Here is a 57,671-nt window from a genome sequence, read left to right as displayed (position 1 = left end):
AAGAAGCCTTTAGCCATTGAACTACCGGTTTTGGCAGTTTCCTTCGCAGAGCCTTCAAAATCGATACGCACATCAGGATATTGCTGATTAATTTGCACCAGCCATTCGCTTTTAACCTTAGCCAAAGTCTCACCGCTGTTGGCTTTATGATTGTTCACATCAGCCATCACCGTCACAGTACGTAGCCCATTAATGCGCTGAATGCGCACATAAGAACGCTGGTTTTCTAATATTGCCACCGCTGACAATGGCAGTTGATTCCCATCGGCAAGCATAATTGGGAAATTAGCCAAGGCTTGCAGGTCACCTGCTTGCGCCTTATTCAGTCGCACTTCAATTTCAATGTTCTCCGGCCCGACTTGGATCTCATCGGCAATTTGACCAAAGAACGCACTGCGTAATTGATTAGCAATCAACTGGCCATCCACGCCATACGACTCAGCACCAGGGCGCAAACTGACCTTAATCTCCTCTTTACCTGGGCGCATGTCGTCTAAAATGCCATTCACACCATCAAATTGCGCCAGATAAGATTGCAGTGATACCGAGGCTTGTTTGAGATGATCGAGATTATCGCCTTGCAAGCGCACTTCAATATCGCGACCTGCTGGCCCCATGCTAGGTTGCTTAAACACTAACGACAGTGGCAAGGCTTGCTCGCCAACAGCGTCACGCCATGACTCGATAAAATCATCAATCCGGGTCTCACGGATTTCGGCCGACAAAATATCTAAGCGAACTGTTGCCACATGTGGCCCCTGCTCTCCGGCATCAGCGTTGAAGTTATACTGAGCGGTAATGTCTCGAATTAACGGTTCGCCATCTTCAAAGTCGGTGCTGTACTGGGCGCCGACTTGCTCAGCACTGGCAATAATATGCTGCACCACATTTTCAGTACGGCTTAAAGAAGTGCCCGGCGGTAAGATGATGCGGGCTTCGGCAATATCACCATCAAGCTCAGGAAATGGCACAAATTTAAGTGCCCCGCCCGCCACCAGCGAGATAGACACCAATAAGAACCCTAAAGTGGCCCCCACACTGACATAGCGCCAACGCACCACAAACTCGACCATTTCCACTAATTTACCGTTACGGAATTGCTCAAACTTCTCTAGAAACCGGGTTTTAAACTTTAGTGGCTTAAAGCGTGACTCACTATCATTGGCATGACTCAATGAGTGATTTAAATGGTTTGGCAAGATCAAAAACGCTTCAATTAAACTAATGGTCAATACCATGATTAGCACAATAGGTATCGCCGACAGCACTGCGCCCATCTGCCCATCTAACCCCAGCAGCGCACTAAAAATAAGCACCGTGGTTAAGAATGATAAAACAACGCCAGGGGCAACTTTCGACACCCCTTTGACCACCGCATCATGGGGCTCTAGGCCGCGGTCAATGTGCGCTGCTATCGATTCGGCAATCACAATGGCATCATCCATCATGATACCAATCGCCATCAGCAGGCCCACTAAGCTCATCAGGTTAATTGACACCCCAAATAAGCTCATTAGGTACAGGCCGCCTAAGAATGCCACCGGTAAACCTGCCGATACCCAAAATGAGTAACGCAACGAGAAGAATAACCACATACTAAAGAACACTAAGATGATGCCCTGCCAACCATTGGTCAGCATCATGTCTAGGCGATCTTGCAGTACCGACGACAAATCATTGGTCATCGTCAGGCTCACCCCTTCAGGTGCCTGTAACCGTTCCTGCTCGATAAAATCGCTAACTCGCTGCTTAATCCGCAGCGCGTCATCGGCCTTATTTTTCTGGATTTTGATCATCGCCGCATTCTGACCATTAAACTGAATGTGTTCTTCATCCAGTTCAAACCGGTCGGTAATGGTGGCAATATCGCCTAAACGCACCACACTGCCGTCGCTTGCCGAAGACACAATAGTGCGCGCCATGGCTTCAGGGGTGACTTTACGCTCGTCAAAACGCAGCAAGATATTTTTATCTGCCAGCTCAATATTACCCGCAGGCATTTTGACATTTTGCCGGCCCACTTTATCTGCTACATCGGCCGCGCTTAGCCCCAGACGGCGCATATCTGCTTCGTTTAGCTCAATGCGTAACTGGTGATCTGAAAAGCCAGCAATAGACACAAGACTGACGCCCGCATCAATTTTAAGTCGCCGTTTTACATCCTCGGCATAGGCTTTTAAATGTGGCCAGCTGGTATTGGCAACAATGGCGACATCAACCACGGGCTCGGCCCAATCAAGCTCTTTGACAATAGGCGGTTCAATCTGGCTGGGGAAGTTCTTAATAGCATTGATCTGGGTTTGTACGTCCACCAACATACGTCCCATGTCGGCACCGGTGTCTAACTTAATCCGCATCGATGCAATACCTTCTTGGGCATCACAATTGACCTCTTCGATATTGGATAAGCCGTCGACGGCATCTTCCATCCTCAGGCAAATACTCTCTTCAACCTCGACCGGAGACGCACCGGGGTACACCACTGACGCCACCACATAAAGCGGCGCAAACTCAGGAAAGGTCTCCCGCTTGATGGAGCCTACATTTAATAATCCCAGTAACAGCAGCGCCAACATTAACAAGTTGGCCAGCGTGGGATGTCGCGTGACATAAGCGATCACTGCGTTGTCTCCTTACCAGCATCGATATCATCTTGCGCCACTTTCAAACTCATCCCTTCAATGGCGGGAATAAGGTCATTGAGCACTAACAGTGCTCCGGGTGCAATCTCGCCATCAATAGCCACTTTGTCTTCATGACGAAATAGCACATCCACCGCCACAATCTGCAAGCGCTGCTCAGCACTCATGATATAGATGCTATTGCCATGCAACGCTTGCTCAGGCACCACATAATGCGTCTTAGCACCGCCATAAATTTTAGCTGCGACAAACATGCCTTTAGTGAGCGGTGGTTTAGCCAGTAGATCGAGTTGATGGAAATCTTGCTCTACCTCTAAGTACACACCAATGGTGCCTTGGGTAGGGTTGACGGTTTCTGCCACGCGAGTCACTTTTGCTGGCCAAATAAACTCATGCTCACCAGCGCCAAACTGTACCTGCGCTTGCAAGCCATATTTTTCTATTGATGGCATGTTCTGTTTTTGCGATCGCGGCACAATGCTGCTAACCAAGGTGCGCATATCACTCAGTGATAGCTCGGCTTTAATCTCTGCGGTGCCAAGTTGGTGAGCGACTATCATCACTGCGCCATTGGCCACTACTTGATCTTGTTCAATGTTGATGTCAGAGACACGGGCATCAAAGGGTAAGGTAATTTTGGTTTGCGCTAGGCGGCGCTCTGCGTCTTGCAAGGTCGCGCGGTCAACACTGGCTTGTGCTTGGGTGACTTTGCGATCGTCAGGTAACAGCTTTAACGAACTTTGTAGATCTTCAACCAGCTTAGTTTGCGCCAATAGGCTCTGCTTTTGGCTTTCAAGTTCAGAACTTGAGATAAGATTTTGTTGTTGCAGTGACTGCTTACGCTCATATTCCTGCTCCACCAACACGGTTTTTTTCTGTTCAATGGCGAGACTGGTTTCCAGGTTACGCTGCTGTTGGTCAAGCTGTGTTAGCTTAGCTTCAGTGGCATTAAGGTTTGCCACGGCTTGAGCCAGCTTTAGTTCATACTCTAAGGGGTCAATTTCTAGCACCAGCGTGCCCGCCGGTAACATGCGGCCGGTTTCTAACTGTGGGTGGCGATAAATCACTTTACCGGTAACTTCTGCCACCGCTTGCCACACATGTTTGGGTTCTACCCGCCCAAAGCCTTGAATAACCGGCGCGACTTGTTGTTGCTGCAATTCGCTGACTTCCACTAAGCGAGCTTGATCATAACCTTGCACCAAGGTTGGTGAAGGTTTGAGAATATTCGCCAGTATCAATATGAAAACACCGGCAGCAATGCCCGGAATTAACATACGCTTCTTGTCATGCATTTGACTCTTCCTTAGTGGCCATCAGGCCTCGATTTAGCAAATTAGCATTTTGCTGCGCCAACTGACTTAAAAATTCTGGCGTTAACTCAATAGCAAAATTTTTCAGTACATTGTCTGGGATTAGAAATGGGAACACCATCATGGCGAAAAAGCTCAATTGAGCACACCTGCCGTCGACATCGTCACGTAGGACACCTTGATGCTGTAATTGTTCAAACATCATCATATGATCAATTTGCACCACACGATGAAAGGCACTCAGTACCGCTTGGTTATCGGGATTACTGCGGTCGAGTCCAGCTAAGCGAAACATTAACCGTGGAAAATGAGGATGGTGTTGCATCACACTATAGTAAGTTTGCATTAACTTGGCGGGGCTATCGGCACCCAGCTCGCTGCGGCTTTGCTGCAACTGTGCAATAACTGGCATGGCTGTTTCTTGCAACATGGCTGAAAACAAGCTTTGCTTGTTGCCAAAGTAGTAACGGATCATCGCCGGATCGGTGGCGGCCAATTTGGCAATATCCCGCACAGTCACTTGGCCATATTCACGCTCAATAAATAATGTGCGTGCGGCATCAAGTAACTTAGCCCGAATTTGATTATCCCCGCGGGGACGGCCAACTTTCGCGTGAGTACTGGTGGTCATATTCGTCGCTACCAAGATAATTCTTCAATTGAAGAATAAAGTCTAGGAGAACCACTCACAAATTGGCAGTAAAATAATTCCTCGATTTGGGATCTATGTGGAATTTATGCCCGTTTCACTCACACCAAACCGCCATATAACCTAGTAATAGCTGACCACTCAATGCAATTCGTGGCCAGCACGTTAATACTAATTCCTGGCGGGATCTTGATGAACAATCACCTCAGCATCATCAAACAGGGCTGCAACTCGATGCTCAGCGGCATCGGCAATCTCATGGGCCTGATGCAGGCTTAAGTTACCATCTAACTCAAGGTGAAATTGCACAAAAGTTGTTTTGCCCGATTCGCGGGTACGCAGGTCGTGAAAACCAATAATGCGGTCATCTTGATTAATATGACTGGCAATTTGGGCTCTCACCTCAGGTTCCAGCTCTCTGTCTAACAAACTCTGAATCGAGCGATACCCTAAATCAATTGCTTGCTGGCCAATAAACAAGGCGATCAGCACAGCAAACAAACCATCAGCCCACCACCAGCCGTAATAGGCCAGCACCAAAGCCAGCAATACCGCCGCATTGAGCAGTAAATCAGATTTGTAGTGCAAGGCATCTGCCTCAATCACAGTGCTGGAGGTAGCGGCTACCGCCTTTTTCTGCAACATCACCAAAGCAAAGGTCAATATGATGGCAATAATTGAAACGACGACGCCCAACATAGGGCTATTTACTGGTGCCGGGTTGATGAGACGATCGCCGCCATGAAATAACAATAAGAAGGCGGTACCAAGAATAAACGCCGATTGCGCCAAGGCGGCTAAAGGTTCGGCCTTACCATGGCCATACCTATGGTCTTTGTCAGCCGGGACAATGGCGTAACGAATCGCAATAAAATTAACGATTGATGCGAGTGCATCGGCAAAGGAGTCTGTGAGAGAGGCGAGCATACTGGCCGAACCTGAATAAATCCAGGCGGCCAGTTTGATAATAATCAGGGTAAAAGCGGTAGCGACAGCAGCGCGGCTGGCTAGTTTTACCCAAAAGTCATATTGGGAAGCTTGCGTCATAACGTTATATCACTACTTTATGTAGGGGGAAGCATATAACGTTAGTTTACATCAAATAAGTCAAATGTGGCCGACTTTACCTGTGTTTACGCTTACCCTTTTTCTCAAAGTTAGCTTTGAATTTCTCTTGTTGCTCAGGGGTTAGCAATTGATAAACCTGATTTTGTGCTTTAAGCATAATGACACCAGCCTGTTGACGCTTTTGCTGCTTGGCATCAAGTAGCTGCGCAGCTTGCGCTTCATCAAAACCGTCTGCCGTGATTAGCGCTAGCATATCAGCTTTATGGCTTTGGCGATCTTCATTGCTTGCACCTAGAGCTTTTACATCTTCGCGGGTCTGCTTAACAATGGTTTTAACCTGTTCACGCTGCTCATCAGTTAAATCCAAACCGCGGAACATCTTTTTCAGATTGCCATGGTGTCCACCACGCTCCATCTGATGGTAGCCACTTTTTTGTTGGCCATTATCATTAGCATAAGTTGCCGGCGCCATCATCACGGCTGAACTGGCGAGTAGGGCAATAACACCTGCTTTAAGTTGACGAGTATTCATAATGTTTCTCTCTTGTCGATGAAGTTGCTACCAGTTTAGACCTTGCAATGTAATTGAGGGTTTAGCTAAGGTAAATCACTGTAAATATGTTGCAAACAACTGTGTCAGCGCTGAAACTAGCCTATCCGCCAAACTTTACACAGAATTACATAGCTAGACTGCAATTGACGTCTAAATGGGTATACTGGCACTAGATATACATTTCAAAGAGGTAGCGCATGAGCCACATATTACTAATTGACGATGATCTTGGCCTTGCCGAGTTACTGGCTCAGTTATTAGAGTTAGAAGGATTTGAGCTGACTTTAGCCCACGATGGCCAAAGTGGATTAAATCTAGCGCTTACTCAATCTTTCGATCTTATCTTGCTAGATGTGATGCTACCGCAAATGAATGGCTTTGAGGTTCTCAAAGCCCTACGCGCACAGAAGCAAACCCCCGTATTAATGCTCACCGCACGTGGCGACGAAATAGATAGAGTGGTGGGTTTAGAAATTGGCGCCGATGACTACCTGCCCAAGCCATTTAATGACCGTGAACTCGTGGCCAGAATTAAAGCCATTATTCGCCGCACTCATCACACGACAGAAGAGAGCGCCAACACGGTACTGGAGTTTGGCGATATCAAACTGGATGCCAGTCGCCAAGAGGTATACTGCCAAGAGCAATCCCTCATCTTAACCGGCACCGAGTTTGGGCTGCTACTAGAAATGATCCAGCACGCTGGCGAGTTAATCAGTAAAGACCAGCTCAGCGAGAAAGTGTTGGGTAAAAAGCTGATGCCTTTTGACCGCAGCCTAGATATGCATTTATCTAATTTGCGTAAGAAGCTACCTGAGCGCACCGATGGCCGCCCACGGGTAAAAACCATTCGCGGCAAAGGTTATATTTGGCTGACTTAACATGATATTAAGCACCACGCCCAACCGTATATTTATTAAGTTACTGCTCGGCTTTTGGCTGTGCAGTAGCTTAATTATCGCTGCGGTAGGCTTGCTACCATTACTGCAACAGAACCACGACCAAGCCCCGCTGCCACCGCACCTTGAATCCTTACTGTCGCGCATTGCCAACCGCATTGTCGAGCAACCCGATTTACTAGAACAGCGTCATTTTAGGCACTTTCGCGAACTCAAGAACTTTCGCGGCAAACCACTGCGTATCTATTTGCTCAACGATCAGGGCCAAGTAATTAACCGGGACCGCATGTCGCGGGGAATGCGCCGCTTTATTCTAATGGCCGAAGAAGCCAACCACCCAATCAGTCACCAATTTAAAAATGAGCTGATCTTTGGCCCCTATGAATTCAGCGCAAGAGGCAAAAGTTATAGCCTTTATGGTCGTATTGATGATCATCATCCACGGCCGTGGTTTTTCTTCTTTGCTGAAAATAAACTGCTGACATTAAGCTTAGCAATCCTGCTATCAGGATTGCTATGTGGTCTCCTTGCGTGGCATTTGGGCAAGCCTTTGCGCTCGTTAAAACAAAGCGCTGAAACCTTAGCTAGGGGCGATCTTAAGCACCGCGTGGATGCCAGCACGAGCAAACGCACCGATGAGCTTGGACAGCTCGCGCAAGCCTTTAATGGCATGGCGGATGCCGTTGAAAACATGGTCAATAGCCAACAACGACTTATCAGTGATATCTCCCACGAGCTGCGCACGCCGCTCACTCGGCTGCAATTGGCGTTAGCTTTAGCGCGCAAAAAAGAGCAAAGCTCTAGCGAGATAGAACGAATTAGCTATGAAGCCGAACAACTTGATCAAATGATTGGCGAGCTGCTGGAGTTATCACGGGTAAAACTGAATTTTAATGACTCTAAACATTCATTAGCACTCAACGAAACATTAACCCAAGTGCTCGATGACGCCGACTTTGAAGCTGAGCAACAGCAAAAACAGCTGGCGATTGAGATTGATGACGATATTATGTTGCCCACTTACCCGCGGCCATTGGCTCGTGCAGTGGAAAACTTACTGCGCAACGCAATTCGCTATGCCGATAAGCAAATATCCATCTCTGCGCGCAACAACGGCCCCACGGTGGAGTTAATCATTCTTGATGATGGTCCGGGTATTGAAGATGAGCAAGATTTGCTATCAATATTTGAGCCGTTCTATCGTCCGCAAACAGCGCGAGAAAGAGAGTCGGGTGGCTGGGGATTAGGCTTGGCCATCACTAAGGCGGCAATCGATGCGCACCAAGGCACCATCCGCGCCAGTAATGCGCAGCCTCATGGCCTAAAGGTTACCATTAGTTTACCAAGGTATTAGCGGCGCACGTTGACCGTCACCGCCTTAGCTCAGCAGTTACTCCACGCCACTTATCAAGTGGCGGCTGCTGTCTAGCACTTCGGTAGCGGTTTTACCTAAGGTATACCTGCCAGATAGGGGCTGATTAACGTTGTAATCGTGCTGCCACTGGGCAAAATGTTGATTGAGCTCCGCTAACGACGTCACCTTATTGGCCTTTAAGAAAGGTTCAAAAAATGCGTTGTGGGCAAACGCCTGAAATCGCGCAGCTAAACCATTCACGACCGGACCGTTATACGCACGCATTTGAATGTGCTTAATCTGGCTTTGCGCCAATACGTCATTAAATGCGGCGCCCTTTTTACCCGAAAACTCGGTACCTCTATCGGTTAAGATACTATTGATAGGTAACTGCTGTGACTGATACCAAGGCTGAACGATATTTTGCAAAAATTCGGCCGCCGATGCCGAACTGTTGTCGGTCATCACCACCGCAATCGCATATTGGCTATAACCATCGACAAACGTGTGCTGATAAAGCTGACCTAGCGGGGCTATATCCCCCAAATCAAAGGTATCCTGCACGCAGATATCGCCGGGGAAAAGGCATTCAAATACCGGATCATCTGGAGTGAGCTTGTGTAGTTGCTCAAGATGCTGCTGCTCTAGGGGGGACCAAGACTGCTCATGTTTAAGCTTGGCATTAAGGGCTAACAGTCGGTTTTTGCGAGTCTCTAAGTTATGCCGCACCCATATTGTTCTCACTCCCGATGCCGACACATTGCAGCCGCGGGCAGTCAGTAGCTCGGCGACTTTGGCCTGACCATAATTGGGATAGTCGAGCGCAATCTCTATCACCTGCTCTTCTACTTCGGCAGACACTCGGTTTTTCAGTGCCGGCTTCTTGCGCGAGAGGTTTTTCAGGCCACGCTCGCCGGCTGTGGCATATTGCTTTTTAAAGCGGTAATAACTGTCACGACTATAGCCCATTATCTCACAGGCCTTACTAATACTACCAAGCTCTTCTGCTAGCTGTAACAGCGCTAGCTTACTGCGAATTTCATTGTTCTTGGCACTCATACTTTATCTCGCCTGACAATCATTAAAAATACTACGTCGATGCACTACCAGAATACACCATTGGGTGCGTAACCTAACCATTTAAACCAAGTCTCACCCATTAAAATACTGCTTGCCCAACCAATCATCAACATGGTGAAGCCAAACTTGAAGGTATCACTCAAACTATAATGATCGGTCGAATATAGTAACAACGCAGGCTTACTATTAAACGGTAAAACGTAAACATGTTCAATGAGTAACGCCACCGGCAACGCCAAGCTCATAATGGGAAAATCAAATCGCTGCGCAATACCGATAGCAATCGGCACAAACAACATAGTCCGCATGGTCTTGGACTGAAATACCAGTGATGACAATAACATCGCCCCTGTAAGCGCAATGTAGAACACGCTAAACGGTGTACTTTCATCTAAACCAAAATACTCCAGGCTGAAATTCACCGCCAGATTCGGTAAATCAGTCTGTTTAAAACCAGCACCTAAAGTGTACGCTCCCGCTGAAAATAGCAGTAAATGCCAGGGCACATCCACCTCATTCCAGTTCACCACACCAATACGTGGACACAGGGCAACGATGGCGCCAATAAAGGCAATCGCTGTGGCACTGACTCCATGGTATTTATCCGTAGCCCAAAAGAATAAGATGGTGACAAATATCACTAGAGATTTGATTTCACGCCACGACACCTTGCCCATTTTATCGAGCTCAGATTGCAAACGCTCCATGCCACCTTCAATCTGCGGCAAGCGCTCTTCTGGTGCTAAAGGAAAGAAGATTTTAGTCGCCACTAGCCAACCAATGACAATCATACACAGCACAATCGGCAGTGCGACAATCATCCAGTCTGCAAAGAAAAAGCTGCCGCCTATCGCCCCGGCAATCAAACTCGCTGCCAACAGGTTAGCGCCAGAGCCTGTCACAAACGCGCCGGCACACAGATTAATTTGCAGTAAATTTTGCAGCACTAAGTTACGGCCAAAGTTGTTTTTATTGTCACCGCCACGGGCGCCATATACCGCTGCAATCACCATGAAAATCGGCATCAGAATGGCGGCTTTAGCGGTGGTGGCTGAAATAAACGCGGACAGCACTAAATTGATCACCATAAAGCTATAAAAAATCGGTGTTGCACTGGTGCCAAATCGGCAAATGAACCATAGCGCAAAGCGTTTGGCAGCGCCGGAAGTCACTAACATAGACGCGAGAATAAATGACAGGATATTGAGCCACATAATCGGATGACCTAACTGGGCATAAGCCACTTTTTCCGGTAATACTCCAGTTAGCACCATCGCAATAATCACCATCAGCGAGGTTAAGTAGTTGGGAATGGGCTCGGTGATCCACAAAATGACTGCGGCACAAAAAATGGCAAGCATTGCAGTGCCGCGAGCACTAAACATAGCGAGACCATCGGTTTCAAACCGCTCTAGTGCGGTCTGACTTAATGTTTGTGGGTCAAAGTTAACTAAAAAGCTCGCCGGCTCTGCCATAAGAATGCCCACAAATACCGCTAGAGCGATCCAAATACCTGCTTGTGCCAACCAGAGTTCGAAACGACTTTTTGACCTAACGGGGAGCGTTTCCATTCGATATTGGCTCATATCGAGCGGGTCGGTTTGGGGCACTTCAGTTTTAGACATTATTCTTATTCCCTAAGCGAATTAACTGTAAAACAACTTTACCCATATTGGCTTAATAAAAAGGCGATCAAGATCAACAAAAAATACTTTTAGTTTTAAATAAAAAATAAACAAAAGAAAGCAACCAGTAAAAACGATCAAATCAAAACACTGTTTTAATTGAATTTAATTTATAGTAAACATCAAAAAATGAAATTGAATGTAAGATTAGATCTAAACTAATTTTAATAAAACTTGATCTAGATCGATTTTTGTTGACGATTTTGTCAGTACTGTATTTAGGCAGTCCAAACAAACACAAATACTTGTAAGGAAACCTCAATGTCAGCACTTAAAATTGGTGAAATATCTAAGCCTCGATTTGAATTTCGTACCTTTGGTCAAGACTTTAGCGCCGCAGCAGAGCGTATGGCACGCTTGTCTAATCCGGTTCCAGAAAAAGTTTGGCATCGCGAAAGCGATGAAATCTATATCATGTCGCGTACCAATGATCTCAATAACACCAAAATTCGCGATGGCAAGATGGATGTGAAATCTTATGTACAAACCGTAGATGGACTTGAGCAATGGGATCCAAAGCTCAAAGCCGAGTTCCCCATTAGCCGAGCCCAGCTGGTTGAAGAGATTTTTCCTGCCTTTATGGTCGAACTTCCTGAACTGACTCAAAACCAATACAGCTTTGACGAGTTCATCGCCATTATTGATGCCCACGCTGATTTGCAAGCGGTAAAAATTCACAAGCAACGCTTTGGCTATATGGTTAACGACACCATTTGTGAAGTGGCCAATGTGCTGGTTAATGGTGCCAAGATTGTCAGCATTAACAGCGAATCTACTGAGCTAGAAGATATTCAAAAAACCATTAAGGATGTGCAGCTAGAAGGCGTAGAAAACATCAACTATTTACAAGCTATTAAACGTGTTATCGGTATGAAAAACATGCCGTTAGCAAACTAAATATAGGAGAACAGCGCAATGGCTCAAGAGATTGAACGTAAGTACCTAGTCAAAAATGATGACTTCAAACATCAAGCTGCTCGCGCTGTACGTATTGTACAGGGCTACCTAAGCAGCGTACCCGAGCGCACAGTCAGAGTACGCATAAAAGGTGAAAAAGGCTTCCTAACCATCAAAGGAATCGGCAATGAATCTGGTGCTTCGCGCTATGAGTGGGAGCAAGAGATCCCTGTTGAAGAAGCCAAAGCATTACTGGCCATCTGCGAGCCTGGAGTCATTGATAAAACACGTTACCTGGTTGAGCATCTTAACCACATATTTGAAGTCGATGAGTTTTATCAAAGTAATCAGGGCTTAGTTGTCGCTGAAGTGGAGTTAACTAGCGAAGATCAAGTGGTCAATAAACCCTCTTGGTTGGCGCAAGAAGTGACTGGAGATGCACGTTACTATAACTCCATGCTGATGAAGCAACCCTACAGCACCTGGCAATAGCCCATGACAGTGTCGCTATTTAAAGCTGACCAGTACCACCTTAACGTGCGCGCCGAATTTCCGGCCCACGTTAAGCGCGCCCAGCTTAAGGTTCACTTTTTTCTTCCCTCGCAATTGGCCGAAAATAGCGACATTGCCAACCCCAGTAGCTTCTATCAAAATCTATCACAGAAGCAAGTGATTAGGTTTGATGAAACCGCCAGTGTGGATTCAGTGCAGCGTGCACTATTCACTTTAAAACATACGGCATATGCACAAGCCCGGACCAATCAACGCCACTACCGACTAGCACTGTCTCACTTTGTCACCGACATCCGTCAGTTACTTAACGGTGCCGATGAGCCACTACTATTACAACTGAATGACGCGATCGAGCAATGTTGTGCAATTCATGACAACGAGCAACTTCTTGGTCAAGCACGACTATATAAACTCGCCCGCCACCAGCTCATCTATGATTTGCACCAGTCGCTGCTGGCACTATTGCGCCAGCAAAACTCAGCAGATACGCCTAGGCTAAGCCGATTACTCGAGCGCAATATTGCCTTAGCAAAGCAGCATAAATTTAAGCTGCATGATGACAGTGAAGAGGGCCAAGAGCGTTTACTGAATAAGCTCCATCTCGGCCGAAAAGTGATAAATACGCCGTATAAAGTCAAGCGTAAGAAACTCAAAAACGGCCAATATGCTGAGCAGCTGATTTTTGGTGTAGCGGCTGCGCTAGCGATGGCATTCGCAACCGCAGTGGCATTTTTCACCCAGCAAGCATTTGGCAATTTCTCTACACCGTTCTTTTTCTCTTTGGTTATCTCCTACATCCTCAAGGATCGAATTAAAGAGCTTGGGCGGCAATATTTAATGCAAGTGTTTTCTTCTCGTTATTTTCAACACCAGTCTCGCTACTATCAAGGCAGTCGTCAGGTAGAAATTGCTGCCACCACTGAGAGCTTTTTTAGCCAATCACAACAGCATTTACCCAAGCAAATTCAGTCGATATTAAATCGCCGCCCGGGACAAGAGACGTCCCAGGATAGTCGTCATTGGGTCTACCAACGACGTTACAATTTTAACACTGAGAAACAACGAAAAAGCAAAGAAAAGTTTATAGATGAACTTACAATTAACTTAAGTAAAACTTTGCGTTCTTTGCCGAAAATCCTCAGCAACCATCACTACCAGCAAGGGCAAAACATTCGCCTAGCGACGGTACACAAAGTCCATACAATTCACCTGTTGATCAGCGTAGATTTAGGCGATGGCTTGACCTATAGTCAGCACCGAATCGTCACTAGCAGAAAAGGGGCTCACGGTATATACAAGATCGAAATCAATAACTTATAGTCGAAACCAGTATTAACCAACTCACTTTTATTACGCATAAACTCCCTTGTGATTGAGCGTCGCCTCCCCACGCCTTAAACTAAATCTCTCAACTTATACTGAACTATATCACTGCTAAAAAACCATCATTACTCGCAAAAATAAAACAAAAACATTTTGTACGATTAAGTTGAAATTAATAGACATGGATCAAGTTTTTCTTACCGCGATCTGCTTACTATTAGTTCATCAGGAAACAGCAGATTTCTTACACCGCGTTAACATCTAGAATAAGATATTAAGGATATGCATTATGGTGAACAAAAATGGTTTTTCTCGGTCTCGCATTGCCGTTGCAATCTCAACCTCACTACTGTGTTTTTCATCAGCCGCGATGGCGACTGAAGCAGATAAAATCACTGAGCTAGAGGAGCGCCTAAACGCGCTAGAAATTGAGCTCATAGAAGCAAAAGATGCTGCCAACGCTAGCGATAGAGTCAAATTTGAAACCGGTGACCCGTCACCAGAGTTAATGTCCAAAGATGGCCAATCAACCATGCAGTTTACGGGGCGTATTCAGCTCGACTATGTTAACGCCGATCCTTTCTATACCGGCAACAAACTGGAATACCAAGAGGGCATTAATGAAGTCAGCTTCCGCCGTGTTCGGTTTGGGGTAGAAGGGTATTTCTCCAATGTATGGAAATACTCGCTGGAATTTGATTTTGATGGCGTGTCAGAAGTTGAAGTTAAAGATGCCAACGTCAATTACCGTGGGTTTGATAACAGCGAAATTAAACTCGGTTTCCAGAAGTTTGGTTTTGGCCTTGAGGCCACAGGCAGTTCAGCCCATTTAGCATTTTTGGAACGCGCCAGTACCGATACCTTCTCACCTGAGCGTGCGGTTGGTGCTTCTTGGTTGTACTACGGCGACGGCTATAATTTTAGCGCTGGCTACGGTGTGACAGCCTTGGTGAATGATGATGACCTCAATGAAAAGCAAGACGTATTTAATGCCCGATTTACCATGGCCCCCATCAACAACAGTGACCACCTATTGCACATAGGCGCCAGCGCACTGTGCACCAAAAACAATAGCAATATGGAAGAGACCCGTTACCGCGCTCGACCAAATACCAAAGCCACGGGTCGTTTGATTGATACGGGTAAATTCAATACCCAATCAACCCAGCATTATGGTTTGGAAGCGGCATACCAACATCGTAGCTTACTGATGCAAGCCGAATACATGCTAGCAAAAACCGATGATCTGTACATTAAGGGCGATAACATGGGCAGCGCGACCTTTAACAGTGGCTATGCACAAGCAGTTTATACCTTAACAGGAGAGAGCTGGCGCTACGGCGATAAGAAAGGCACCTTTAAAACGGTTAAACCTGAAAACGCACTATCAAAAGGTGGTTATGGTGCCTGGGAAATTGCCGCGCGAGTCGACTACGCTGATTTCAATGATACCGATGCCAACATCTATGGCGGCAAGAAAACCGACTATGTTATTGGCGTTAACTGGTATATCGAAAACAACTTAAAAGCGCAGTTTAACTACGTGCATACCAAAGCCGATTATGAACAGGGGTTCGAGCATCATAGCGACCCCGACCTGATGTTGTATGAGCAAGACGGCAACATATTCCAAGCCCGCTTACAGTACGCATTCTAAAAGGAGCCAAGCAGATGAGAAACAATCTATTTCTAATCGGTCTGGTCAATTTATGCCTAAGTTCAAGCGCTTATGTGTTATCACCAGAGCAATTTACTTCGTTGGAATATCACGTCAATACTGGGGTAGGTAAAACATTACCCTATGGCGCGAATAAGCTCAGTAACGACTTCAAACAAGCTTTTGACTTCATCACGTTTGACGATGATATCTCGGTTAAATTAGTGACTTATATTGATACTCCTAACCGCGCTTTTAAAGCCAAAGATATCAATATTCGAGTGAGAGAGCATGTCACTAAACCGCGCAAGAGCAAAATTACCGTCAAACTCCGCGCTGAAGACCCGCAAGGTTTTGGTGATGTGAGCCAGTACCGTAAAGCGGAAATCGATTTTACCAATGGTAAGGCGGCTTACAGCGTCAGCTACGATATTCCCTACTCACCTGGCGATATTAACGTCAAAGATGTTGATTACGAGCAAGTGTTTAATATCTTGAAAAAAGATAAAGCAATTTGGTCTATCGTCGGTGATATCTATCAAGCCAACCAACAAGATCTTGCACAAACCATTGTTATGCGTACCCATGGTTGGGAGGGTGCACTTAAGGATCGTCGCTTTGATGATTTGGAAATAGACTTTCAACTTTGGACGCCCTACTACCGACAACCGCGTATCACGTTTACTGAGTTTTCATTTAAAGGCAGCTTAAAGAATCAGGACAGACTCGAACAAGCTTATGAGCATTTATTTGAACAGGTCAACGCCGTCAATCTAGGACAGGGCCATCAAGGCTCTAAAACTAAAGCGACGTTTGAAATGAGTAACGCCTTCAAGTAGTACTGCGCGACCACTGCAGGCTCGCTAGTCCCTGCTCCCGTCTAGCGAGCCTGCCACCTCAAAAAATCCCTACTTCCCTCACGACAAGGAGATGCCATGTTTGGCTTTTCTCGGCTCACTACGCTGCTTTCTCAGTCCCAATCGACCGAAACCAAGGTCTATCTGTTCTTAGATCAAGTCACTTTATCGCATCATAAATCGGTAGAAATGTGGACTAGCTACTTAAACTACGGCCCACAAAGCGACGTCTTTGCCCAAGCACTAAAAGAACTGCAAGAGATTGAACATCAAGCGGATTTACTTAAACGCGAAATCGAACAAACCCTGTATCGAAAAACCTTGATCCCCGATCTACGCTCCGACGTGGCTTCACTTATCGATCTGACCGATCGATTAATCAACCGCCAAGAGACTATTGGCCTGCATCTTAAAATTGAGCAACCATTGATTCCCCAGCCTGTAGGCCAAGAGCTGCTGGCTTTACTCGATATTGTTGGTGCAACCATCGACCATACATTGCTGTGCGCCAAAAGTTTCTTTACCGACTTGCAGCGAGTACAGGAGTATCACACCAAAGTCATCGCTTTTGAGAGTCAAGCCGACAAGCAGTGCACCCGCACCAAAGTGATGTTATTCGATACCGACATGCCACTCGTGAATAAAATCCAACTGCGCTATTTTTGCGACCGCTTAGACCAAGTCGCCAACTTGGCCGAAGATATCAGTGACCGCATTGCCATCTTCACCCTCAAACGTGTGCAGTAAGGGGCGACAATATGGATATTGCGATTTGGGTCTTTCTCTCTAGCGGCTTATTTCTCGGCTGGTCACTAGGCGCGAATGACGCTGCTAACGTTTTCGGTACCGCTGTAGGTTCGAAAATGGTCAAGTTTTCCACCGCGGCCCTCATCTGTTCGGTTATGGTGATTCTAGGCGCGGTGATCAGTGGCGCTGGGGCATCACACACCTTAGGCGCGCTAGGAAAAGTCTCTGCCATAGGCGGTGCATTTACCGTGGCATTATCTGCCGCTACCACGGTTTATTTTATGACTAAATCCGGCCTGCCGGTCTCTACAGGCCAAGCGATTGTGGGCGCTATCATCGGTTGGAACCTGTTTAGCGGTATGCCTACAGATTCAGAAGTGCTGACTAAAATCCTCAGCACTTGGGTGCTCTGCCCTATTTTAGCGGCCATTACCGCGGTGTTACTGTTCAAGCTTGTGAGTACCAGTATCGCGCGATTGCGCCCAGGGTTGTTCCAACTGGATAAATGGACCCGCATTGGATTAATCCTTGCGGGTGCGTTTGGTTCTTATAGTTTGGGGGCTAATAATATTGCCAACGTAATGGGTGTATTTGTACTCAGCGCTCCCATTGATCCAATGGATCTGTTTGGGCTGACATTAACCCCGGCCATGCAGCTGTTCTTCATTGGCGCCGTCGCCATTAGCATCGGCGTATTTACCTACTCTAAAAAAGTGATGTTAACCGTAGGCGATAACCTCATCGCCATGACGCCTGTTACCGCTTGGGTGGTAGTGATGGCTCATTCAATTGTGCTGTTTATCTTCTCATCTCAAAGCCTATCCAATGCCTTTGTTAGCTTAGGTTTACCCGCAATCCCGCTGGTGCCGGTATCGAGTTCACAGGCGGTGATTGGCGCGGTGGTTGGTATCGCATTATTGAAAAAGTTACCGGTACAGTGGCGAGTATTGGGGCGGATTCTAATCGGTTGGGTCATCACACCAATTATGTCTGCAATCGCCTGCTTTATTGGCTTGTTCATCATCCAAAACCTGTTTAAGCAAGTGGTCATTTAGCGCCACTGTGCTCTGCTCTTTGCCAACAAAGGTGCGCTATGAAGCTACGTCATCGATTTAATGCCTTACTGATCCCCTTAGTCACATTGGCACTCGTTAGCATTGCCTATGTGTGTATCAGCCTAAGTTTGACTATGATGCAAACGGCATCATCGAATGCCATGCAAACCAGTGCAGCATTGCTCCGTGACAATATCAGTAGTTGGGTGAACAACCACCAGCACACCTTAGCTGCACTGGCAGAGAGTCCATTTGTGCACTTAGCGACAAAAGATCAGGCTTGGCAGACCAAGCTATCGGCTCACTTAGCGGCCACAGCCCAACACAATGGCGCCAGAAACATCGCGTTATTGGACAGTCAACAACAGGTGATTGCCGCCAGTAATCCACAACGTATCGGTAAAAACTATCAAACCATGCCCTATGTCACGCAGGCGCTGAACAGTAAGCAACTGGTTATTTCTGAACCTGTGCATAGCCGAGTTGATGGCAAGTTATTGGTCACTTTTGCCCAGCAGGTTTCCCGCGACAATATCTTATTCATGAGCCTACCACTGGACAATTTTTACAACGAGTATGTCGACTTGAGCCAAACTCAGCCCCATAGCAGCAGTTTTGTTCTGTCGAGTCGTTGCCAATTGGTCGCACACCCGCAGCCAACGCTAGCGAACGAACAACTTGATTTAGATAGCTTATGTCATTTGTCTGAACAAACGGTGCAGTTTAACCAAGCACAACTTCACTATCGCGGCTGGGTGGTCAAAGAGCCAACTAGTGGCTGGTCAATTATCAGCGCCGTAGATACCCAAGTGTTAATTGCCAATGAGCGTAAGTTGATACTTGTTAGCTCGGCTGTGGCTGCTGTTGCCATCATCATTGTGGCACTGCTAATTGTTAAACTGGTGAATGTCGTCACCCGAGGTTTGAGTACCGTTTCCAGCGCCGTGGCTCACCTTGCAGAAGGGGATATTCAACTCAGTCAGCTAAATCAAACAGCTTGGCACAAGCTATTGCAACGCCAAGATGAGCTTGGGCATATTGCCCATGCGGTGGCGCATTTGGTGCAAGTACAAAAGCAACAGATTGCCACGGCAGAGAAAATTGCCCACGGCGATCTCGCCTTTGAGGTGCAATTGACCGGCGAGCGAGACGCACTGGGGCTAGCGCTACAAAAAATGCTGCTGAATTTGTCCCACCTAGTACGCTCGGTGCAGCAGTGTACCCAAGCCATTGAACAGAATAGTCATGATCTTAACAACGGCAGTCTAGATCTGGCTCAAGGTGCAACCGAACAGCTCGATTTGGTCACCGCCATGAGCTCTGCACTACATGAAATTGATAGCCAGACTAAAATCACCGCCACGGCTTCAACCGATATCAATGTACAAGGTCAACACAGTTTAACGCAGGCCAGCCAGAGCCATCAGCAGATGCAGCAGCTATCTTTAGCCTTAGCGCAGATGCGAACTTCTGGCGATGAGATTGCCCATATCATGAGTGAAATCACCAATATTGCCGATCAAACTAACTTAATTGCACTGAACGCGGCCATTGAAGCGGCCCGAGCGGGCGAACATGGACGAGGGTTTGCCGTCGTTGCCGATGAAGTTCGGCAGCTTGCTAATCGCACGGCTACCGCAGCCTCAAAAACCACGCTATTGGTTAACGCATCCATCACGCAGATGGCCGACGGCAACGATATTGCCGCACAAACCGAGCTGGCATTTGAGGGGATTGTGGCACAAATGGATCAAGCCACTTCACATTTGGCATCGATTGCCTCTGGCTGTCATGAACAAGCTCAGGCCACCGATGAACTCACGCGAAGTTTGGCACAAATAGAAGATGCCAGCGGTCAAGTTGCCAGTATCTCACAGCAAGTGGCGCAGGGCGCCGCTCAGCTTAGTGAGCTGACTAATCAGCTAAGCACTGATTGCAATAAATTTCACCTAACGCCGGCTAAGACTTAGGACACTTGGCTAACACTTAGGCCGCTTTGCTACCCTGCAGTTGTTGCAGCCATTGGCTAAAGTGGGCTTTGGTGGGAATGCGCTTATCTGAGTGACCCAATAAGTGAGTAATGGCGTAGCTGTATTGATGATATAACTGCGGATCATCTGCTGACTTGTTGTCGTCATCACAGTTAATGATCGCGCCACGCAAGTATTGAGAGACGAGCTCGTGGCGATCAAAGCCTTCTACCAAGCCTATCTCAGCAATGGTCGCTGCTAGCCACTGTTTGTATTGCTGGTAGTGATGGTTGAATTGGTCTCGGTAGTAATCACCTGCAGCATTGAGGATATCTTCATTGGGCATCACCCGCTGAATCACAAACTTCTGCTGCGATAGAACATGATGCAGACGCCAGCAATGGTGATATAAAAAGCGTAAAAATGGATTGCTATAACGCTGTTCATCCAACTGCGCTTGGGCCAAACACATTTGCAAATCATCTACCGCTACTGCAACGATTAGATCGGCCTCACTGGGAAAATGATTATAGATAGTACCTTTAGAAATTTGGCTGGCTTTAACCAAATGTGAGCGACATAAATCAAACGATTTATGGCCTTTGAGGCAACGTTGAGCAACCTCAACTAAATATTGTCCACGCTGTTCCCAGTTACTCATATCGACCCCGTCACACTTTGTTAAATGGCATGAACATTCAGTTCACAATACCAATATAGCAAGCTTTGCGACTACCCCATATTGAGTAATACTGATACCACTATCAATAAACTCAATAGCACTATGTTAAAGATAGAACTACTTGAAAGTTTCATCGCTGTGGCAGAATGCGGCAACCTCTCTAAAGCCGCTGAACAAGTGTGTCGCACCCAATCAGCATTGAGTTTGCAAATCAAGAAATTGGAAGAATCTGTGGGCCAAACCCTACTGGTTCGAGACAACAAAGGCGTGCAGTTGACCGAATCAGGTACAACACTACTCAACTACGCTTATAAAATGATGCAATTGAGTTCTCAAGCGCTTGATGACATCAAAGATTGTCAAAATCGAGAAGTGATTCGCCTAGGTGTTCCCACTGACTACATCAAACGCTATTTAAGTAGCTGTTTATTGGAGTTCATTCGTGAATTTACTTGTATTGAACTGGTGATCGATACCGATGTCAGTGGCAACTTATACAAGCGCCTACAACAAGGTGAGTTTGATCTGATAGTGGCAACTCACTGGCAACCGCCAGCCCACGGAGAGCTATTGTTTGAGCGCAAATTCCATTGGGTCTCGGCAAAAAATGGTCTGGCCCATACTCGTGATACCATCCCGATGGCGCTATACCCTGAAAACTGCCCGATCCGCGCGCAAGTTTTTGCTAACCATCAGATTTCTATGCGACCCATCAATGTATTACTGTCGACCCCATCGCCGCAGGCTTTGTGCATGGCGGTTGAAAACGACTTAGTCGTAGCACCTATCGCAGAGTTTCGCATCACAGACGCGATGGAAATCCTCGACCCTATGGAGCATGGCCTACCCTGTTTGCCGACATTTAATGAGTCACTTTATCTCAACCCAGAGACCCAAACAGATGCTACCATGCAGCTGATTTCATTGATAAAGGCAAACGTACTGGAGTTAGCTGAAGTCCCTTAGCACAAGCTGTGGTTTGGTTACACCTACCTACAAAAACGCCAACCTTATCGGTTGGCGTTTTGTTATTGATTACGTCAATGGCTAACCATTAGAAGTAATATTGCATGTTGATGTTGAAACGATAATTCCAGTCGTCATTTGCTTGCGTTAGACCTAAGTTGTTTCCTCCTAACCACAAGACATTTTTAGCGCTATACAGGTCAACATAGACAAAGAATTGTCCATAACCTACCGAGACACCTGTCGTGTTTAGTATTGAGTCATCAAACTCGTCCACCTCAGGCTGCACCATGCTAAAGTCATTATATAAGGTATAACTGCCCCAGCTAGTCGCAATAGTTTTAGATAAGTTGGCCGTATATATATTGCCTTTGCTCGCCACTTCATAAAAGCCACCTAGCATGCCCATACCGATTTTGTTTGGATCAATTTGGCCATCATCATACTGATCAAAATCAAACGCCAAATACTGCGCCTGCAACCCCCAACCTGCGTAGTTCATATCAACATGCAGTGCATAGTTGAACATATCGCCGTTTTCACCAAATTCATCATTGTATAACTGGCCATATTCGACTGAAGCACCAACAACGGTGGTCAGTTCACCACTATTGAAAGTGAAGCTTTGACGACCCGCCAACATATTGGTCTGTTCATTGTTATAGGTCGTGTCGCCAATCGTGCCCTTTGCAACAGTCCCTGCAAAATCGCGATGGTCGGTTCCGCCATAAACGGCATTTTTGATAAACGCCAACTCGGTGGTCGACGCCCCATTCTCATAGGCCATTCCTAAACCCAGCCCAAAATCATCTTCAAAACCTAAATAGTAATTAAGGCTGTACCACCAGTTGTGTGATGCATAATTTTTATTACCAAATGGTTTACTAATTGCCCCTATATCAAACGTGATCTCATCACTATAATTCCAAAATGCGTAGCCATATTTTAAATGATCATAGCCATCATAAAACCGATATTCTGCTGCCACACCAAAATCATCCCAACTATGATTAATTTTAATACCAAGCATATTAAAATCTAAATCACCACCTTTATCTTTAGATGCATCAGAATATTCTTTGTAACTATAATTAGCGCGTAGAGAACCACTAACCACCGAATCATCAGCAAACGCTGACACACTATTAATACCCACCACCAATGCCACCATAGACATGGCAAAATTACGTTTACTCATCAAAACCTCTAATTAATTATTAAGCGTTAGAATATTTATTAAAAGACCGTACTAAAACTGATAGATCCCGTTCCTTGGCGTTGGTGGCAGGGGGAGCGCCCACCACCAATACCTATTGGCAACTACCATTTCAACTTCGTTAAATCACACTGAATTATTTCGCCGCGTTTGGCTGGGGTGCCGGGATTTTTAGCTGATTCACACAACAACGTAGTACCGTAATCATTGCGGGTATCATGGGCATTACTGCGCGCCCATACCGAGACAATAGCGCGCTCTTCTGGCTTAGCTTCACAACTACCATCGATGTCAAAACCATGGATGGTGTTTTGGTGGAAGTACAACAGCGCATCTTGATTGGCACTACCTGATAACCACATGGTTTGCGAATTATGCTGACCCTCGTCAAACTGAACTCGACGCATGCTGTCGGTCTCTTTTACGGTATTAACCAATGGCGAATCTTCGCGAATTGCCATAGTTTGGAATTGATTGGCACAAGCGGGCTCACGCATGTTGTAGTACATTTCTGAAATGGCATGATTGTGGAATGGATACAGGGTATTAACTGACTGTACTGTCATACCCACTTCAGCACCGACTTTCTCGCCATTAATGGTATCAATTCGCAATAACCCCCAATGGCCAAAAATTTCAGCATAGGCATAACCACCGCGGATATTATTGAAATTTTTGTCGTTGCGTTTGCTCTCTTCGGCATACATAGGGAACCAACCGGCCGCCGCCCATAAATTAGGGAGAGATTTGGCGCTAATGTCATAGGGGAAAACCGCTGGCATTTTAACTTCATCGCCAGTCACCATTTTGTAGAAGTTTTTGGTGAATGAATGACCTAGTTTTTTAACGTCTTTGTTAGTGACTTTAGTGTCAAAAAACTCTTTAAAGGTTGTGCGTTTAAAGTGCTGTGCAACAGGAGAATTTTTAGTAAGTTCACCACCTGGGTTGTAAATCCAATTCACATCCTCTCTGGCGCCAAAACACCGTTTTGCTTCATCCGGATTGTTGAGTACTTGATGAATATTTTTCACCATTAACTTCATATCACGACGATCCATCACACACATTTTCTGACCACCATTGGTAGTATCAAACATCGCCGTATCAGAGTTGAGACAATCACCTGCACTGTCATTAGTCAATGCCGTTGCATAAGCTTGCAAATAGCTCAGCGTTTCCTGCCAAAGTATGTCTATGTACTTTTGATCTTTTTGAGAATAACTAGGCGACTCACCCAAACAAACAAACTGCGCACTATCAATATCATTGACATCAAGATAATCAGGAATATCAGCAGCCATTGCACCGCTTGATAGTAATAAAGAACCAAACAAAATATTAAACTTCATACATCACCACTTATATTTATTAATTAATCAACACCCCTTTTCGACATCAATAGTAATATTGGAATCAATTCCAAAAATTTAACCAAAGCAAAGTAACCAATTAACATTGTTAACCCAGTCACACTTACATAACAAAAACATTTATAGGTCAAAACGTTAATAAACCAGATATTAATTTAGATAAAAGCTGGCAAATTGAAAGATAAAATAAAACATAGCCACCAACAAAATAATTTCCTATCAAAATATAAAAAACAAAAATAACCACACAAAAAATAAAAATTAACCGGAGGCTATTTAGTTATATTTACAACGAAAAAAAGCCGCCCTAACGGGCGGCTTTTAGATGCAAGGAAATATAGAGATGAGTGAAGCTATTTGAGTTCTATTTACTCTTTATGTTTATCAAACTTAAATGTATGACAGTTGCTGCACATCGGCTGCTTAGATTCATGCTCACCGTGACACTCTTGGCAAGGCAGCTCTTTGCCATAGTGCAAGTTATTATGTGGATTTTGCCACTTGTCTTCTTCACTACGTGCCGTTTGTTTGGCTAACTCATCAACATCGTGACACTGCAAGCAAGCCTGATCAGAAGGGAACTGCTTGATACCGTTGTCGTGACAAGCTTTACAGTCTTTGCCAATAACATCTTTGTGGTGGTCGCGAATTTCCACCGCTTGGGCTGATAGGCTCACTAAACCGGTCAGGACCAGTGCGAGTACAATATTCAGTGTTTTCATTATTGATTCCTCTTATTATTGGTCCAGTTAAGCCTTCATCATTGAGCGAGCGGCTGTCATACCCATCACCATGCACTCAGGAATAGAGCAACTACCTAAACGACTCACACCATGGATACCACCGCAAACCTCACCCGCTGCATAGAGCCCAGCGATTGACTGACCTGTGAAGCTATCTTTCACTTCGGCCTTAGTGTTGATCTGTACACCGCCTTGGCAGTAGTGCACTTTTGGCCATAGGCGAACCACAGTAAAGGGCGCTTCAATGTACTTGCCAGCGGCTTTAGTCATATTTTTGCCAAACTGTTTATCTTCACCAGATTTCACATAGCTGTTGTACTCTTCAATTTGCGCTTTTAGTGGCTTAAGTGGCACATCAAAGTGTTTAGCTAGTTCCTCGACGCTATCGAACTTCCAGCCCACGTTATACTTGATAACCTTCTTAGTATTTGGGTGTTTTTTCGAGTCTTTGTAGCTAGTGATCAAAATTGGAGGTAATGCATTACCTTGCTCATCGCGACACGCTAACTCGGCATCAGCACGGGTTTTACGGTCAGCAATTTCATCCATAAAGCGTTTACCCGTTAAGCGGTTAATCGCCATTGAATGCGGGAAATTATAGATAGAGTAGTTAGACACATAGCCAAAACCACCTTCATCTGGCGATGCCCATGGGCCTGACTGAATATGCGCTAAATGCACAGGAATCGCCCCTAAGCGGAACATTTCATACATGCCTTCACCGGTCGCCCCTGGCGCATTGGTACAACCCACTTCAGATGTTAGAGTCGGGTCTTGTGCCATACGTAAGTCAACATTTTGTGCAAACCCACCGGTCGCCATAATCACGCCACGCTTGGCTTTTATTTTAAGTACTTCACCTGGCTGGTCTTCACCGAAGTGATAGTTTTGGCGCATTTTAACCCCAACCACTTCACCTTTTTCGCCAACAAGGAAGCCTTCAAACTTGCTACGGTTGTGTGTGTTAACGCCTAACTTACGACACATTTTTAGTAATGGCTGGGTAATCCCAGCGCCACAACTCACCGTGGTTTGATAAGTCCGTGCAACCGAGTGACCGCCTAATTGTTGCAGATAAGGGTGATACTCACTGCCGGCATCAAAGGTCATTTCTAACGCTTCAACTGCATGTTCCGCCACATGGCGTAGTAACGCTTCATCGGCAATACCGCGACCCGCGGCAAGTTGATCCGCAACCATGCGATCAACACTATCCTTAACGCCTTCTTTTTTCTGCATAGGCGTACCCGGCGCAGCAAACAAGCCACCGTTAATCGCTGAGTTACCACCGAAATAAGACATCTTCTCGAAAATGTGCACATCTTTTGCGCCTTTTCGAGTCGCTTCGATTGCCGCGGCTAATCCCGCAAACCCTGAACCAATAATTAAGACTTCAACTTCTTTGTCCCATGTTACACCGTCAGCTTTCTCTGAAACTGCCATTGCTGGGGCGGCCATAGCAACACCTGCTGCAGCTCCCATACCTTTAATGAAATTACGGCGTCCAAGCAGATCTACATTGCTCATCTGTCATCACCCTTTTTAGTTTTAATTGACGCTGTCATCATAGAGCTGGAATCGGTTCCAAAATGGGAATAAAGGCACAATTGTGCTGTCCCTTGTTGCGGTAAATGTTAGAAATATGTTCGCGGTTATAATTTCTGCAGAAATGGTCAATGGCTAACAATTTGGAAGCCATTCCAAATTGATATCTGATGCAATAAGCCTAACAATAGGCTTGACGATAAACAGAGTGGATTAGCAATATGGAACTTGAAGAAGTTTACAGGCAAGACATTAGTCTTTTGATTGCATTGCAAATTTTAGTAGAAGAGCGCAGTGTAACGCAAACTGCAAAACGGCTTCATCTAAGTCAATCAGCCACCAGCAGAATTCTCAGTCGCTTGCGGGTGATGCTCAACGACCCATTATTTTCACGGGTAGGCCAACAACTGGTACCGACACAATTTGCCCTAGATTGTTATCAACAGTTACAAAACCCACTTGGTGAAATTATTGAAGTGCTCACACCACAAGCTTTTGTGCCACAGCACTGCCAGCAAAAGTTCACCATTGCGGCGACTGACTTTGCTATTCAAGCCTTATTACCATTTGTATTGGCAGACATCTATCGTCAAGCACCCAATATCAGCATCGAGATTGTGCCGGTGCAGCACCAAACTTTGTTATCACAGTTGAGTGTGCAAGACGTCGATGTCGCCATTTGCCGGGCAATCGGCCCGACTGATAACCTGCACCACCATCCATTGGGCCTAGTGGGTGTCAGTTGTTTAGTGGCAACCGATCATCCATTGGCAAATGCCAGCATGAGTCTAAGTGATTACTTACATTACCCCCATGTGACTACTGCCATTAGTGATGGCGTAAAAGCCATTGTCGACGGGGCTATTGAAGCTTACCCACCAAGAAAAGAGTTACTGCGCACCCCGTATTTAGGCGGCGCACTCAACTTGATAGAGCTGCAACCGGTCATTATCACCCTGCCCCAAGGGATGGCGCAACTTGCTGCTGAGCAGCATCAATTAGTGATCAAGCCGCTACCCTTTGCTATCGCACCATTGAACTACAGCTTATTTTGGCATTCCCGTGGACAATTAGATAAAGGACAGCAGTGGTTACGGCACACCTTAACCACTGCAATTACCAAACTATTAAATAATACCGCGGCGGAAACTACAGCTTAACCAATACTCGGCCCGTCACTGCGCCTTTAACAATCTTTTGCGCGAACTCAGGCACCTGTGACAGTTCAATGGTGGTACTCGCTTGGTCATAGTAGGCTTCTGGCAGCAATTCAACCACACGCTGCCACGCAGCTTGGCGTTTAGCAAATGGACAAGATACGGAGTCGACTCCTAGCAAATTTACCCCACGTAGAATGAATGGCATCACCGTGGTGGGTAAACCAAAGCCACCAGCTAAACCACAAATGGCAGCTGCGCCACCGTAATTCATCTGTGCTAAGGCGGTAGCGAGCACTTTGTCACCCACAGTATCAACTACGCCAGCCCAGCGCTGCTTTTCTAATGGCCGTGCATCGATAGATAATTCACTGCGATCAATAACTGCATTGGCACCCAGCTGCTTAAGCCAATCGCCGTTTTCGGCAACTCGACCTGAGCTAGCCACCACTTGATAGCCTAACTTGGCTAACAGGGTTACCGCCACACTGCCCACCCCGCCGCTAGCACCGGTGACCAATATCTCACCATCTTCGGGCTTGATGCCGACTTGCTGCAGCGCCTGCACACATAACATGGCTGTTAAACCTGCAGTGCCAATCGCCATGGCTTTTTTAGCATCACAACCAGCAGGCATAGGCACTAACCAGTCGGCTTTCACTCTGGCTTGCTGCGCCATGCCGCCCCAGTGGTTTTCGCCCACTCCCCAACCGGTAAGAATGACACTGTCACCGGGTTGATAACGTGGATCGGCTGAAGATTTAACCACACCGGCAAAGTCGATACCTGGCACCATGGGGAACTGACGAATGATTTTGCCCAGACCGGTCACCGCCAATCCATCTTTATAGTTTAATGATGAATAGCTCACTTCAACCAAGACATCACCAGCTGGCAGTTGCTCTGTGCTCAGCTGCCCTACGTTGGCAAAAGTTTGTTTATCTTCTTGGGTTAAGATTAATGCATCAAACATCATTGGCTCCTATGAGTAACTAACTCAAGCAGCATAATCTAAATTTAATTATGATTGAAATGCATTGTTTGCATGTTGAACATGCGCGCAATGCAAACATCGATCACTGCTCTCATTAGCGCTCAAGATTGAATCGCCCATCACCAGTAGATTTAGGTATAATGCCAACATTCACTTTTAGCAAAAGACTCATATGTTTCATATCGCCCTTTACGAGCCAGAGATAGCTCCCAATACCGGTAATATTATTCGCCTTTGCGCTAACAATGGTTGTCAGCTGCACTTAATCGAACCTTTAGGGTTTGATTTAGAAGAAAAGAAGTTGCGCCGAGCGGGATTAGATTATAGCGACTTGACCCGAGTGACCCGCCATAAAGATTTCGACAGCTTTCTGCAGGCCATGCAAGGCAAACGAATTATGGCCTGCACGACAAAAGGTAGTCGGCCACATTCTGAATTGAAATTTGCCCAAGATGACGTGCTGCTCTTTGGCCCAGAAACCCGAGGGTTACCCGCTGATATTATCGAGTCATTGCCATTAGATCAACGTATTCGCATTCCAATGGCGCAAAGCAGCCGGTCGTTAAATCTATCTAACGCAGTGGCGATTATCAGCTATGAGGCATGGCGACAAATCGACTATCGCGGCGCCTTGTAGGCTTAACATCAACCTCGCGCTATGGCCTTAACTTTTTGAGGTTAAGGCTTGGCCTGTTGCAAGCTGATGCCACGAAAGAGTTGGTACTGATCGCTATCGTCATCGAGGTACATGACACTTTGACGCCATAGCCACCCTTGGGCTTGCCTATCAAACCTAAGCTGAATCAGCGCCGGACGAGACAGACGCTGGCCTTCACCTAGCAAGGTATAGCTAGTCGCTTGTTGATAAAGGGTAAAGCGCTGTTGTTTGTCTTCATCTTCACCGGCATAAAAGGTTAATAGCACCTCATCGCCTTGCTGGCGAAACCACCAAGCTTCTGTGGCAGCGCTGGGATGCTTGGCACTAACATAGAGCATCAACTGTTGACCATCGGCGCTACACAACCCCTTGACCGAACTTGCCACCACCTCGCCTTGCGGCTGCGCAGAGTCACCTACCCAATATCCCTCTAGTGCTTGGCATAATGAAGCCAGCTCAACCCGCTGGCTAGCGGTCGCGCTAAAGGAAACCAGCATGCCAATGTTCAGTAAGATAGCAACAAGTAGGTTGGGCATAGATGCAGCTCTTGTCAGGCGGTAACTGAGGTTAATTATTATCCTAGCGCTGACCTAGCAAAATGGCTAGCATAAAAAAGGCGCTCGATAAGAGCGCCTTTTCACATCAGTAAATCGACTAACAGCAATTACTTACCAAAGCCGACATCTTTAATTTCAACTTGCTGCACTTCCCCATATTGCTTAGCAACATCGGCAATTTTTGCAGCGTTTCCTATCAGCACGTACTGCAGGTTTTGCTGCGGAAAGTAATCCGCCACTAGACGCTGACTTTCGGCGATGGTCAAGCCATCCACCTGCGCTTGGAAGTTATTGATAAATTGATCGTCAAAACCATACAGGTACATATCGGCCAACAAGCCAGCCAATTGGGCACTGGTTTCAAACTTAGGTGGAAATTGCCCTTTAACGTAAGCTTTGGCTGAAGCCAATGTGGCTTCATCGATGCCTTTTTCCCACAACCTTGCATAGGTTTTCAGCGCTAAGTCCATTGCCTCTTTTGTGGTTTCGCTTTTAGTAAAGGTACTGATTTGAAACACACCGGCTTGAGAATAAGCGCGAAATCCAGAACGTGCCCCATAGGTGAGACCCGCATTAACCCTGAGCTCATCATTTAGCCAAGAAGTGAATCGTCCACCTAAGATAGTGTTGACGACTTGTAGACCAACATAATCGGGATTGCTGCGAGCAATACCCTTACCACCAATCATAAATGTGGTTTCAATCGCATCACCTTTGTTGACGAGTAATACGCGGCTTGCAGTTAACGGGGCTAAACCGGTATCCAACGCGGGCGCTTGCAACTGTTCAGTGTTTTGCCACTGGCCGAAAAGTGACTGCAGTTGGCGCTTCATCGCTGCGACATCAAAATCACCCACTATCGAAAGCGCACTGTTGCTTGGTTGATAGTAACTTTGATGAAATGCACGCAATTGCGAAATAGTTAACGATTGCAGCGCAACACTATCACCAGAGACGGCATTACCATAAGGATGCTCGCCAAACACCAGCTTATCAAAGTAACGTGAAATCACTCGACGTGGACTTTCCTTCGCTTGCGATAGCCCAGCAATTTGACGCTGACGTAATTTTTCAAACTCCGCCGCATTAAATTCTGGAGCGGTAAGGACATCACGCACTAACGGCAACATCACATCGAGATCTTTGGCCATAAAGTCACTGACGATATAGCTACCTTCTTTACCGGCATCGGCATCAATGGATGCCCCAAGGAAATCAACCGTCTGTTCGATATCGGTTTTGGTTTTACCATTAGCGCCGAGCAATAGTGCTTGAGCGGTCATGGCAGCAACGCCGGATGTGGTGTCTTTAACAGCACCGGCGCGCACAACCGCATTGACAGTGATCAGAGGCACTTCTCGTTGCGGCATTAAGTACACAGTTAAGCCGTTTTCAAGCTGATAGGTTTCATAACTTGGTACGGCAAAGCTACCGGTATCAACCACATCACTGGTTTGAGTGGCAGCGCAACCACCTAAAGTTAATGCAGCGCCTAAGCTGATAACTTGCGCGAGCTTGGATAATGGCGCTGAGGTTAATTTGGCAAATATCATTGGTCCGTCTCCTCGGTTGCAGCCAGTACACCAACAGTGCGGTTTGAGCGGCGTAAATAGGTTTGAGCTACCCGTTGTACATCGGCAACGGTGACCTTGTTATATTGCTCTGGCGCGTTAAATAGCTGAGCATAGCTGCCAAAGTACAGCTCATAGGTGCCCAACGTATTAGCCTTACCATTAATGGTTTCCATCGCCCGGTAAAAATCCATTAGTTTAATGTTCTTCACTTTATCTAACTCGTGCTGGCTCACCCCTTCTGTGGCGATACGATTGATTTCGGCAATCAGACCTTTCTCGAGTTCAACGGCGGTAATGCCAGGATTGGCTACGCCCATAATATAAAACAGGTTCGGGTCAAAACTCATTGGCATGTAGGTTTCTACATTCAACGCAACCTGCTTTTCCACCAAAGATTGATATAAGCGAGAGCTATTGCCTTCAGTAAGAATGGATGACAATAAATCCAACGCATAATAATCGGCATTCGATGTCGCTGGCACGTGGTAGGCCAACATGACATTTGGCGTACTTACCGAAGCTTTATGCACAAACACGCGGCGCTCACCTTTTTGCAACGGCTCCACGGTTTTCACTTCTCTTGGTGGGGCCTGGGCAGGAATAGACGCGAAATATTGATTAGCGAGTTTTTTAACTTGTGCTAATTTCACATCACCCGCAATAACGACTACTGCGTTGTTAGGGGCATAATAGGTTTTGTGGTATTGCACTAGATCGTCTAAGGTCCAAGCAGCAATATCTGACTCATGACCAATCACTGACCAGCTATAAGGATGGGCACGAAAAGCAGCGCCTTTGACCTCTTCTTGCAAGGTACGCCAGTTAGAGTTCTCTAGCCCTGTTGTTCGCTCTGAGGCCACCACGCCACGCTCGCTTTCCACCATACCCGGATCGATATCAAGATCGGCGATACGGTCAGCCTCTAAATCAAAAATAGTTTCTATGGCATTGGCGGGAAACCAATTGGTGTAAACCGTGAGGTTTTCGGTGGTGTAAGCATTATTTGCTCCACCCGCCGCTTCCATGGTGCGGTCAAACATCTTAGGTCCATACTTTTTTGAGCCATTAAACATCATATGCTCGAAAAAATGAGAAATTCCGGTAATCCCGGGGACTTCATTACGTGAACCCACTTTCCAAAATAAGTACATGTTAGCGTTAGGAATAGAAGCATCTTCTATCACCATAATCTTCATGCCATTGTCGAGCGTAAAGCTCTTAATATCTTCAACTTGTGTGGCCTTGGTTGTCAGCGATACTAATAGCATCGCAATCGACAGACAGACCGCCATCATTTTACACTTCATGTGTCGCCCCTTTTGGATGAGCAAAGTCATTTGAACTTGCAACTTAACTGATTAGCACTATCCCGCGCCAATCAAAACTTCACTATCAAAAGCTATCTGGCCACTAAGATCAAGCGCCGAACATTATTCAACGCTAGTTATTTGTAACTTAATACGTTTATTCGCTACTATTAAGCGTCAAGCCAAGAGATTTAAACGGCTAACAGCGCCCATCGCATTGACATATTAAGGAGAATCGTCAGTGGCTAGCCCCAGTGATAACGACCATGCTCACTTAGACAGTATTAGCTGCAACACCGAGGTCAACCTACAGGTGTTAACCCCCACGCAGGCCATTCGGCTTAAAACCCGCTTAATCGGCGTCGACAGTGGCAAAGCGGTGATATTAGCATTAGGTAAAGACCGCCAATGGCAACTGGCATCTGAGTTCATCACTCATGGTCAGGGCGTAGTGGTGCGCATCATCAATGCTGAAGATCCCGAGGCCAATATCGTTGCGTTTCGCAGTAAGATATTGAAGTTACTTAATAGTGCGGGGCAATGGCTTATTATCGATTATCCCAAACAACTGCAAAGTGTCGCCCTGCGTCAGCATTCGCGTATCCCGATCCGCGTTGAAGCAGCAATTTATTCCACTAGCAGCAATACTGACGTTACCGGTGACAATGTCAGCGTAAAACCACTATCACGCGGCCATTTAGAAGATATTTCGATTAAAGGTGGCGCCTACCTTGGAGAAGCTATTGCTGAAGCTTCTGCAGACGATGAATATCAATTACAGGTCAACATTGAGCACGCAATGGAAACCTTATACGTGCCAATTCAAATCAAAAATATTCAGCCCATTGAACAAGCTGGGCTATGCCAATATGGATTTTGTATCGCAGAATCCAGCGAAGATGCAGAACAGTTTGTCCAAAAGGTAATTCTTAGCCATCTGATGCAATAACTAAAATAGGCCGCTTAGCGGCCTATTTATTGTGAATACGGTGAGTTTAATCGATACTTAGCTAGGTTTAAACATTAACACCACGTCTTTATCAGCAAACTCAAGCCGCCAGCCCCGTTTTTCTGCCAACCACTTAAAGGTGTTATCACTATAGAAACGAATGTGGGTCAAATCATTTTTATAGTGCCAGCCGGCAAATGCCGCTTCATCTTTAGCCCGTTTGGTCATAATCGCAATAACCGAGCCACTCGCCATCACGCTATCCAGTTGTGCGATTAACTGCTTGGCATCGGCAACATGCTCAATCACCTCGGTCATGGTGATAAAATCATAACGGCGCGTGAGCAACTGCGGCTCATTAAAGTAGTACAGGTCATAATTGCTCATATTGATGCCCTGCTCTTTGGCCATTTCGCTAATCGTTGGCCCCGGGCCACAGCCAAAATCCAACCCTTGCATACTGCCATCTATGTAGGCCAATAGCGGCTGCCAAGCTCGGCTTAAAAACCGTCGATAGCCGAGGTCTGTGGCATCATTTTGATGTTGATCATAAATGGCTTTTTCCTGCTCGGTCGAAAGCAAGTATTCATCGGGTACGCTAACCAAATCACACTGGCGACAACGTACATAGCGGCGAAACTTATCTTGATGAAAATCATCCAGTTGTTGGCTGTCACATAGGGGACAATACTTCAAAAAAACTCCAAAAATCGGCAACAAAGGCCTAAATTTATCATGACTTAGTTTGGCTTGGGGATTTTACGATCTTTTGCGGCTGCTTCTTTGGCTTCGCGTAAATATCGCTGCTCACGACTTTCACGCTGATTGAACTGTGCATTGGCTTTCGCCTTTTGCTCAGCCTCCCAATCGCCAGATGCTTGCCGCTCAAGCACCTGCTTTTCTCGATCTTGCGTCTGCTTAGCCGCTTCTTGAGCTTTGAGTAACTGTTGCTGCTCAGTTTTTGCTGCAATATCCTGCGCTTTTATGTAGGGCTTTTCTTTGGCCGAATTAGCCCAGCTACCCACGCTCACCACCAGCAAAGCCACTGTCCACGTTATACGGCTTAAGTTACTCATTTGTCGCTCCCTTTGACAAAAACTGCGCGTTATCATCCACGGTCTCCTTGGTAGAGGCCTGCCAATAGTCAACAAAATCTGCGGCACTCAGCGGTTTAGCAAAGAAGTAACCTTGCTGCAAACGCACCCCTTTACTCAACAGATCTGCAGATTGCGCGGCGGTTTCGACCCCTTCAGCAATGACTTGCAACTTTAACATATTGGCCAGCTGGATATTGGCATCTAATACTTGGGTTTTCTGCGGCGAATATAGCAAAGTATCCACAAATAGCTTATCAATTTTCATCACATCGATACTGAGCTCTTGTAAATATGACGAGCCACCATATCCGGTGCCCGCATCATCAAGCTCAACACATACGCCTAAATCTCTCATCGCCTTTAAATGTTTATTGGCACTCACTAAATCATGTAACGGCAATCGCTCCGTTATCTCAACCGCTAACTGCATTGTTGGGAAACCTTGCGCCGCTAATCGCGTCAGTTCATCGGAAAAGTCGGGCAACTCCACGTGCTTAGGTACCAAATTGATACTGCAACGAAACGACTTTGACTGCGCTAAAATTGGCGCTAAATCGGTAGGCATACGGCGCAATATCTGCAGGGTGACCTCATTAATCAGGTCGCTCTCTTCCAACGTTTGAATAAAATACCCTGGTGGCTCAATACTGCCATCGCTCTTACGCCAACGTAATAAGGCTTCAGCCGCAACAACCCTACCGGTCTGCGCATCAACGATGGGTTGATAGTAAGCGATGAAATCACCTTGTTCGGCAGCAACTTGCAACTGATAACTCAATGAATTTCTTAATGTATGTAACAGTCGCAGTAAATAGTAAATTAACAAAACCAGCATGGCTGAAAGGGGAGCGGTGATCAGCAAGCTATGTTTAAACTTTGCCAGTAAATCGGTTTGGCTAATATAAGTCGTGGCATAAAGTGGATAGCTGCTACTCGACGCTTCTACCGTCATCGCCACCGTCTCAGGCAGCTGCCCAAATTTGAGCACTTCAACATGATTAGTCAGATTGAGTGACACCATTTTTTGCTGCGGATTGCGATTGTCGGTGTAAAAGGCAGTTTCACCCAGTGCCACACGCACGGCATTGACGCGATCATCACCGACCAAACCGATAAATAGATCGCGACGTTTCTGCCCCTGCCAATAATGGCCTATAACCGCCAGCGGCTTTTTCTGCGCCTGCCCATCAAGAAACAAGTAGCGAGAAGGATCACGATCTTTATCTTCAATAACTAAATTGCCCACTACAGAGCAATAGGTCCACGGCGGCGCATCATCGTCGCGAATAAGGAACAATCCTGAGCCTAAGTGATTAAAGATAAATGATTCAAGCGCCTCACGACCTTGAACATCACACTGCTTGAAGTCTAGGGCATTGAGTTCTGCCAAACTGTGCTCGGCAATGCGCAGTTTATTATCAACAAAATGAAGTAATTTGCGCGCATCGGTCAGCGACTCACTGCGCAACGACCAAGCACTATAAAAATAAGCACTACTGAGTGCAAAGAGTGCAAACACTAAGGTCAACAATACCCTCAGAGTGAAACGCCTCCGCCGCGATGACATCATAGCGCAGCACAATTCCGGCAGGGTCTGCCCAATCCATTGATTATGTGCATACTTGTCTCCCCCAAGAACAATTGGCTAATTAGTGCCATTCTAGCGGCAAATTGGTCTAAAGGTGTTAATTAATTAGCGAATTATTCTTAACAGTCGCAATATTTGGCTAACAAGTTTGAGTAATCAGGCAATAAAGGTTATTTTTAGACCAATAACAATAAGCTATAAACCGTCAACGTGTATTAAAGGGATGCCGCCCTAGCTGTTGCAGGATGGTGATAAGGGAGTTTCACCCATGGACCTATGGTCTGACACATTAAGCCAATTGCGCTCCAGTCACGCTGATACTGAACGCCATATTATTGCGTGGCAATCAGCGTCATCATTGCCTATGCTGGCGGTTATTAAGGACTTTCATTTTATTCATGCCACCGCGCAAACCTTAGCGTATTTTGAAAGTCAGGCTGAAAACTTCATCAATGCGACTCCCTACGACTTCTCGCCACGCATTCAATCATCGGGTCGCAACAGCATCGAGTTCGCCCAGCACGTGATGCAAGAAGCCGCCCGCGGCAGTATTAAATCATTCGATTGGTTACATATGAGCCAGCAAGGGGCTGAACTGCCGACAAAGGTCACTCTGTATCCAGCCTCACTCAATGAGCAAGCGGTGTTAATTGCCGAGCTCACCCCAGTTAACCGCCGTAGTCGAACCAGAAAAAGCAGTCGAAATGGCTTTGAGAGCTTGCCCAAACAGCTGCTTTCAATTGCATTAGAAGACAGCGCTGAAGCGGTATATATCACGGATAGTCAGTATAAAATTATTGCCGTCAACAAAGCCATGTGCCGTATTTGTGGCTATAGTGCAGATCAATTACTCGGTAGAAGCCAAGACTTTATCGACAGCAGCCGTACCAATGATGTTGTCGATAAAAGTTACCTTGGTACTCTCGAGGAGCGAGGCAACTGGCAAGGTGAAGTCGAAATGCAGCGCTCAGATGCGACACATTTTCCGGCCTGGAAAAGTTGTCGTAAAATCCATACAGAGCAAACCGCTTATTTTATTACGCTTTTTAGTGATATTAGTTCCAAGAAAAAACTCGAAGACCGACTGACAGAGCAGGCGCTATTTGACACATTAACCGGCCTTCCCAACCGCCATCAGCTCAAAGAGATTCTTAATCAAGCTTTAGTGGACAGTAAACAACAGCCGCATTTAGTTGGCGCACTGATGTTTATGGATCTCAACGGCTTTAAAAACATCAATGACTGCTTTGGTCATGCTACTGGCGATAAGGTGTTGCAGTTAGTCTCGGCACGGCTTGAGGCCTGCTGCATAGAAAAAGCCGACATCGCGCGGCTTGGAGGTGATGAATTTACCTTAGTCCTGCAAGGCTGTGTTGATAAAAATGAAGTTGAAGAGGTTTCACGGCAGGTCATGCAAGTATTTGATGCACCTTTTGAAATTGACGGCCAAAAGTCCTATCTCGGCACCAGTGTTGGCATCGCCATGTTCCCAGAGCACAGTGACCAGGCATCACAATTACTAAGCTTTGCCGATACAGCTATGTATTGCGCGAAAAAAAGCCCCAATCATTTGCTGTTCTACAGTGCCAGTATGCATGAAGATGCCGAAAAGAAACTCAACATGCTTAGCGAGCTGCGCCATGCCCATAGTCTGAACCAATTTCAATTAGCTTATCAGGTGATCGTCAATCTTGAATGCAACAGTGTTATTGGCGCCGAAGCGCTGCTTCGCTGGCAAAAACCTGATGGCCAAATTGTCCCAGCGGTTGAATTTGTCCCACTGCTAGAAGAAGCCGGGCTGCTGATCACCTTAGGCCAATGGGTGCTAAATCAAGCTTGCAGCCAAATCGCAAAGTGGCGTGCCAGCCACGATACCGACCTTAAAGCCTGTGTGAATATCTCTCCAACGCAACTCGCGCACCCAGATTTTCTTGAGCATGTCACCACCGCACTAGAACGCAGTAATTTGCCAGCCGATGGGTTAGTGCTCGAAATCACCGAATCGGCACTATTAAGACAACCTGAGCTTATCAAGACCACGCTTATCAAGCTAAAAGGTCTGGGCATTAATATTGCGATTGATGACTTTGGTGCCGGGTTATCATCACTGAGCAAGCTAGGTTCGCTACCCATTGATAGCTTAAAGATTGATGCAGGTTTCGCCCAGCGCCTCAGTGAGCCACAGGGTAAGGAGTTATGCCAGGCAATGATTCAATTGGCGCAGGCGTTAGATATTAGCTTTGTGGTAGAAGGGGTTGAAACTCGGCAACAAAAAGAGCTACTGGCGCGCATGGGGAAAGGCTTTGCACAAGGGTATTTCTTTGGTCACCCGAGTGCAGCAGAGCAATTTACCAGTGACAATTTTGACGACTAATATCAATTTGATTAGCGGGAAGCTGTGCCACCTGGGTTTCCCCTAAAGCGTTGCCTCCCTGCATGGACAACGCGATGACACAACCCCCAATCCCCCATTGGGCGACAACAGGCATTAGACCTGAATCCTTATTGAAATATCGTGATCTGAGCGAAGATTTGTTCAGCAAGCCCTGATATATGTCACAAAATTGCAGTAAAGCCAGTGACCTAGATTTATCATTCTGTGTCAGTTGATTTGCGGTAACGTTGACGCACCTCTGCAGGCATTGCCGCTAAACGCCTATTAACCATTGCAGCCAAAGCGTCGGTGAGCGGTGTCACATCGAGATTATTGTCCAGCTGTTTTAACGTCATCGCGGCTGCCTCTAACGTGGATAGACTATCACTGCGACTGGATTTACGAATGGTGTAGTTAGACGCTGACGCTAAATCAAAATGCAATGCCCGATACTGGCTCAACCAGGGGTTCAGTTGCAATAATTTGTAGGCCTTACGCCAGGTACCATCAAGTAGAATAAATACTGCATTGCTCGGCACTGCAGCTTGCCCTATCTCTTTGCTGTCATCACTGGGGTAAATCAAAAACACCGGTTTACCGCACTGGTTTAAGTAGTGTTGTAACGCGGCAAAATCTGCACTCTGCTCACCCACAAACACTTTTAAGTTGCTCAGTACCAACTGCATCAGCCGCACACTGTTTTTGGCATGACCCACCTCACTAGGGCGCTGCATTACAATCAATTCTTGCTGATGATTGAGCGGACGAATGGCGTCACATATACATGCATTAAGCGGAAATAAGCAAGCATCACAGCAGTTTCTAGACATGACTTCCCAATGATTGATTACGAGATATCGATACAGTTTGATTCAATTAATATCTATATGTATCAGCCTGTTAAATGCTAATTTAATGCACTAGTTGAAGATTAAGTTAGCTGGCTTTATTGCGCTTAGCTAACATAACGCCGTCACTATTTAGTCGCATCATTAAGCTGTCGCTAAATAGATCAACAATAACAAGGATGTAATATGCGCAAACCTGCGAAGTACCCAATCATAGCCATTGCCATGCTCGCTGTACCCTCGTTGGTGCTTGCCAACACTGGCCAGTTTAATCATCAAGCTGATCTGAGTTATATCAACAATGATAACATAGACAGTTATTTGTCAGGCAGTGATCTATGGCAAGTCAATTATCGTTACTACCTCGATGAAGTTGATGTTGCCAATGGCCCCTATGCACTCAACGGTTTTTTAGCTCAAAGCAGTCAATTTGGTGCGTTCTATACCGCTCAACAAGACTCGTTATCAGGCGGTGCAAAAGCCGATAGCGACTTCTACGGTGTTGATGCAACCTATGTGTTCGATAACGGCTGGTTTGTCGGTGGACGTTATCAACAATCTAAACCTGCACAACTGAGTAACACCTTTTCCCAAGACAGTGATGAATATGGTTTATCTTTGGGGTATTACCTTAACGATAACGCATCTATTACGGTGTTCTATAGCAACGAATCACAGGATGATTCATATAAGACGTTAGATAACTTTATAAATCGTGAAGAAAAAACCATTGATGGTTTTGGGATTGAGTACCGACACTTTATTCGATTCGAGACTACCGCCGGTATTGATTTTTATCTTGTTGGCGAAAAACAAGATATAGAGCAAACTAATTTAAGTCATTGGCAATCTAGTCCAACGACAAGTCAGTATCAGGCTGATGTGTATGTAGTTTCAGCGTCACTGGACTGGTTTATTAATAATTCGTGGTCACTCGGAGCTCACTACATGTGGCGGGATTTGAGCTATGAATATAACTCCGACAGGAACAATGGCTACTATGAGAGCGGAAGTAACAGTATTGATCAGCTTAGCCTCAACACCGCCTACTGGTGGCAATTTTCTGATCACCTAGCCGCTCAATTTCATGCAGAACAGTTTTTTGGTGACCGATACGATGGCACATTAGAGGGCTTTTCCGCTGGCGCGAGCCTAATAGGGCGTTTTTAGATAACCATAGAAAAACGCCACTGTGGTGAGCAGTGGCGTTTGGGGTTAGCACTGAGTGATAGGGTAAGAGATCACTAAGTGATATAGCGAGCAGCAACTCGAGTCACTGCGGTGCAATTTAGTGGTGATGTTGCTCTTGGTGCCAACTATCAAACTTTGGCATCGCCATCATTAATAACAGTGCGCTGGCTAAACAGCCCATCACTAATGCCACAGCATAAGGGGCGGGAATCGCCGTTTGCTGCACTAATCCGGTCAGCAATGATGCACCACTCATCTGAATAAAGCCTAACGTTGCCGTTGCTGTACCTGCCCGCTCACCAAATGCTGACAACGCCATACTAGTTGCGGGGCCAAGCAATAACGCAAAACCTATACACAGCAGCATCATAGGTAACATAAAGGCAAACGCAGCAGCTAGACCTTGCTGCGGACCAACCTGTTGGGTAATAACCTGAATCACCGCCGATGCTAACATTGCCGACAAGGCCACAATGACCGTTGGCCGGTTGCCCAAACGTGTTATCACCATAGGTGCCACAAAGCAGGCCACAATATTGACCAGAGCATTAAGTCCAAAAAGCCCACTAAAGGTCAGCTCAGATACCCCGAGACGATCGATTAACCATACTGGTGAATAAGACACATAGGTTAAAATCGCCGCCATACCGGCCATACATGCAAAGGCATAGAATAAGAAATGCGGTTCTTTCAATACCGGCTGATAACGGGCCCAACGATATAGAGGGCCAGTAGTCACGGTATTGCTAGGTCGAGTTTCAGGTAATCGGTAACCCACCAAAACCATAATGACCACCGCATAAAGCGTCATAAATACGAAAGTAGAGCGCCAACCAAATTGCAGTGCTAATAAGCCTCCAAGGGTAGGTGCTAAAGCCGGAATGACACAAATCACCCCGTTGAGATAACTGTAGTAACGTGCGCCCTCTTTTGGTGTAAAACAATCGCGCACGGCACTAAACACCACAATAGAGGTGGAACAAGCCGCTAAACCTTGCAGCACTCTGGCAATTTGCAACCAATGAAACTCAATGGCAATTGCCGCTAATATACTGCTGGCGATATAGAGTAACACCCCACCTAAAGCGACAGGTCGACGACCGTAACGGTCAGCAAGCGGGCCAATTAGAATTTGCCCGACACCCATCGCAAATAGGAACAATACTAATGTCGACTGCACTTCACTGGCCGACACCGAAAATTCGGCGGCCATTGTGGGCATAGAGGGTAGATAAATATCAATGGCAAGTGGGCTTAACACCACCATCGACATCAGTATTGGCAGTAAATTTCGACGCATGATTCTCTCAGTATTACAGCTCAGTGAGTGTGCTCAGTTGAGCCTTGGTGTATCCGTTATTGAGTGTTGATATTACCCAAACAATGTTATGAATAGAAATGGTATAATTTCAGAACTGAATTTCCCCTGAGGAATATCTTAATGAGCCTAGATAACCTAGCCCGTATCGATCTTAACCTGTTAGTCATTTTGCAGGTGTTACTTGAAGAACACAGCGTGACGCGGGCCGCCAATCGGCTCCACCTAAGCCAATCTGCGCTAAGTAAAAGCTTAAATCGACTAAGAGAAACCTTAGACGATCCCTTATTTATTCGTACCGCTCATGGATTAAAACCGACAGCCCATGCGGTGCAACTCAGTCAGCAATTACCCGATATGTTGCAGCGCTTGCATCAGCTAACTCAGCCACCGAGTTTCATACCGGCCAATAGTACGCGGCAATTCTCTTTTGCCATGGTTGAAAGCGCCTATGAAACCTTAATGCCTTATTTTATTGGCCCACTGCTGAACAACGCCCCCAACCTGCGCCTAGATACCTATTTTTGGTTGGAGCAGTCGATGCCAGCGCTGCAACAAGGTCAAATCGATTTTGGTATTGCCGGTCGCGATCTGCATCCCCAGTCAGATTTTCGCGTTGAGCAATTACCCGAAGGCATCGCCCACCAAACTTTGTTTACCGACCATCAGGTTTGTCTCGTCCGTCAAGACCACCCCATCTTATCTACGGTGCAGCAAGGGCAATGGAATTTAGCGGTTTATTTGGAAATGAGCCATGTACAAGTGCGTTGTGAGGGTAACGAATGGTGGGCGCTAGACTACCACTTAGCCACCCAAGGGCACCGCCGACGCCTCAGTACCACGGTACCGGACTTTTATGGTGCTGCCAGTATTTGTGCCCATAGCGATCTGATCTTTACCTTGCCATCGAGTTTCGCCCGCCATGCAAGCAAACTCTACCCATTGGTTGAGCTGCCACTGCCAATTAAGTTTCTGCCGCTGGCCTATGTACTGTTATGGCATGAACGTAATAACGATGAACCAGGGCATAAATGGATACGGCAAACGATTTGTCAGAAAGTCGCCGAAGCGTTTCGCGATAACCATGATGCCCCTTAATTCGTACTGATTCAGCTTAGGTTAATCCGCCAACTGCTATCATTGCCATGGCAACAATGAAAAACTCAGTTACATTTGCGCATCAAGATTAAGCGGATTTAACGTGAAATTCGTTTAGTAAATAGGCAGACTGAGTCGAAGTAACCAAGGGAGTACCCAATGATTTATAGCCAATTCAACCAAAGTCCATTGCAGCGTTTTTCTGGCGGCAGAGGCTGGTTAGCATTTGTGATCGGCTTATTAGTGATGACACTAGTTTTAATCGCACTGCCATTTGTATTATTAGTTGGTGCGAGCAGTTTTATAGCGTTAAGTTTATTTGGCAGAGTGTTTTTGAAACGCCAACTAGCTAAATTTAACCGACAGCAGTTTGAGCAACAACAAAGCGATTTTGAACCTGCACAACCGCAACGATTCGGCCAGCGCGAGACTTCATTTAGTCCACGCCCTCACCAAGGCCGTACGTTTGAGCACGATCCTAACGGCTAAGTCCTGCCAATATTTGTGAAGCACTCAGAGGCCCTCTAAGTAGGGCCTCAAACGCTTGCCAAGCCGTTGCGCCCTTGGCTTGTTGTGCCGCAACCCAGTTTTTCACACTGTATTCGCCAAAGTTATAATTAATCACATAAGCTTGATTGGCTTGATAGAAGCGTACCCGCTGGGCGGCACGCGAATCTGAGTACAACCCATATTTGACCAATAGTGCAGCCGCAGTATCGGTATCAATGTGGCCATCAGTCAGCTTTTGGCATACATAGTTGTCCAAATACGCCAACTGCTTATAGACCTGCATCACTTGCTGATAATGCGCAATATCCGCCTCAATACCTGCCATTGGCATTAGTACATCACGCTCAAAAGCTAGTCTTTGCTCATCTGTCATGATCATAGCAAGCGCATAATTGGCACTGCCTTCAGACAGAAAAGATATTGGGCTAAATAGTGGGTAAATCGCGTACTCTACCCAGCCTTGTTGCTGCACTAAGCTTTGCTCTTGTAGCACGTTAAATACGTGATGGCCTGGATAACCTTCGTGGCTGGCTAGCTCCATGGCTCGCTCAAGATACAAAGGCTGATCTTGATTTAACTGAATCACACTATTGAACTGGCCTTGATACCAGTTATAGGCCGTCCAGATTTGGTCTGTCACATATTCGATTTTAAAGTTTTCAGCCGTTGGGAGCGTAATGTGCAATCCGGTCAGTTGCCGCGCCTTTTGCACACACGCGTTAAATACGCAGGCGACTGCATGACTGGGCACAATAAATTGGGCGCGATAATCTTCAAAACGCTGCCTTAAATCGCCATTGCCCGGCAAAAGCTGATCAAGCGTCGACAAACTAAGCGTAAAATCACTCAGTTGATACTCAGGAGCCAGCGCATCATACAAGCCAGCCGACTGCTGACGAAAGCTAACCGATTTGCCCTGTAACTGTTCAATGTAAAAAATGACCGAGTCGAGTTGCAACTGCAAGAACGACAAACGCTGCGACTGCGTCTGGCTGAGGGTTTGCTGCGCTAATGCCGCAAACTGAGTGTCGATGCCCTTTGCGCTTTGTAGCAGCAAAGGCAGTGGCAGCAAACGCTGCTCTGAACGCCATGATTGCGGACCATAATAGGCGTCAACATAATCACTTTGATGACATCCCACCGCCAAGACTAATTTCACATACGCCTCGGCCTGCTGATCGAGCATACTGTTAACACGCTGTTCGGCAACCGGGAATTGAACTTGGATCGCGCTTGAAATAGGCACTGAGCTCACCTTACAGTGGAAAATCATGCGCCAATGTACTATTTTTGAATATTGTATTCAATAAGTAGAGGGTTATCGACGAAAATGCTCATGTTGAAGCCAAGTCATGATCATCATTAAGCAACTCTTGTGCACGTGTTAACGCTTGGCGCTCATGAGTATCATCGGTTACCGCCAACACACTGCTGATTTGCTGCTGTAATGATTGCCATAAAGGCGCAATTACCTGCTGCTCTTGTTCATTGCCACGGCTGCGAGCCATATTCAGTAATGCCGCCGAACCCACTACATCAATGCGCCCCAAAATACCATCTGCTAAGGCAATGCTAAGTTCAATCATCGCCGGTACACTATGGCCATAGCGCACGACTTCACGCAAATACTGCTCTGCTTGTGAAAGGTCATTGCCAAATGCATTTTCATCATTAAGCATATGCTGTGCACGAGTCAGCATTGCATCTAGCTGACCTTGTTCAGCAGCTTCGGCCATCCACTGCTCGCTGGCTATTGCATCCGCGGTACAGCCCTCCCCTCGGGCCAGCATTAACGCTAGATGATACTGGGCATGGGGAAAACCAGCTTGAGCCGCTTTAGAAATGAAATGATGAGCTTGTGGCATATTGCCTTGTTGATAATAAAGTACGCCCAGATTCGCCATCGCCTCAGATTGCTCTTTAGCAGCTGCCGCTTGCAAGTAATGCAATGCATCCCCGCTATTGGCTTGAATGGTCTCGCCACCCACTAAGTAGAAGTAACCCAACAGCGCCATGGCATTGGCCACCCCGAGCTTAGCCGCTTGGGCAATCGCTTGCTCACCGGCAGCCACGTCAACACTACCGCTATAGCCATGAATTAAGCTAACGCCATGTTCATGCATAGCATCATGATGCTGTTCGGCGGCTAAACCAAACCAATAAGCGGCTTTGGCAAAGGTCGCATCACTTTTAACGTCAACAGACTGGGAGTTTTGCGCATTTTGCTCTAATGCTTGCTCTTGTTCTCGTTGCATCAAAGCACGTGTTTTCAGTGACATGCCCAATAAGTACTGCGCCTGTACATCATCTTCCATCACTGCGCGATAACACAGGTCACGGCCAGCAAATGAATCGAATGCTTCAAAATGATATTCAGGCGTGGGTTGCTGTTTTAACACCGGATAAAGACTCGTCACCAAACTAAGTAAGCGTTCGATGGAGCGTTCACCCAATGTTTGCAGCTGCTCTGCTGTTAAGTGATATTTTTCTGGATGGGCGCCGCGATTACCGTCCCCGCGTAAGCGATGAAGCGCCCGAGTGACGCGTACATCGATAACACGCTGCTGATTGAGTCGCTCAATACGATCATACAGGTTAGGGCTATCAAAAATGATTTGTCGGCTAGCCGCCAACGCATCGGTCAACTTGTGGGTAAAGCTACGAATATGCAGTAAAGCATGGGTCGGTACATCACGTACGTAACTTTTGGCAATGGCGTAATCTTCACCTAGCTCAGCTGAAAACTGCGTCACGAATTCAATATCAGTTAACACGTTAATGGCTCCAATATTTTAGCGACAAACCCACAAGTTTCAGCGTTAATTACACTTGCTCGTCCACAGATGGACGCGACACCATATACAAGCGGAACAGGGCCACATTGACGAATAGACCGATAAACGCAAAGCCGACTTCAACGATAAGCTGCACCGGAAAGCCAGCACTTTGAGCAATTTGCGAAAACGTGCCGCCTAATAGCGACAGCGGGATATAGAGCATCAACACCATGAGGGTTTTAAACGCAATTGGCCCACTGAACTTAAAGCTACCTTTTATCGCCTCTAATGGCGTAAGGCGCTCTACCACTACCATGAAATTAACGAAGGCTAGGCGCGCAAAAATATAGATACTTAACGTCAAACCAATGAGCCACAATGGGCCAAACGCTGCGAATAACATCACCGGCGCTAAAATGGCTAGACCTGAAAAGACACCAGCAAGCAATAAGCCCGGCACAAAGTTCAAACTGGTTTTTAAAATAAGCCCAGTGCTTGGGTCATGCCCTTGCGAACGCAGCTCTAAAAACAGCGTCAAAGCTGCAATCAACAATGAAAATACCAATAACAATGCCATCATGGCCGCCATGTGCGGCGCACCAAACTGAGGATTTTCTAGATCGGCATTGGCCATTTCCATTCCAATCCATAACTGAATGCCGACTTGGACAAACAGAATAGGCACAGTAAGTATCGCTAACTGGCTAATATGATTGCGAAAGAAATTAAACGCTTCGCTTAATATCGCTGACAATGACATGTGTCTTTCCAATAAATAATTAAAACAATGTAGTAAGTCGCACAGGATACCGAAAATTGAGTTTTTTTGCACAACTGATGTCATAAAATAACTGCAAACTGTGTGACAAATTACGCTAGAATGGATCGCTAATTTAGATGTTGTAACCATAGGATGGCAAACAATGAGACTTTCTGCTGCATTTGCACTACTAATCAGTGCCACAATTCTAACCTTTCCCTCGCACGCGAGTTGGTTTGATGATTTAACCAAGAAAGAAGAGAGTAAAACTGAGGTGACTGACAGCCAGTCAAGTGGACTCGTCGATAGTGTCATGTCGCAACTCGGTCTCAATCAAAATCAAGCCGAAGGTGGATTAGGCAGCCTATTATCTTTGGCCCAGTCAACTTTAGGTGGTGATCAATTTGGTCCCATTGCCGCAGCGATACCGGGCATTGACGGTCTACTTGCTGCCGCACCAGAAGTGGATAGTGACTCTGGTATGTCAGGTTTGCTCGCTAAAGCCGGTGATTTAGGTAGCTCGCTGCAAGGTGGGGCTCAGGTTTACGATGCTTTTGAACAGCTCGGTATATCAAAAGAGCTCGCCGCACCTATGGTAGATATTCTCAAAGGCTATGTGGATGAAACGGCCGGTGCCGGCACCACCGATTTACTGATGCAGGGGTTAGGCGCACTGCTATAAACCACTATAAAGACGGCATTAGCTAAGATTAAATCGAGTTCATCCTAAGCGATTATGATGAACTCTTTTTTTTAATCGGACTCTAATACCCATCAGTATCATTGTCACAGCGAATAGGTATCTATCTATGCTAGTGAAACTAAAGCAATTTTTGACCTCTCACACCGAAGCGGCCACCCCAGAAGAGCAAGAGCGCCAATTACGCCTTGCCGCTGTGAGTTTACTGCTGGAAGTCGTTTATGCTGACGAAACCCTGAGCGATAACGAAGCCGATCTATTGCCGCAGCTGCTGACTTCATCCATGCAACTTTCTATCGGTGAGGCAAATGAGTTAATTAATGAGGCGAAATTGATTCAAGGCAATGCCACCTCTTTGTACGAATTTACCCAAGAGATTAACCAACAATGTAGCGTTGAGCAGAAACAAAAACTCATTTTAGCAATGTGGCAATTGGCCTACGCAGATGGTCAACTCTGCCAATATGAAGATCAAATTGTGCGCCGCACGGCAGAGCTGTTGTACCTAAAACACAGTGAACTGATTCAGATGCGTAACTTAGCAATCGAGACACAACGCAGCCAATAAACGTCCTTTTCACAGGCTCATGTTTCAAGAGCCTAGCTTGCACATTTAGCACCGCATTAAGATCTGCTCGGTATTATACCAATCAGTATAAACATTTAGTCACTCAGCGAGAGTTTAGCGATTCTGAGGCAAGGTCCTTAAATGCTCCTGCATTAATGACATTCACCACATCCATGTGGCTTGCAACGAGTGAAGAGCATAGTTATTCTACGGTTAAGCTCGTTAACACAGCATCAGAATCGCTAATACTCGCCATTCTGGCGCGTTTTAGGCTGCCTACTTCTGCGTTGAATAATTTCGCAAGGGAACAACCATTGTTTCAATCATTCGCCTTGAATTAGTTTGCCCAAAGCGCGCTGAGTAGATCAAATTCTTATACTGATTGGTATTATTAGCCGCTAGGCTTTACCCACCGCACCTGTAAACACAAGGTTGCAACCTTGTTATCAATATGAAATAAACCGAATAAAAATCAAACTATTACTAGCGGGAGTAACAAAACACTGCTAAATGTAAAAGTGTGTTTCTTCTACTCATGAGCAAACTTTCAAGTAAAAAAACTTCAAAGCTGCGACTGAGTACATAATGTAAGGATACGATTATGAGTAGAACTGCACTACTAAAACCCACTCTCACCGCACTATTTGGCGGTATTATTACCTTTGCCCTGTTTGCCTTTATGGCTAGCCTAATCAATATCGAACATCAACCGCCTGGCGAAATTGCCAAGGCACCTGAATTTAACTTAAGTTTTATCCCAGACGAGTCTCCACCTGAGAAAAAAACCTACGATTTAACGCCGCCAAAACCCGCTGTTGCACCGCCATCTATCCCTAAATTACAACCAACCGATGATAATACTATGGCCGTAGCGGTAACTATGCCTTCCATGGTTACACCCACAATAAATTATCAAGGTAGGCAAGCTGCAGATGCACAAGCGCTACCGGTGATTCAGATATCACCACAATACCCCATTGATGCTGCTCAACGAGGTAAGGAAGGCTATGTCATTGTCAATTTTGATATATCAAGCTCGGGCAGCGTCGAGAATGTCTCTGTAGTTGAGGCGCATCCCAAGCGCATCTTCAATCGTGCGGCAATACAAGCCATTAAAAAGTGGAAGTACAAGCCAAAAATTGAAAACGGCCAAGCGGTTCCCCAAGGCAATCAGCAAGTCCAACTTGACTTTAAACTCGACCAAATGATTTAACCCAAAGGCCCTTGGTTACAATACTAAGGGCCTTATTTAAACAGCCGCTAAGGCTGAGGGCATCGACGATGTTGGTGTCTTTTTCTAGCCATTAGCGCAGTCGATACAACCGTTGTTAACAACAAGGCGTACAACATATTTTGGCCCAGAGCCACCATCAGCAATAGACAGAAGCACACGCCCATGGCCACTAAAGGCAAATAGCGGCGGCGTAATAACTTAATCGCGGCTAACATCGCAGCAAGATAGATGATCACGAATACACCGTTAGTCCAAGCAATCAGATGCTCTAACTCTTGCCCAGTTAGGTGGGTCAACGTTATCACCACCGCCATGACTAACAAAACCGTGGTAAGCGCACGCACTGGCACCTGATGTTGATTGAGCTTATCAAAGTAGTTTGGCAGCACTCCTTCACGGCTAAAGCTCCAGATTAGCCTCGCCACACTTGCGGTATACACATTCACGGTCGCTAAGCCGCCTGCAATGCCGAGTACGCCAATCACTTGTGCTCCATAGCCGCCGAGCAACTCATCAAATGCGCGCACCATGGCCAATCCTTCACCTTGCGGCACAAATAACAACAATAGCGTGCAGGCTAAATACACTAAACCCACCAATGCAGTACCGATCATCATCGCTGGGATCATATCAGCACGTGGGTTTTTAAAGTCATTGGCTAAATGGGTCATCGCCTCTACACCTAAAAAGCTCCAAAAAGCGATACCAGCAGCGGCCATAACCACACTCAAATCAAAATCTTTACTGACATTAACTTCCAGTGCCGCAATATTGGCTCCACCGCTACCAAACATCGCCACCACCACAGACACAATTGCCAACGTTAGCGCAAATTGCAGTTTGGCAGAAACCTGAATGCCACGTAGGTTCAATAGCAACAATAGTAGTAACAAGCACAACTCTGTTAGCAGTTGATAAAGGCCCGATAGACTCACGAGTTCATTAACGAACTGAAATGTCATCAAAATAGCAGCAGGTGCACCAAGTGGTACCACCAAGAGAAAGATCAAGCCAATAGTGCGACCCGCAATTTTACCAAACGCTTGCTCGACAAAATAAGCGGGCCCAGCGGCATGAGGAAAAACACCTGCTAGGCGAGCAAACACCAAAGTGACCGGTAATATCGCAATAGTTAAGCCAATCCACGCCCATAAGGCGCCAATGCCAGCTGTGGCGATGGTCATTTGCGGCAAAATAAATACCCCAGTACCAAGCAAAGTGGTGGCCATTAATCCAGCGCCTTGCCAACGTCCAATGTTTCCTTGAATATGTGTCATAACGAATACCGCTCTAGTGTTCAATTGCGCTAGTATAGATCTAGTCACCGCAACATTCTGTTGGAGTTGACCTACAAAAACAGATTAACAACCGACAATTTGACGGCTTTAATAACTTAAACCGACAAATTGTCGGATTTTGATAGGAAAAATCATTGGATAAGTTTGATAAAGCAATTATCGCCACCCTAAGACAAAATGCTCGCCACAGTATCTCCCACATTGCTGACTCGGTGAACCTTTCTCGCAGTGCGGTATCAGAGCGGATCAAAAAGCTAGAGCAAAGCGGCATTATTCGTGGCTATCAAGTCTTATTGAGCGAGTCACAAAAAGAAGGGGTATCGGCCTATTTTGAAATACAACATCGCTGCCCTCGTTGTGCCGATGTCGTTCATGTATTTCAGACCATTCCAGAGATCATCACCTGCCGCGGCATCACTGGCGACATGGACTTACTAGTATACGTGCGCGCGAGTTCAATGAAGCGTCTTCACGAAATTCGCGAGTATATCGATGCCCAAACCGACATCATCAAAATTAAAACCCATGTGGTAATGAGTGAATGGATTGACAATCAGGCCAGTAGTTAAATATCAGATCTACCCTGCTCTATCCGCCCTTGCTAGTGAGTCCTCAGGGTAATCCTATGCATTAAATAACATCGCTACAGCTTCGGCAGGCACGTAACGACTAACTACGCCCCATATTTTGCAAAGAACGGCGCTGGCTCTTACGCTGCAACTCAAGCTGAGACATTGCCGATAACACGCGCTGCGCTGTCGCAATCAATGCTGTATTAAACTGCTCTGCGTGTTCAATGATGTGTTGTGCAAAATGCACGGTGATCGATAAGATCAATTGCTCCGCTTGCGATAGTGCTTTGTGCTCCGCGTCTTTCACAAAAAGCAAAAGAAAGCCTTGAAACAGGTCATGGAACACGTGTGGCAAGGTAAGTTGATAGTCGAGATCTTTCGGTTTTGCCGGTAATTCGATCATGGCTGCAAGCAAGTTGCACACAGTACTGCTAGTCGTCGCCCCAACAAATAAGTGGCCTAACTGGTCATGCTGTTTAAAAAAAGCTTGTAGCTGATGCGCATACTCCGCTTTTTCCCACTGACCAGCCACAGAACGAATAACACTCATTGTTCTACCGTCCTATCTAAACAAACGCATAGGCATTGGTACCACATTGACTGTTTTAGCCAACTGAGTTTCAAAATCCGCTGCCAGTAATGCAATCGCTTTGTAAAAGTCAGTTTCAGCATGTTCAATTGCCAAACTTAAACAACGTCCCGACCACGGCAACATATGCTGTTGCAACAGTACCACCATTGTTTCTAGCGCCGCTTTATTGTCTGGCTCTTGCGCCAGCTGCCCCAATAGTTGGTCCAATACCGCATAGAACAAAGCAATATGATCTAGTGGCTGATTATATTCCAGCTCGAAACTAATTTGCTGCTGCTTATAAAATGCCATTAGCGCGACGGTCGAGTCGTCATTTAACAGCTGCTGCTCGCCTAAATAGACCGATCCCCAAGGCATAGCAGTCGGCTCTCCTGGACCAAAAAATAGCTGACCATAGTCAAGCTTCAACTCGTCTAGTTGCGCAACCGTCCATTGCTGAGTAAACGCTTGCAACAAATCTCTGCCTTGTTGATTTTGTTCAGAATTCGCTAGATGTGGCCAAGTCTCACCTAGCTGATTATCAACAAAGGTCTGCACCAATGCTTCACTCGGGTAACTCAGTAGCGCATTGTGCAATATACGAGCAATGGCTTGCAGTGCTAGATATTCTTCGGTTCTGTGTTTGGTTGTCATAGGTCGTTATCTCAATAAATGGCGCCCCATTAGGGGCGCCCAGACTACTTATACTTCTGCAAAGTTTAAGATTTCACCATTACCGCCAGATACTGGCTGACCATGCTTGTTCGCTTTAATAATCAAATTAGGCGAAGTCACACTAGCCGATGGCAGTGGTGCGATATGACCATCACCATTACCATACTTAGCAGTTAGGTTTTCCATCGTATCGAAATCCAGTGCTCGCAGCGGGCACGAACCAACACAAATGGGCTGTTTGCCTTCGGCAACGCGGTCAGCACAGCCATCACACTTGGTCATCACTTTACGCTCTTGATCTAACTGCGGTGCATCATAAGGACAGGCACGCGCACAGCTTTCACAGCCAATACATTGCTCAGCAAAAACCTGTACCAGACCATCTTCTTTGCGTTTGTGCATCGCGCCTGTTGGGCAAGCTTTCACGCACACAGGCTCACTACAGTGGTTACAGCCTATAGACATATAATAGGAGTAAACATTTTGCTCAAAACTACCATCAGCGTTAGTCGACCAGCTGCCGCCGCCATACTCATACACACGGCGCCAGTTGACACCTGCAGGTAAATCTTTTCTGTCTTTACACGATACGTGACACACTTTACAACCAGTACACTTGGTGGTGTCTACATAAAAACCATATTGGGTTGCTTCAGTCATTTTTTGTTACTCCATCAAGCTTTTGCGATCTGTACACGGTTAGTGTGTTGCGGGTTACCTTTAGCCACTGGGCTTGGTTGGTAACGGGTCAGGGTGTTAATACAACCACCGATGTCCACAACATGGCCCGATGGCCCTACACGCCCACTTGGATCTGGCTGATACCAAGCTCCCTGACCGAGTCCGGCTACACCCGGCAAGATACGTGGAGTAATACGCACTGGTAACTCAATGGTCCCACGCTTGCTCCAAACATGAACTTTGTCACCTTGAGCTAGACCGCGGGCATAGGCATCTTGTGGGTTCATCCACACCGCATCTTCAACCGCTTCACGTAACCAAGGCACATTGTGGTAGCTAGAGTGAGTACGACCTTTGGTATGGAAACCCATTAGCTGCAGTGGATATTCTTCAGTTGTCTCGTCGTCATCAAAGCCTTCCCAAGTTTGCTGATACTTAGGCAATGCCGTGATGTAATCACCCTTAACATCAGCATCAAACTCCCATTCTGCGGCTTTTTGTGCAAACGACAGAGAGTAAATTTCAACTTTGCCTGATGGCGTACCTAGTGGAGTGCCACCGTTAATAAAGCTGTCTAGTGCAATTCGCTTAGTACCGTTAAATGAACGGAAAACACCAATTTCCTGCGCTTCTTGGTAAGTGCTCGGCATGGGGGGAATTGCATCAGCACTGGTTGACTGACCTAAGGTGCCGTCATAAAGCTGATCCAACCATGCGGCTTCGTCTTTACCTTCTGAGTATTCGCCGTATACGCCCATTTTCTTGGCGATTTCGCCACACATGTCGTACATCGACTTACATTCCCACATTGGGTCAACTGCCGCTTTCATCGCCACAAGGTAACCCATTAGGCCGGTGGCATAGCTGTTGTCAATCAAGTCGTTAGACTCTAACCAGCTAGTATCTGGGAGTAAGATATCGGCATAACGTGCAGAAGGTGTCATCCAGCAATCAGCCACCACAATCAACTCACACTTAGTGTCATCCTCAAGGATTTTGTGGGTGCCGTTTGAATCAGAATGCTGATTGATTAGTGAGTTAGAGTTAATCGCGAAGATCGCTTTAACATCATGACCCAATGGCGTGTCTAGATCTTCCATGCCACGTAGGCCATCTTTACGCGCTGTCATCTCATGCCCACGTTCAATCGCGTCAGAGAAAGTAAAGAATGAAATAGACTCTTTAACTGGGTTAGATAGGCCTGACATTGCAGATTTTCTCATGCCGCCTTGCACAGGAATCGCACCGTTGTTCACACCCGCTTGTCCGACTTTACCGGTCAAGAACGGCAACATGTAACAAGCACGCATCGCTTGCTCACCGTTAGCATGACGGTTAACACCTGCACCGGTGATGATGTATGGCGCACGAGCATTCATGATCTTCTGTGCGATACTCTTAATGTTGCTTTCTGAAATACCGCAAATAGTCGCCGCCCACTGTGCAGTCTTAGGCTCACTAAATTTACCTACACCTAAAATGTAGTCATGGTAGTTCTCTTCAACATCAATATGCTTAGCGTATTCAAGCTTGGCTTCATCAGCTGAAGCTTCAAATTCCGCTTTGGTCTTCTCCAATGACTCACGATCATAACCAACACAGTATTGGTCCAGGAACGACTTAGAGTTTTGCGCTACCCAGCCTGAGCTGATCATCTCGTAAGCAATAGCTTCGGCAAATACCGCATCAGTACCTGGACGAATCGCATGCCAGCTATCTTCTTTACCTGCCATCGAATCGGTATAGCGTGGATCAACCATGATCAGCTCAATGCTTGGATTCTTTTGAATCGCCTGCAAGAAGTCATAGCCTTCACCTGAACCACTTTGACGCATCTCACTTGGGTTGTAGCCAATACCTAAAAACAGGTCGCTATCTTCAACACACACCATTGAACTACCGTTGGTTGACCCGCCAGCCCAAGTGGCCGCAGCCGCTTCAGTTTGTTGCGCCCAAGAATAGTTACCATAGATATTTAAGAAACCACCATTCAAGTTTAATAGGCGGTTAAAGCAACTTGAGCTAGCAAAACCGTAATAGGCGCCTGATCCATACAATTTCAAAATAGAGCGATTGCCAAATTCATTGGTAATACGCGCAAGTTCACTCGCGACTGTTGATGCCGCTTCGTCCCAGCTAATAGGCACGAATTTACCTTCGCCACGCTTACCAATACGCTTCATCGGCGTTTTTAAACGGTCAGGGGCATAAGTACGCTGCTTCAAAGAACGGCCCCGTGCACAAGCACGGATCTGATGGTTATAACCGTATTCATCGGTGGTCTCATTGTCCGCCTCTACGCGGGTGATCACGCCATCACGACTAAATACCTTAACTGGACAGTTTGAGCCACAGTTAACCAAGCAAGCAGACCATGACTGCACTTCATCAGTGACCGGTGGCTCAGGTGGATTGACATTGGCGTCATCCGAGCTGGTCTTACAACCGGTTACTGTCGCCGCACAACCCAGTGCTGCACTCGCTTTCAAAAAACTTCTACGTTCCATACCTCTATCCTCGTAGTTCACTGCTTGCGATTAACGCAATTTGTAGCTAAACGACAACATCACTTGGTGTGCGTTATAGTCATGATTGATGTCACCCAAGGTCACTAAACCCGGAATACTGTTCACATCGGTTACCGCCGCATCGGTGTCGTAGTAACGCTCATAGCGATAACTCAACTTCAATGCCATCTGCTCATTCAGCGCATAATCGGCATACACACTCGCGCTGTGGTTATAGCTGTAGTAATCCCCGTAAGGCCGTGTGCCTTCAGTCGTCACATAGGTGTCGCTCACGGAGTTGCTAAATAGATAGTCCAGCCCCAAGGTCAACTTGTCCTGCATCAAACCGCCATAGCTCAGCCCCGCGCCTATGTTGGTAAACTCATCTTCAATGTCGTTGTACCAATCCGCACTGCCAAAGGACTGACTGCCCGCTTGCGCTGAATTAATCCACTGCTGACCCGCAAAACCATATGCGTTCACATGTTCACTGAGCTGCAAGCTCACACTCACGTCATAGCCATAATCTTCCGACTCCGTTAAGCCGATTTGTGTCTCGTCATACTCATCCTTGGCATAGCGGGTGTTGATATCTAAGCTCATCCAATGCACTGGGCTATGGTTAACACTCAGCTCAACCGCATTACGGGTACGGTCTGCCAGGTAGTACTTGCGCATCAAGGCGTTTTGTTCTGATGAGGTCAGTGCGTCTGCTTCATACTCTGAGCCACCGCGATTGGCGTGCTCTGCCTTGAGGTTGATGTTGAACTTGTCCAGTGCCCGCACGTTAAACTTCATCCACAAACTGTCATCATGGGTCTGCTCACGCTCACTAAAGCTGCGCTCCACCTCTTTGCGGTTATACCCCGCCTGCAAACGGTAACCGCTGGCAATGCGGTAACTGGCGTTCACCTTGTAGGTATTGCGCTCATAATCCCGTGGAGTGTTTTGCCTAAAGGCCCCCGTGACACTGTTAAAGTTGTATTGCGCAAACTCCGCCACTGAGCTCTTGTTGTCGCGCTTGCTGTAATCGACACTGCCGCCTAAGCGCAAACGGTTGGTCAACATCGACGTAACCGCCAAGCGACCATCTAAGGTGTCCACTTGTCCGTCCCAGTTTTGCAACGGGTTGCCGCTCATCTGGATAAGGTCATCGTCTTGTATCATCCGCCCCGTCACTAAACGGCCGCTCATCACGGTACGGTTAAGCTGGTATTGACCCGAAAGCGAAACCTGATGCGCTTGGTTATCTGGACTGGCTGAGTACACATCATTGAGATGCGGTAAACTCAAATGATTGATGTTGTTTTCATAGAAGCTGCCC

The 57,671-nt window shown here is 46.4% G+C and carries 52 protein-coding genes (1 of these 52 running past the window's edge); 22 read left to right on the top strand and 30 right to left on the bottom strand.

Features of this window, described 5'->3' with window-relative positions:
- The 5 genes from L865_RS0112780 to L865_RS0112760 all read right to left on the bottom strand — a co-directional run.
- Positions 1 to 2,621, bottom strand: the 5' portion of a protein-coding gene (locus L865_RS0112780; protein ID WP_028773612.1) for an efflux RND transporter permease subunit. Its footprint begins 490 nt before the window's first position; the window shows 2,621 of its 3,111 coding nt (coding positions 1-2,621); the start codon lies at positions 2,619 to 2,621; its stop codon lies off the left edge, out of view.
- Positions 2,618 to 3,937: an efflux RND transporter periplasmic adaptor subunit gene (locus tag L865_RS0112775; RefSeq protein WP_028773611.1), complete on the bottom strand. Its 1,320-nt coding sequence runs from the start codon at positions 3,935 to 3,937 to the stop codon at positions 2,618 to 2,620. Before L865_RS0112775 ends, L865_RS0112780 begins: the two co-directional genes overlap by 4 nt.
- A complete protein-coding gene (locus L865_RS0112770; protein ID WP_028773610.1) occupies positions 3,930 to 4,586 on the bottom strand; it encodes a TetR/AcrR family transcriptional regulator in 657 nt (218 codons plus the stop codon). The genes L865_RS0112775 and L865_RS0112770 overlap by 8 nt, the downstream gene beginning before the upstream one ends.
- 189 nt (positions 4,587 to 4,775) lie before the next feature.
- On the bottom strand, positions 4,776 to 5,651 hold the full coding sequence (gene fieF / locus L865_RS0112765) for a cation efflux pump FieF (protein WP_028773609.1): 876 nt from the start codon (positions 5,649 to 5,651) through the stop codon (positions 4,776 to 4,778).
- Positions 5,652 to 5,727: 76 nt separating this feature from the next.
- The gene (locus L865_RS0112760; RefSeq protein ID WP_037471095.1) at positions 5,728 to 6,204 is read right to left on the bottom strand and encodes a Spy/CpxP family protein refolding chaperone; all 477 of its coding nucleotides are present in this window, start codon (positions 6,202 to 6,204) and stop codon (positions 5,728 to 5,730) included.
- Between the two features lie 218 nt (positions 6,205 to 6,422).
- Here L865_RS0112760 and L865_RS0112755 point away from each other — a divergent pair, with 218 nt between their 5' ends.
- Both L865_RS0112755 and L865_RS0112750 read left to right on the top strand, forming a co-directional pair.
- Positions 6,423 to 7,106, top strand: coding sequence for a response regulator (locus tag L865_RS0112755; protein WP_028773607.1), 684 nt, complete (start codon positions 6,423 to 6,425; stop codon positions 7,104 to 7,106).
- Between the two features lies 1 nt (position 7,107).
- Positions 7,108 to 8,478: an ATP-binding protein gene (locus L865_RS0112750; RefSeq protein WP_028773606.1), complete on the top strand. Its 1,371-nt coding sequence runs from the start codon at positions 7,108 to 7,110 to the stop codon at positions 8,476 to 8,478.
- 36 nt (positions 8,479 to 8,514) lie between these two features.
- On the opposite strand, the gene L865_RS0112745 is transcribed toward L865_RS0112750, so the two are convergent.
- Positions 8,515 to 9,537 carry a helix-turn-helix domain-containing protein gene (locus tag L865_RS0112745; protein ID WP_028773605.1) on the bottom strand — a complete coding sequence of 341 codons (1,023 nt, stop codon included), beginning with the start codon at positions 9,535 to 9,537 and terminating at the stop codon, positions 8,515 to 8,517.
- Between the two features lie 44 nt (positions 9,538 to 9,581).
- On the bottom strand, positions 9,582 to 11,183 hold the full coding sequence (locus L865_RS0112740; RefSeq protein ID WP_084632532.1) for an SLC13 family permease: 1,602 nt from the start codon (positions 11,181 to 11,183) through the stop codon (positions 9,582 to 9,584).
- Positions 11,184 to 11,504: 321 nt separating this feature from the next.
- Between L865_RS0112740 and L865_RS0112735 the strand changes: the two genes are divergently transcribed.
- From L865_RS0112735 to L865_RS0112700, 8 genes are all read left to right on the top strand, one after another.
- Entirely contained in the window at positions 11,505 to 12,140 is a 636-nt protein-coding gene (locus L865_RS0112735; protein ID WP_028773603.1) for a hypothetical protein, read from the top strand.
- A gap of 18 nt (positions 12,141 to 12,158) precedes the next feature.
- Positions 12,159 to 12,632: a CYTH domain-containing protein gene (locus L865_RS0112730; protein WP_028773602.1), complete on the top strand. Its 474-nt coding sequence runs from the start codon at positions 12,159 to 12,161 to the stop codon at positions 12,630 to 12,632.
- Positions 12,633 to 12,635: 3 nt separating this feature from the next.
- Positions 12,636 to 13,973 carry a hypothetical protein gene (locus tag L865_RS0112725; protein ID WP_028773601.1) on the top strand — a complete coding sequence of 446 codons (1,338 nt, stop codon included), beginning with the start codon at positions 12,636 to 12,638 and terminating at the stop codon, positions 13,971 to 13,973.
- 292 nt (positions 13,974 to 14,265) lie between these two features.
- Positions 14,266 to 15,633 (top strand): OprO/OprP family phosphate-selective porin, encoded by a 1,368-nt coding sequence (locus L865_RS0112720; protein ID WP_028773600.1) that lies wholly within the window; start codon positions 14,266 to 14,268, stop codon positions 15,631 to 15,633.
- 14 nt (positions 15,634 to 15,647) lie between these two features.
- Positions 15,648 to 16,472 carry a hypothetical protein gene (locus L865_RS0112715; RefSeq protein WP_028773599.1) on the top strand — a complete coding sequence of 275 codons (825 nt, stop codon included), beginning with the start codon at positions 15,648 to 15,650 and terminating at the stop codon, positions 16,470 to 16,472.
- A gap of 96 nt (positions 16,473 to 16,568) precedes the next feature.
- The gene (locus L865_RS0112710; RefSeq protein WP_028773598.1) at positions 16,569 to 17,237 is read left to right on the top strand and encodes a DUF47 domain-containing protein; all 669 of its coding nucleotides are present in this window, start codon (positions 16,569 to 16,571) and stop codon (positions 17,235 to 17,237) included.
- A gap of 11 nt (positions 17,238 to 17,248) precedes the next feature.
- Complete coding sequence (locus L865_RS0112705; RefSeq protein WP_028773597.1) at positions 17,249 to 18,292, top strand: inorganic phosphate transporter; 1,044 nt, start codon at positions 17,249 to 17,251, stop codon at positions 18,290 to 18,292.
- A 38-nt stretch (positions 18,293 to 18,330) separates the two neighbouring features.
- Entirely contained in the window at positions 18,331 to 20,262 is a 1,932-nt protein-coding gene (locus L865_RS0112700; RefSeq protein ID WP_028773596.1) for a methyl-accepting chemotaxis protein, read from the top strand.
- Between the two features lie 16 nt (positions 20,263 to 20,278).
- On the opposite strand, the gene L865_RS0112695 is transcribed toward L865_RS0112700, so the two are convergent.
- A complete protein-coding gene (locus L865_RS0112695) occupies positions 20,279 to 20,923 on the bottom strand; it encodes a TetR/AcrR family transcriptional regulator (RefSeq protein ID WP_028773595.1) in 645 nt (214 codons plus the stop codon).
- 123 nt (positions 20,924 to 21,046) lie between these two features.
- Between L865_RS0112695 and L865_RS0112690 the strand changes: the two genes are divergently transcribed.
- The gene (locus tag L865_RS0112690) at positions 21,047 to 21,910 is read left to right on the top strand and encodes a LysR family transcriptional regulator (RefSeq protein WP_028773594.1); all 864 of its coding nucleotides are present in this window, start codon (positions 21,047 to 21,049) and stop codon (positions 21,908 to 21,910) included.
- A gap of 88 nt (positions 21,911 to 21,998) precedes the next feature.
- On the opposite strand, the gene L865_RS0112685 is transcribed toward L865_RS0112690, so the two are convergent.
- The 4 genes from L865_RS0112685 to ardA form a co-directional block, all read right to left on the bottom strand.
- Positions 21,999 to 23,108 carry a hypothetical protein gene (locus L865_RS0112685; RefSeq protein ID WP_037471093.1) on the bottom strand — a complete coding sequence of 370 codons (1,110 nt, stop codon included), beginning with the start codon at positions 23,106 to 23,108 and terminating at the stop codon, positions 21,999 to 22,001.
- A 122-nt stretch (positions 23,109 to 23,230) separates the two neighbouring features.
- Positions 23,231 to 24,475 (bottom strand): dimethylsulfoniopropionate lyase DddY, encoded by a 1,245-nt coding sequence (dddY, locus tag L865_RS0112680; protein WP_028773592.1) that lies wholly within the window; start codon positions 24,473 to 24,475, stop codon positions 23,231 to 23,233.
- 389 nt (positions 24,476 to 24,864) lie between these two features.
- The gene (gene ardB / locus L865_RS0112675; protein WP_028773591.1) at positions 24,865 to 25,218 is read right to left on the bottom strand and encodes an acrylate reductase cytochrome subunit ArdB; all 354 of its coding nucleotides are present in this window, start codon (positions 25,216 to 25,218) and stop codon (positions 24,865 to 24,867) included.
- A 27-nt stretch (positions 25,219 to 25,245) separates the two neighbouring features.
- Complete coding sequence (ardA, locus tag L865_RS0112670) at positions 25,246 to 26,766, bottom strand: acrylate reductase flavoprotein subunit ArdA (RefSeq protein WP_028773590.1); 1,521 nt, start codon at positions 26,764 to 26,766, stop codon at positions 25,246 to 25,248.
- Positions 26,767 to 27,005: 239 nt separating this feature from the next.
- On the opposite strand from ardA, the gene L865_RS0112665 reads away from it, so the two are divergent.
- Positions 27,006 to 27,944, top strand: a complete 939-nt coding sequence (locus L865_RS0112665; protein ID WP_028773589.1) for a LysR family transcriptional regulator — start codon at positions 27,006 to 27,008, stop codon at positions 27,942 to 27,944.
- On the opposite strand, the gene acuI is transcribed toward L865_RS0112665, so the two are convergent.
- Complete coding sequence (gene acuI / locus L865_RS0112660; RefSeq protein ID WP_028773588.1) at positions 27,934 to 28,914, bottom strand: acrylyl-CoA reductase (NADPH); 981 nt, start codon at positions 28,912 to 28,914, stop codon at positions 27,934 to 27,936. The genes L865_RS0112665 and acuI overlap by 11 nt on opposite strands.
- A 193-nt stretch (positions 28,915 to 29,107) precedes the next feature.
- Here acuI and trmL point away from each other — a divergent pair, with 193 nt between their 5' ends.
- A complete protein-coding gene (gene trmL / locus L865_RS0112655; protein ID WP_028773587.1) occupies positions 29,108 to 29,572 on the top strand; it encodes a tRNA (uridine(34)/cytosine(34)/5-carboxymethylaminomethyluridine(34)-2'-O)-methyltransferase TrmL in 465 nt (154 codons plus the stop codon).
- Between the two features lie 41 nt (positions 29,573 to 29,613).
- Here trmL and L865_RS0112650 read toward each other — a convergent pair whose 3' ends face one another.
- The 3 genes from L865_RS0112650 to L865_RS0112640 form a co-directional block, all read right to left on the bottom strand.
- Positions 29,614 to 30,129, bottom strand: coding sequence for a hypothetical protein (locus L865_RS0112650; RefSeq protein WP_028773586.1), 516 nt, complete (start codon positions 30,127 to 30,129; stop codon positions 29,614 to 29,616).
- Positions 30,130 to 30,257: 128 nt separating this feature from the next.
- Positions 30,258 to 31,703, bottom strand: a complete 1,446-nt coding sequence (locus tag L865_RS0112645; RefSeq protein WP_028773585.1) for a M16 family metallopeptidase — start codon at positions 31,701 to 31,703, stop codon at positions 30,258 to 30,260.
- Positions 31,700 to 33,019: a M16 family metallopeptidase gene (locus L865_RS0112640; RefSeq protein ID WP_425423634.1), complete on the bottom strand. Its 1,320-nt coding sequence runs from the start codon at positions 33,017 to 33,019 to the stop codon at positions 31,700 to 31,702. The genes L865_RS0112645 and L865_RS0112640 overlap by 4 nt, the downstream gene beginning before the upstream one ends.
- Positions 33,020 to 33,272: 253 nt before the next feature.
- On the opposite strand from L865_RS0112640, the gene L865_RS0112635 reads away from it, so the two are divergent.
- A complete protein-coding gene (locus L865_RS0112635) occupies positions 33,273 to 33,980 on the top strand; it encodes a flagellar brake domain-containing protein (protein ID WP_028773583.1) in 708 nt (235 codons plus the stop codon).
- Between the two features lie 57 nt (positions 33,981 to 34,037).
- Here the strand turns inward: L865_RS0112635 and L865_RS0112630 are convergent, their stop codons facing one another.
- The 3 genes from L865_RS0112630 to L865_RS24570 are packed head-to-tail and all read right to left on the bottom strand — an operon-like array spanning position 34,038 to position 36,596.
- Positions 34,038 to 34,676, bottom strand: coding sequence for a class I SAM-dependent methyltransferase (locus tag L865_RS0112630; protein ID WP_037471091.1), 639 nt, complete (start codon positions 34,674 to 34,676; stop codon positions 34,038 to 34,040).
- Positions 34,677 to 34,720: 44 nt separating this feature from the next.
- Positions 34,721 to 35,056, bottom strand: coding sequence for a hypothetical protein (locus tag L865_RS0112625; protein WP_028773581.1), 336 nt, complete (start codon positions 35,054 to 35,056; stop codon positions 34,721 to 34,723).
- A complete protein-coding gene (locus tag L865_RS24570; protein WP_245608433.1) occupies positions 35,049 to 36,596 on the bottom strand; it encodes an EAL domain-containing protein in 1,548 nt (515 codons plus the stop codon). The genes L865_RS0112625 and L865_RS24570 overlap by 8 nt, the downstream gene beginning before the upstream one ends.
- A gap of 337 nt (positions 36,597 to 36,933) precedes the next feature.
- Here L865_RS24570 and L865_RS0112615 point away from each other — a divergent pair, with 337 nt between their 5' ends.
- Positions 36,934 to 39,039, top strand: a complete 2,106-nt coding sequence (locus tag L865_RS0112615; RefSeq protein ID WP_028773579.1) for a sensor domain-containing protein — start codon at positions 36,934 to 36,936, stop codon at positions 39,037 to 39,039.
- 218 nt (positions 39,040 to 39,257) lie between these two features.
- Here the strand turns inward: L865_RS0112615 and L865_RS0112610 are convergent, their stop codons facing one another.
- Entirely contained in the window at positions 39,258 to 39,869 is a 612-nt protein-coding gene (locus tag L865_RS0112610) for a tRNA-uridine aminocarboxypropyltransferase (RefSeq protein ID WP_028773578.1), read from the bottom strand.
- A gap of 204 nt (positions 39,870 to 40,073) precedes the next feature.
- Between L865_RS0112610 and L865_RS24565 the strand changes: the two genes are divergently transcribed.
- The gene (locus L865_RS24565; RefSeq protein WP_051484586.1) at positions 40,074 to 41,057 is read left to right on the top strand and encodes a putative porin; all 984 of its coding nucleotides are present in this window, start codon (positions 40,074 to 40,076) and stop codon (positions 41,055 to 41,057) included.
- Between the two features lie 118 nt (positions 41,058 to 41,175).
- Here L865_RS24565 and L865_RS0112600 read toward each other — a convergent pair whose 3' ends face one another.
- Positions 41,176 to 42,378, bottom strand: a complete 1,203-nt coding sequence (locus tag L865_RS0112600) for a multidrug effflux MFS transporter (protein WP_028773577.1) — start codon at positions 42,376 to 42,378, stop codon at positions 41,176 to 41,178.
- Between the two features lie 141 nt (positions 42,379 to 42,519).
- Here L865_RS0112600 and L865_RS0112595 point away from each other — a divergent pair, with 141 nt between their 5' ends.
- Together L865_RS0112595 and L865_RS0112590 are read left to right on the top strand one after the other, a co-directional pair.
- Positions 42,520 to 43,494 (top strand): LysR substrate-binding domain-containing protein, encoded by a 975-nt coding sequence (locus tag L865_RS0112595; protein WP_028773576.1) that lies wholly within the window; start codon positions 42,520 to 42,522, stop codon positions 43,492 to 43,494.
- A gap of 159 nt (positions 43,495 to 43,653) precedes the next feature.
- On the top strand, positions 43,654 to 43,983 hold the full coding sequence (locus L865_RS0112590; RefSeq protein WP_028773575.1) for a hypothetical protein: 330 nt from the start codon (positions 43,654 to 43,656) through the stop codon (positions 43,981 to 43,983).
- On the opposite strand, the gene L865_RS0112585 is transcribed toward L865_RS0112590, so the two are convergent.
- The 3 genes from L865_RS0112585 to L865_RS0112575 form a co-directional block, all read right to left on the bottom strand.
- Complete coding sequence (locus L865_RS0112585) at positions 43,973 to 45,250, bottom strand: hypothetical protein (protein WP_245608432.1); 1,278 nt, start codon at positions 45,248 to 45,250, stop codon at positions 43,973 to 43,975. The genes L865_RS0112590 and L865_RS0112585 overlap by 11 nt on opposite strands.
- 88 nt (positions 45,251 to 45,338) lie before the next feature.
- A complete protein-coding gene (locus tag L865_RS0112580; RefSeq protein WP_028773573.1) occupies positions 45,339 to 46,793 on the bottom strand; it encodes a DUF4145 domain-containing protein in 1,455 nt (484 codons plus the stop codon).
- Between the two features lie 34 nt (positions 46,794 to 46,827).
- The gene (locus L865_RS0112575) at positions 46,828 to 47,541 is read right to left on the bottom strand and encodes a hypothetical protein (protein ID WP_028773572.1); all 714 of its coding nucleotides are present in this window, start codon (positions 47,539 to 47,541) and stop codon (positions 46,828 to 46,830) included.
- A gap of 163 nt (positions 47,542 to 47,704) precedes the next feature.
- Between L865_RS0112575 and L865_RS0112570 the strand changes: the two genes are divergently transcribed.
- From L865_RS0112570 to L865_RS0112560, 3 genes are all read left to right on the top strand, one after another.
- Positions 47,705 to 48,223 carry a DUF2780 domain-containing protein gene (locus L865_RS0112570; RefSeq protein WP_028773571.1) on the top strand — a complete coding sequence of 173 codons (519 nt, stop codon included), beginning with the start codon at positions 47,705 to 47,707 and terminating at the stop codon, positions 48,221 to 48,223.
- Between the two features lie 127 nt (positions 48,224 to 48,350).
- The gene (locus L865_RS0112565; protein WP_028773570.1) at positions 48,351 to 48,809 is read left to right on the top strand and encodes a tellurite resistance TerB family protein; all 459 of its coding nucleotides are present in this window, start codon (positions 48,351 to 48,353) and stop codon (positions 48,807 to 48,809) included.
- A 601-nt stretch (positions 48,810 to 49,410) separates the two neighbouring features.
- The gene (locus tag L865_RS0112560; RefSeq protein ID WP_028773569.1) at positions 49,411 to 50,022 is read left to right on the top strand and encodes an energy transducer TonB; all 612 of its coding nucleotides are present in this window, start codon (positions 49,411 to 49,413) and stop codon (positions 50,020 to 50,022) included.
- Positions 50,023 to 50,069: 47 nt separating this feature from the next.
- Here the strand turns inward: L865_RS0112560 and yjeH are convergent, their stop codons facing one another.
- Positions 50,070 to 51,320, bottom strand: coding sequence for an L-methionine/branched-chain amino acid transporter (yjeH, locus tag L865_RS0112555; protein ID WP_028773568.1), 1,251 nt, complete (start codon positions 51,318 to 51,320; stop codon positions 50,070 to 50,072).
- A 155-nt stretch (positions 51,321 to 51,475) separates the two neighbouring features.
- On the opposite strand from yjeH, the gene L865_RS0112550 reads away from it, so the two are divergent.
- Positions 51,476 to 51,910, top strand: coding sequence for an Lrp/AsnC family transcriptional regulator (locus tag L865_RS0112550; protein ID WP_028773567.1), 435 nt, complete (start codon positions 51,476 to 51,478; stop codon positions 51,908 to 51,910).
- Positions 51,911 to 52,010: 100 nt separating this feature from the next.
- Here L865_RS0112550 and L865_RS0112545 read toward each other — a convergent pair whose 3' ends face one another.
- The 5 genes from L865_RS0112545 to L865_RS0112525 form a co-directional block, all read right to left on the bottom strand.
- Positions 52,011 to 52,463, bottom strand: coding sequence for a hypothetical protein (locus L865_RS0112545; RefSeq protein ID WP_028773566.1), 453 nt, complete (start codon positions 52,461 to 52,463; stop codon positions 52,011 to 52,013).
- Between the two features lie 12 nt (positions 52,464 to 52,475).
- A complete protein-coding gene (locus tag L865_RS0112540) occupies positions 52,476 to 53,138 on the bottom strand; it encodes a TorD/DmsD family molecular chaperone (protein WP_028773565.1) in 663 nt (220 codons plus the stop codon).
- Positions 53,139 to 53,186: 48 nt separating this feature from the next.
- The gene (locus L865_RS0112535; protein ID WP_028773564.1) at positions 53,187 to 53,819 is read right to left on the bottom strand and encodes a DMSO/selenate family reductase complex B subunit; all 633 of its coding nucleotides are present in this window, start codon (positions 53,817 to 53,819) and stop codon (positions 53,187 to 53,189) included.
- A gap of 14 nt (positions 53,820 to 53,833) precedes the next feature.
- Positions 53,834 to 56,347, bottom strand: coding sequence for a DMSO/selenate family reductase complex A subunit (locus tag L865_RS0112530; RefSeq protein ID WP_028773563.1), 2,514 nt, complete (start codon positions 56,345 to 56,347; stop codon positions 53,834 to 53,836).
- Between the two features lie 30 nt (positions 56,348 to 56,377).
- On the bottom strand, positions 56,378 to 57,671 hold a 1,294-nt coding region (locus L865_RS0112525; protein WP_028773562.1), incomplete at its 5' end, for an MtrB/PioB family decaheme-associated outer membrane protein.

The sequence above is a fragment of the Shewanella waksmanii ATCC BAA-643 genome (genome assembly GCF_000518805.1).
Lineage (GTDB): Bacteria > Pseudomonadota > Gammaproteobacteria > Enterobacterales > Shewanellaceae > Shewanella > Shewanella waksmanii.
The sequence above is the reverse complement of the archived record's forward strand: the minus strand, read 5'-3'. Positions and strand labels throughout refer to the sequence as shown.

Bases quoted from the DNA above. Each gene is read 5' to 3' on its own strand.
- L865_RS0112570 (WP_028773571.1), top strand. From the start codon at position 47,705: ATGAGACTTTCTGCTGCATTTGCACTACTAATCAGTGCCACAATTCTA.
- acuI (WP_028773588.1), bottom strand. From the start codon at position 28,914: ATGTTTGATGCATTAATCTTAACCCAAGAAGATAAACAAACTTTTGCC.
- L865_RS0112645 (WP_028773585.1), bottom strand. From the start codon at position 31,703: ATGATATTTGCCAAATTAACCTCAGCGCCATTATCCAAGCTCGCGCAA.
- L865_RS0112600 (WP_028773577.1), bottom strand. From the start codon at position 42,378: ATGCGTCGAAATTTACTGCCAATACTGATGTCGATGGTGGTGTTAAGC.
- L865_RS0112730 (WP_028773602.1), top strand. From the start codon at position 12,159: ATGGCTCAAGAGATTGAACGTAAGTACCTAGTCAAAAATGATGACTTC.
- L865_RS0112590 (WP_028773575.1), top strand. From the start codon at position 43,654: ATGATTTATAGCCAATTCAACCAAAGTCCATTGCAGCGTTTTTCTGGC.
- ardB (WP_028773591.1), bottom strand. From the start codon at position 25,218: ATGAAAACACTGAATATTGTACTCGCACTGGTCCTGACCGGTTTAGTG.
- L865_RS0112760 (WP_037471095.1), bottom strand. From the start codon at position 6,204: ATGAATACTCGTCAACTTAAAGCAGGTGTTATTGCCCTACTCGCCAGT.
- trmL (WP_028773587.1), top strand. From the start codon at position 29,108: ATGTTTCATATCGCCCTTTACGAGCCAGAGATAGCTCCCAATACCGGT.
- L865_RS0112530 (WP_028773563.1), bottom strand. From the start codon at position 56,347: ATGGAACGTAGAAGTTTTTTGAAAGCGAGTGCAGCACTGGGTTGTGCG.
- L865_RS0112610 (WP_028773578.1), bottom strand. From the start codon at position 39,869: ATGTCTAGAAACTGCTGTGATGCTTGCTTATTTCCGCTTAATGCATGT.
- L865_RS0112575 (WP_028773572.1), bottom strand. From the start codon at position 47,541: ATGTCATTGTCAGCGATATTAAGCGAAGCGTTTAATTTCTTTCGCAAT.
- L865_RS0112565 (WP_028773570.1), top strand. From the start codon at position 48,351: ATGCTAGTGAAACTAAAGCAATTTTTGACCTCTCACACCGAAGCGGCC.
- L865_RS0112560 (WP_028773569.1), top strand. From the start codon at position 49,411: ATGAGTAGAACTGCACTACTAAAACCCACTCTCACCGCACTATTTGGC.
- L865_RS0112745 (WP_028773605.1), bottom strand. From the start codon at position 9,537: ATGAGTGCCAAGAACAATGAAATTCGCAGTAAGCTAGCGCTGTTACAG.
- L865_RS0112595 (WP_028773576.1), top strand. From the start codon at position 42,520: ATGAGCCTAGATAACCTAGCCCGTATCGATCTTAACCTGTTAGTCATT.
- ardA (WP_028773590.1), bottom strand. From the start codon at position 26,766: ATGAGCAATGTAGATCTGCTTGGACGCCGTAATTTCATTAAAGGTATG.
- L865_RS0112700 (WP_028773596.1), top strand. From the start codon at position 18,331: ATGAAGCTACGTCATCGATTTAATGCCTTACTGATCCCCTTAGTCACA.
- L865_RS0112740 (WP_084632532.1), bottom strand. From the start codon at position 11,183: ATGTCTAAAACTGAAGTGCCCCAAACCGACCCGCTCGATATGAGCCAA.
- L865_RS0112540 (WP_028773565.1), bottom strand. From the start codon at position 53,138: ATGACAACCAAACACAGAACCGAAGAATATCTAGCACTGCAAGCCATT.
- L865_RS0112750 (WP_028773606.1), top strand. From the start codon at position 7,108: ATGATATTAAGCACCACGCCCAACCGTATATTTATTAAGTTACTGCTC.
- L865_RS0112690 (WP_028773594.1), top strand. From the start codon at position 21,047: ATGTTAAAGATAGAACTACTTGAAAGTTTCATCGCTGTGGCAGAATGC.
- L865_RS0112725 (WP_028773601.1), top strand. From the start codon at position 12,636: ATGACAGTGTCGCTATTTAAAGCTGACCAGTACCACCTTAACGTGCGC.
- L865_RS0112640 (WP_425423634.1), bottom strand. From the start codon at position 33,019: ATGATGGCGGTCTGTCTGTCGATTGCGATGCTATTAGTATCGCTGACA.
- L865_RS0112705 (WP_028773597.1), top strand. From the start codon at position 17,249: ATGGATATTGCGATTTGGGTCTTTCTCTCTAGCGGCTTATTTCTCGGC.
- L865_RS0112775 (WP_028773611.1), bottom strand. From the start codon at position 3,937: ATGCATGACAAGAAGCGTATGTTAATTCCGGGCATTGCTGCCGGTGTT.
- L865_RS0112615 (WP_028773579.1), top strand. From the start codon at position 36,934: ATGGACCTATGGTCTGACACATTAAGCCAATTGCGCTCCAGTCACGCT.
- L865_RS0112650 (WP_028773586.1), bottom strand. From the start codon at position 30,129: ATGCCCAACCTACTTGTTGCTATCTTACTGAACATTGGCATGCTGGTT.
- L865_RS0112735 (WP_028773603.1), top strand. From the start codon at position 11,505: ATGTCAGCACTTAAAATTGGTGAAATATCTAAGCCTCGATTTGAATTT.
- L865_RS0112545 (WP_028773566.1), bottom strand. From the start codon at position 52,463: ATGAGTGTTATTCGTTCTGTGGCTGGTCAGTGGGAAAAAGCGGAGTAT.
- fieF (WP_028773609.1), bottom strand. From the start codon at position 5,651: ATGACGCAAGCTTCCCAATATGACTTTTGGGTAAAACTAGCCAGCCGC.
- L865_RS0112710 (WP_028773598.1), top strand. From the start codon at position 16,569: ATGTTTGGCTTTTCTCGGCTCACTACGCTGCTTTCTCAGTCCCAATCG.
- dddY (WP_028773592.1), bottom strand. From the start codon at position 24,475: ATGAAGTTTAATATTTTGTTTGGTTCTTTATTACTATCAAGCGGTGCA.
- L865_RS24565 (WP_051484586.1), top strand. From the start codon at position 40,074: ATGCGCAAACCTGCGAAGTACCCAATCATAGCCATTGCCATGCTCGCT.
- L865_RS0112770 (WP_028773610.1), bottom strand. From the start codon at position 4,586: ATGACCACCAGTACTCACGCGAAAGTTGGCCGTCCCCGCGGGGATAAT.
- yjeH (WP_028773568.1), bottom strand. From the start codon at position 51,320: ATGACACATATTCAAGGAAACATTGGACGTTGGCAAGGCGCTGGATTA.
- L865_RS0112695 (WP_028773595.1), bottom strand. From the start codon at position 20,923: ATGAGTAACTGGGAACAGCGTGGACAATATTTAGTTGAGGTTGCTCAA.
- L865_RS0112625 (WP_028773581.1), bottom strand. From the start codon at position 35,056: ATGAGTAACTTAAGCCGTATAACGTGGACAGTGGCTTTGCTGGTGGTG.
- L865_RS0112535 (WP_028773564.1), bottom strand. From the start codon at position 53,819: ATGACTGAAGCAACCCAATATGGTTTTTATGTAGACACCACCAAGTGT.
- L865_RS0112715 (WP_028773599.1), top strand. From the start codon at position 15,648: ATGAGAAACAATCTATTTCTAATCGGTCTGGTCAATTTATGCCTAAGT.
- L865_RS0112755 (WP_028773607.1), top strand. From the start codon at position 6,423: ATGAGCCACATATTACTAATTGACGATGATCTTGGCCTTGCCGAGTTA.
- L865_RS0112665 (WP_028773589.1), top strand. From the start codon at position 27,006: ATGGAACTTGAAGAAGTTTACAGGCAAGACATTAGTCTTTTGATTGCA.
- L865_RS0112720 (WP_028773600.1), top strand. From the start codon at position 14,266: ATGGTGAACAAAAATGGTTTTTCTCGGTCTCGCATTGCCGTTGCAATC.
- L865_RS0112685 (WP_037471093.1), bottom strand. From the start codon at position 23,108: ATGAGTAAACGTAATTTTGCCATGTCTATGGTGGCATTGGTGGTGGGT.